This is a genomic window from Streptomyces sp. NBC_00876, assembly GCF_045207435.1.
GTDB lineage: Bacteria > Actinomycetota > Actinomycetes > Streptomycetales > Streptomycetaceae > Streptomyces.
Genome location: NZ_CP108800.1, coordinates 7,631,610 through 7,688,660, shown reverse-complemented (window position 1 = coordinate 7,688,660; position 57,051 = coordinate 7,631,610). Strand labels below are relative to the sequence as shown.

The window sequence follows — 57,051 nt, the reverse complement described above, 5'->3', positions numbered from 1 at the left end:
ACCGCCTCGCCGAAGAGCTCCTCGGCGCGGTCGAGTTGGTCGGTGAAGGCGTAGGTGATGCCGAGCAGGGTCGGGAGTTCGAAGCCCCACTCGGTGTCGGTCCAGCCGAGGCCGCGCGCCGGATGGCCGTCGACCAGGGCACGTTCGCAGAGGTCCACGACGAGCTGGGCGTTCTCGCCGCGCAGCATGGCGTCGAAAGCGCGCAGGGTGAGCAGTGCGCGCTCGGCGTTGTCCCGGCCTCGAAGGTGGCCGGCGTTGGCGGCGAGCCGGCGGGAGCGGCCCGGGCCGTCCTCCTCGGTGGCCTGCATGCCTTCCCAGAGGAAGTGGGCGGCCTGCAGCCGCATCAGGCCTGGTCCGGGCGCCGTGCGTTCGGCCTCGGCCGCGAGGGCCAGGGCCGCCTCCTTCAGCTGGTTGTTGTGGGACAGGGCGGCCGCGAGCCGGTAGGTGGCGTCGACCCGCAGGTCGTCGGCGAGACCCGGCATGTCGAGGGCGGCCCGCAGGTGCTGCACGGTGGTGGCCGGGGAGCTGAGCAGCGTGGCGCAGCCCAGTTCGTAGAGGAGGGTGGCGCGCACGAGGTGACGCGGGGGTTCCTGCAGTGCGCGTTCCAGACAGCGGCGGGCGGCCTCGGGGGCGCCGACCGCCAGATGCTGGCCGGCGGCCGCCCGGAGCTGTTCGACGAGCTCCTGGTCGTCGTCGGGGTGGACCTCCAGCAGATGGCGGGAGGCTGCGGCGGGGCCGCGGCCGGCCCGGGTGATCGCCCAGGCGGCCCTTCCGTGCATGGCGGTGCGGGTGGCCGGCGGAATGGAGCGGTACACGGCCGTGGCGATCAGCGGGTGTACGAACTCCAGCGGGTCGAAGCCACTGACGATGCGGGCCTCGCGCAGCCGGGCGGTGCAGTCCGCCGCCTCGGCGGGGCTCATCCCGGCCAGGGTCGCGGCGAGGTCCTGGGAGATGTCGGTGCCGAGGACGGCGGCGGCCCAGGCGAACCGGTTGGCGTTGGTTCCGAGCCGTTCGAGCCGGGCGACGAGCCCGCTGCCCCGGGCCGACGCGCCGAGCTCGCGCAGCAGCCCCGCGGACTCCTCCAGCGGGGCCAGTTCGCGGTCCTGGACCTTCGCGACGAGCTCGACCGCCTCGTACGGATTGCCGCCGGTGACCGCCCACACCTCGCGGCAGAACGGGTCGTCGGCGTGCTCGCCGAGGCCGGCACGGACCAACTCGGCGGTGGCGTCCGGGGTGAGCGCCCGCAGCGCGACGCGGACCTGGGACGGATGACCGCCCGCCGCGTTGCGCGCGGCCTCGCGGGTCGCGAGCTCCTCCGGACGGTGCGCCTGGACCACCAGGACCTTCAGCTCGCCGAGCCGGGCGGTGAACGAGGCGAGCCAGGCGAGGGATTCGCCGTCCGCCCAGTGGGCGTCGTCGATGATCAGGAGCAGCGGCCGGTGGCTCAGCCGGCCGGCCAGCCGGGAGACGACATGGTCGAGGCCGTCGCGCACACCCTGCGGATCGGGCTGCGGACCGGTCGGCTCGGCAAGTCCCAGGGCCGGTGCGGCGATCTCGTACCAGGACCCGAACAGGGCGCGGACCTCGTCGGCGGGGAACTGGTCAAGTGCGGGCTGGAGCAGTTGGCGTACGACGTGGAACGGCACCGAGGTGACCGTTTCGCCCCCGCGTCCGGACCAGACGGTGCACCGGTCCTGTGCCATGGCCTGGATCTCGGCCAGGAGTGCTGTCTTGCCGATGCCCGCCTCGCCGCTGTAGATCAGCAGCCCGCCTGTTGCCCGCGCGCCACAGAGCGCGTCAACGGCCTGTGCGGCAGCGGCAAGTTCCGGTTCGCGCTCGTACAGCGGCCGGGACGGCTTCATGCCTACCCTCCCCCAATGTGGTGACCATGACTGTCGAGACTAGTCGTGCGCGGGTGGCCACGGACAGTGGTTCGGGCAGTTCTCCGCAGGTGCGCGGCACAATCAGGGGGTGGACGAGACACGCAGGGACCGCGATACCGAGGGCCGGGCGCACAATGCGCGCCCCCGCGACGGGCTGGGCCGCCCCCTTCCGTACGGAACGCCGGGGGTGGAGCGGCAGCCCGAGGGCGTGCTCCGTACTCCCGACCAGACCGTGCGGGAGGCGCAGCGGCTGCTGGACGCCGGGATGCCGTTCCATGCCCATGAGGTCTTCGAGGACGCCTGGAAGTCGGGCCCCGAGGCGGACCGGGAGCTGTGGCGCGGGCTGGCCCAGCTGGCCGTCGGGCTGACCCATGCCGCCCGGGGCAACGCGACGGGCGGGGCGCGGCTGCTGCGGCGGGGCGCGGCGGCGCTGGCGGAGTTCGCGGGGGCCGGTGGCGCCGCGGACACGGCGGACGGCGGGGCCGGTGCCGGCGCGACCGCCCCGGCGTACGGAATCGGCGTCGGAGCCCTGACCGGCTGGGCACGGGAGCTGGCCGCGCGGGTGGAGCGGGCGGACGGGCCGCCCGTGAACGCGGCCGCCGAGGCGCCGCTGTTGCGGCCGGGCGCCCGCCGGCCGTGACCCGGCGGGACCGGGCCGCAGTGAACTCGCCTTACTTTCCCTCCCCTTGACCGAGAGCGGTGAACAGGGCCACGCGAAGCCATTACGATCCGGCGTCATGAGCACTTCTGACCAGGACCAGGCCGTGGACGCCGCGATATCCGCCCCCGAACACACCGACGACCGCAGACTGACACCGCGCCAGGCGAGACGGCTGCGCATCGTCCTGTCCTCGGTCGGTATGGCGGCGATGGCGGTCGTCCTCGGGCTGCGGATCGCGAGCCGGTCCTCCGTCCTGGTGGTCGGGGTGTACGGGCTGGCACTGATCCTCTGCGGGATCGTGATCGAGCTGAGCAGGAACGGCCGGACCCGTCTCGGCAGCTGGCTCCTGGGGATCGGCCTGGTCGCGGCGATCGGCTCGGACTGGCTCCTGATTCCCTGAACGCCCGGCCGTTCGACGGAGATACGCACCGTCCGTACAGCGATCCCCTGAACTCCCGGGCACTCGACGGCGATACAGCCGACGTCCCCGTCCCGTCCTCCAGTGCGCCCCGTCATTCGACGGTGATACGTACCGTGCCACCGTCATTCGACGGTGATACGTACCGTGCTGCCTCCCGGATCGGCCCGGTCCAGCCAGTCGGCGGACAGGTGGAAGGGCCGGCCGGGGCGGGCGGGAAGCAGCAGGCGCCGGCGGTGCAGCAGCCGGCCGTCCTGACGGACGACGAGCAGGGGGGCGGTCAGCCGCCGTCCGGTGCGCAGGGTGAAGCGGTTGTCCGGGGGCGGCCCGGCGCCGGGTCCGATCAGGTTCGGTGCGATCCACTCCAGCGGCGCGGCGACGGCGAGCGCCGGACGGCCCTCGGGCCAGGCGCCGGTGGCCAGATGGCGCAGTACGGGGGCGGCCAGGGCCCGGCCCTCGGCGGCCGCGGTGCCCGCGCTCTCCACGGCGTGCAGCAGGTTCCCCACGGCGAAGACTCCCGGCTCACCGGTGCGGAAGGCCGCGTCGTGGGCGGGGCCGCGGGTGCCGGGGTCCAGGAGCACCCCGCCGCGCCGCGCCAGTTCGTGGTCGGGGATCCAGTCGCCCGTGAACACCACGGTGTCGCACGGCAGGGTCGTGGTGCGGCCGTCCTGGTGGCGCACCTCGACGCCGGAGAGCCGTCCGCGGCCGGTGAGGCCCGTGACGGTGGTCCGGGTGAGCAGCGGGGCTCCGTGGCGCGGCCGGACCGCGGAGAGGGGTTCCGGCGGATGCGAAGTGACCCGGGCGACCACCTCGGTCCCGGCCGCGCGCAGGGTGTCCGCCGCCGCGATGCTGACGGGTTCGTCGCCGACGATCACCGCGCGGGTGCCGATGTGCTGGTGGTGGAGGTGGACGGCCTGCTGGAGTTCCCCCGTGGTGTAGACGCCCTCCGGACGGGTGCCGGGGACGAGCCGGGCGCTGCGGGGGCGTTCACGGGCGCCGGTGGCGAGGACGACGGCGCGGGCGGTGATCCGTTCGAGCCCGCCCGGTCCTGTGGCGTCGAGGGTGCGGGGGCCGGCCCAGCCGGTGACGGTGATGCCGGTGCGCACGGTGGCTCCGGCCCGCGTCGCCGCGGCCACGCATCGCAGGGCGTACGCGGGGCCGCTCAGGTCACCGGTCGTGCGGCGGCTGCCGAATCCGCCGTGGTGGCAGTGGCGCGGAATGCCGCCTGCGGTCTGTTCTCGTTCCAGGACCTCCACGCGCCGTACGCCGGACGCTGCGAGTGCGGCAGCGGCGCCCAGTCCGGCCGGGCCGGCTCCGACGATCAGCACGTCGACGGTCCGCTCGTGGCGGGTCATGGCCGGGCCCCCTCGATCAGTGCGCGGATCGCGGCCCCGCAGTAGAAGCCCTGGCAACGGCCGTTCCCGGCCCTGGTCCTGCGGGCCAGCTGCCCGGCCGAGCGCGCCGGCAGCGTGGCGGCCAGCGCGTCGCGGATCTCGCCGGCGGAGACGCGTTCGCAGTGGCAGACGAGGGTGCCGTACGCGGGATCCCGGGCGATGAGTCCGGCGCTCCGGTAGGGGCGGTCGGCCCTCTCGCCGAGGCCGGGCATGGTGAGGGCCGCCAGTTCGCCCGGTTCGCCGAGGCCGGGGCCGGTGCGGGCGAGGAGTGCGGTGACGTGTGCCGCGATGGCCATGGAGGCGGTCAGCCCGGTGGAACGGATGCCGCCGACGGCGATGTAGCGCTGGTCCGGGTACTCCTTGATCCGGTAGTCCTCGTGGCCGGTGGCCGCCCGCAGTCCCGCGTACACGGCCGTGACTTCCTCGTCGAGCAGCCGGGGCAGGATCCTTCGGCCCTTCTCCCGCAGCCCGGCGATCCCTTGCCCGGTGGACTCCGTGGCGGTCTTGTCGTCGAGATCCTCGGCGGTGGGGCCGAGCAGGACGTTCCCGAAGACCGTCGGTGCCACCAGGACGCCCTTGCCGGCGGCGGTGGGTACGGGGAGCAGGATGTGACGGACCAGGTCGCGGGCGAGTTTGTCGAACACGATCAGCTGGCCGCGGCGGGGTACGACGGTGAAGGCGTCGTGGCCGAGCAGGCGGTCGATCTCGTCGGCGTGCAGTCCGGCGGCGTTGATCAGGTGCCGGGTGCGCAGCGGGCCGCGGCCGGTGGTCAGGGTGTGGACGCCGGCGCCGTTCTCGATGTCCTGGACGGGGCAGTCCAGGTGGAGGTGAACGCCTGCCCGGACCGCCTGGGTGGCGAAGGCGAGCGGGGTGGTCCAGGGGCAGATCACGGACTCGTCGGGGATCTCCAGAGCGCCGAGCGCGCCGGGGCCGAGGTGGGGTTCCCGTTCGGCGACCTCGTCGGCGTCGAGCAGCCGGGCCGCGTGGTAGCCGTTGCGTTCGGCCTTGGCCAGCAGTGCGGGGAGCGCGGCGAGCTGTTCGTCGTCCCAGGCGACGAGGAGGGCGCCGACGCGTTCGACGGGGATGCCCGTCGCCGCGGCGTACGCGGCGAGGCGCTGCCGTCCTTCGCGTACGAGGCGGGCCTCCAGCGAACCGGGCACGGCGTCGAAACCGGTGTGCAGGATCGCGGTGTTGGCCTTGGACGTGGCGTTGCCGATGTCGTCGGACGCCTCGACGAGGGCGGTGCGGACGGGGTACCGGGCCAGTTCGCGGGCGATCGCGGTGCCGACCACGCCCGCGCCGATGACCGTGACGTCGTAGGGCGGGCCGTCGGGCAGGGGCTCCCCGGCCCTCGTGACGGTCTGTGTCATCGGACGGTCCGGACGTACGTCATGACTGTGCCAGGAGGGTGTCCACGGCGGTGCGGAACCGGCCGCGGCGTTCGGCGGCCTCGTCGGGCCCGATCATCGGTTCGTACACCGCGGCCGGCGGCCGGCCGGGGACGGCCTCGCTGAGGGTGAGTCCCGGATCGAGGCCGATCCTGGCCGCGGCGCCGACGCCGAGCGCGGTGACGTCGGGCAGCGCGGACACCTCGACGGGCCGTTGCAGCAGATCGGCCTGGGTCTGCATGAGCAGTGCGGAGCGGGTCAGCCCGCCGTCGACGCGCAGGGCGGACAGCGGTGAGCCGAGGTCGGCGGCCATCGCGTCGGCGAGCTCGACGACCTGTGCGGCGATGCCCTCGCACAGGGCCCGCACCAGGTGCCCCGCGGAGGTGTCCAGGCCCAGGCCGGTCATCGAGCCGCGCAGGTCGCCCCGCCACCAGGGGGCGGCGAGACCGGCGAGTGCCGGTACGAAGGTGACGCCGCCGGAATCGGGGACGCCGCCGCCGACCGGGTCGAGGTCGGCGGCGCCGGAGATCACTTTGAGGTCGGTCAGCCAGCGGACGGCGGAGGCGGCCGTGTAGACCTGTCCGTCCAGGCAGTAGCTGGTGCGTCCGCCGAACCGCCAGGCCACACAGCCGGCCAGTCCGGTGGAACCGCGGCGCGGCACGTGCCCCGTCTGGGCGAGGAGGAACGCGCCGGTGCCGTACGTGCACTTGGCGGCGCCCGGCTCCAGGGCGCCCTGCGCCAGCAGGGCCGCCTGCTGGTCGACCAGCAGGCCCGTGAGCGGGAGCTCCCCGCCGAACGCGGTCGTCGTGCCGAAGGATCCGGCCGCGTCGACCACGGCCGGCAGACGTTCGTCGCCCAGGCCGAAGATGTCCAGGGCGGCGGGTGACCAGCCGACACGGTCGAGGTCGAGCAGCTGGGTGCGTCCGGCGGTTGCCGCATCCGTCACGAAGGCACCGGTGAGCCGGTGGACGAGCCAGGAGTCGCTGGTGGTGACGACGCCTTCCCGGGTCAGTTCGCGGCGGATCCAGGCCATCTTCGGGGCGGCGAAGTACGGGTCGAGCGGCAGCCCGGTCAGCTGCTTCAGTTCGTCCTCGTGTCCGGCGAGTTCGGTACAGATACGCTCGGCCCGCCGGTCCTGCCAGACGATCGCGTCGGTGAGCGGGCGTCCGGTCTCCGGGTCCCAGGCGAGTACGGTCTCGCCCTGATTGGCGAGACCGACGGCGACAACGGCTTCGCCCGCTTCGGCCAGGGCCCGTCCGCCGGCTTCGACGACCGATCCGAGCAGCTCGGCGGGGTCCGCCTCGACCACTCCGCCGGAGCCGTACCGGGGCCGGACCGGAGCCGAACCGGAACCGATCACGCCCCGCTCGGGACAGATCACCAAGGCCTTCGTCCCCGAGGTGCCCTGATCCACGGCGAGCACCGGGCCTGTCATCGGATCTCCAGCCATACGCAAGCCCGGGGCTTGAACGGAATCGTGATCTTTCTACGCGGGACCCCAGCGTGGTGCAGCCCAGTGGCTACGTCAAGCACCCTCAGGGCCAGCGCCCGGAACCACACATCCATACTCAACATCCGCTTTACACACATGACTTGAATAAGATCCACGATTCGTTCCGGAGTTCGGCGCCAGGGGCTCTACACTCACCGCCGAGCAACAAGCGGACGCTTTAAGGCAGTTCATATTTCAACAGCTGCTTCGCCCCCCACGCCCACGAGGACCGATGAGATCAATACCCCGTACCGAGCCCATACATGGCCAACAGTGATTTCCGGCCGGTCTATCATCCGGCCGGCCACGACAACGAACTCCGCGCGGCGTTACAGGACTTACGCACCGGCCGCTGGCTCTCCATGCGCAATTTGCTGGAGAGCACCCCGGACTGGACTCTGTGGACCCAGCGCACCCAGGTACTCGGCGCGGTCGCCGCGGGATCGGATGCGGTCCAGGCCTGGCTGACCGAGGAGCCCCGCAGCGTCCCCGCCCTCGTGATGCGCGCCCGGGTCACCGTGGAGCAGGCCGTCCGGGCCCACCGCTCGGGGCATCGCAGCGGGCAGCAACTGTGGCAGGAGGCCTGGGAGGCCTGTCGTACGGCTGCCAACGCCTCGCCCGCGGACCCGGTGCCATGGGTGTGTCTGCTGGCCCTGTCCCAGCTGGACGAATTCCAGCGGCTGGAGGAGCACCGGCTCCATCCGCCCGGTCCCATGCTCTTCCCCGGGCCGTGGGGGCTGCTGGCGGAGGCCGACAAACGCGATCCGTACAACCGCGAGGCCTACCACCGGATGCTCCAGTTCGTGTACGCGCGCAAGGCCCGCGGTTCTCTCTCCGAGGCGGTCAACTTCGTTCAGTGGGCGGCGTCCTCGGCGCCCGACGGATCGGCGCTCCATGTGCTTCCGCTGTATGTGCGGGCCGAGCGCTACCGCCGCGAGCGCGGCCATGAGAAGGCGCTCGACCTGCACTGGGTCACCGAGGACGCGGAGCGCGAGGCCCTGCGCGCGCTCGAGATCTGGTTCCGCCGCACGCCCCCGGCCGGCCACACCCTGCTCGATCTCAACCATCTGGCGCACGCCCTGTGGGGGGCGCTCCAGTTCGCCGACGCCGCTCCCGTGTTCCAGGAACTCGGCCCTTACTTCACCTCGCTGCCCTGGGCGCACCGTACCCGCACGCCCAACGACCCCGGCGGCGCCGAGGAAGTGTTCCTGCGCGCCCGCAGCCGCGCCCTCGCCGCCGCCCGTGATCCCGGCCGGGGGCCGCACGGCTGAGTGCGTTCTGCTCCCCCGCCGGTTCCGTTTCCCGTTTACCCCTCACCGCTCGTCATTACGGAGGATTTCCCATGTCCCTGTCCACCTCGACCCAGAAGGACGCCGAGGCCGCCCCGCCCAAGGACGAGGAGCAGCGGCTGCGCGAACTCGGCTACCAGCCGGTGCTGGCCCGGCGCATGGGCGGCTTCGGCAACTTCGCCATCAGTTTCTCGGTCATCTCGATCCTGTCCGGCTGTATGACCCTGTACGGCTTCGGCATGTCCACGGGCGGGCCGGCGGTGATGCTCTGGGGCTGGGCCGGGGTCGGTCTGTTCGTCCTGTGCGTCGGCATGGCGCTCGCCGAGGTCACCAGCGCGTACCCGACGTCCGGGGCCCTGTACTACATGGCGGACCGGCTCGGCGGCCGTAAGTGGGGCTGGTACACGGGCTGGCTGAATCTGCTGGGGCTGCTGGGCGCCATCGCGGGCATCGATTACGGTGCCGCGCTGTTCACCGGCGCGCTGATGAATCTGCAGTGGGGCTTCACTCCCACACCGGGCAAGACGATGATCATCTTTGTCTGCATCCTGCTGCTGCACGCCGTGCTGAACCTGTTCGGTGTGCGGCTCGTCAGCGTGCTCAACTCGATCAGTGTGTGGTGGCACCTGGCCGGTGTCGGGGTGATCGTCTCCGTGCTGGCGATCGTGCCCGCGCACCACCAGTCGCCGTCGTTCGTCTTCACCGAATTCGTCAATGACACAGGGTGGGAGAACCCGCTCTACGTGGCGGCGATCGGTCTGCTCCTGGCGCAGTACACCTTCTGCGGTTACGACGCCTCCGCCCACCTGTCGGAGGAGACCTCGGACGCCTCGGTCTCCGCGCCCCGCGGCATCGTCCGGTCGATCTGGGTCTCGTGGCTGGCCGGTTTCGTGCTGCTGGCCGGGCTGACGTTCGCGATCCAGGACTACAAGGGCGCCCAGGAGAGCGCCACCGATGTGCCGCCGGCCCAGATCCTGATCGACGCGCTGGGGACCTCGGGCGCCACCGCGATGCTGCTGATCGTGATCGCCGCGCAGCTGTTCTGCGGCAACGCCGAGGTCGCGGCCACCAGCCGGATGGTGTTCGCCTTCAGCCGGGACAACGCGCTGCCGGGGTCCTCGCTGTGGCGCAAGGTGAGCGGCCGCACCCAGACGCCCGTCAACGCGGTGTGGCTGTCGGTCGTCGTCGCCGGGGTGCTCGCCCTGCCGTCGCTGTACTCGGCCACCGCCTATGGCGCGGTGACCGCGATCAACGTCATCGGCATCACGCCGGCGTACGCGATCCCGATCTTCCTGAAGCTGCGCGCGGGCGACCGGTTCGAGCGCGGGCCGTGGCACCTGGGCCGCTGGTCGAAGCCGGTCGGCTGGATCGCCGTGGTGTGGGTCGCGCTCGTGACCGTGCTGTTCCTGCTGCCGCAGAGGTCACCCGTGACGATCGACTCGATGAACTACGCGTCGATCGCGCTGGTCGCCGTGCTGGTCCTGGCCACCGTGTGGTGGTTCGTGGCGCGTCGCTCGTACGGTACGCCGTCGGCGTACGGCAACGCCCGCGAGCAGGCGGAGATCGAGGAGGGCATCGTCTGACCGGCGCCCCGCCCCGATACGGCCCTTCCGGATCCCCGCGATCCGGAGGGGCCGTCACGGGTTCAGCAGCAGCTGGAGCCCGCCGAGCACGGTCGCGCCGATGACGAGGCGCTCGAAGAGCCGCTGGTCGATCCGGTCCACGCAGGTGCGGCCGATCCAGGCTCCCGGCAGCACGAACAGCAGCATGCAGGCGTCCAGCAGCAGCGACTGTGCGTCGATCAGCCCCAGTCCCACGCTGAACGGCACCTTGGACGTGTTGACGATGAGGAAGAACCACGCCGACGTGCCGAGGAAGCCGAGCTTGCGGAACCCGGCGGACAGCAGATAGAGCGACATGACGGGGCCGCCCGCGTTGGCGACCATGGTGGTGAAACCGCCGAGCACCCCGTACGAGCGGGCCTTGAGCCGCTCGGCCGCGGTCGGCGGGCCCGCCCCGTCCGCCGGCTCCCCGCCCGCCTCCGCGGTGCGGCGCCGCCAGAGCGTGACGCCCGCCATGAGGACCAGGATCGCGCCGATCGATGTCCGTACGGCGGCGTCGCCGGCCCACATCATGAACAGCGTGCCCGCCACCACGCCGACGGCGACGGCCGGGAAGAGCCGCAGCAGGGTCGGCCAGTGCGCGTGGCGCCGGTAGACGAGTACCGCGAGCACATCTCCGGCGATCAGGATCGGGAGCAGCACGCCGGTGGACTCACGGGCGGGGAGCACCGCCGCGAAGACCGCGAGACTGATCGTATTGGCGCCGCTGACGGCCGTCTTGGAGAAGCCGACGAGTGCGGATGCCGCGGCCAGCGCCGCCAGTTGCCAGAGTGTGAGGGTGTCCATACCAGGGACAGATCGTAATCCCTATGATTTTCGGCCTGCCGAGGCCCCGGGCGGCGGCATGGTTATGCTGCGCTCCAAGCGCTCACACGAAGCGTTCAAACGCACAACGCACAGCGGTACGGCGAGGGGGCCAGCAGCATGCGGGAGCCGGTTGAACTCAGGCGTCAGCGAATTCTGGCGGTGGTGGAGTCGCGCGGGGCGGTCAAGGTCAGCGCGCTCGCGGCCGAACTGGACGTCTCCGTGGTCACGGTGCGCCGGGATGTAGAGGACCTGACCCGGGCGGGGCGGCTGCGGCGGGGGCACGGCGTGGCCAGGCCGCTGCAGGACCCGGTACGGCCCGCGGGCGTTCCGGCGCCGAGGGGCGGTGAGCCGGCCGGGGACGGCGGAGCGGTCGCCCTGGTCGTACCGGAGCGGCATTCGTACCTGTACGAGACGTTGCACGGCGCCCGGACCGTGCTGGAGGAGGCCGGGATCCGGATCGCCCTGCACATCTCGGCGCAGACGCCCGGCAGCGAACGTCCGCTGGTGGAGCGCGCGCTGGCGGACGGGGCACGCGGGCTCCTGATCGCCCCGCGGTGGCGCAACAGGCTCTCCGAGGAGCTGGACTACGGCTGGCTGGCCGAGGTGGGGGTGCCGACCGTGCTGATGGAGCGGCGGCCCCGGCCGGGCGGCGCTCTGCACGCACTGGACTCCGTCTGTTCCGATCACTGGTACGGGGCGCATCTCGCCGTGGAGCACCTGGTGTCCCTGGGGCACCGCCGCATCGTGCTCGCCGCCCGCGACGACAGCCCGACGGCCCGCAGTCTGCGGGCCGCCTTCGCCGAGATCGCGGCGGCCCGGCCCGAGGTGGAGGACTGGACGGTGGTGCTGAGCTCCCCGGACGCATTGCCCGGCCCCCGCCCGCAGGCGACGGAGCACGCGGGGACGGAACGCGCGGGGACGGCGCCGGACCACGAACCGGACGAGGCCCAGCACGCCGGGCCGGCGCCGGACCTCGCCGCGCTGCTGCGCGAGCGCCGCGCCACGGCCGCCGTGCTGCACGGCGACGTGGACGCGCTCATGCTCGTGCAACGCCTGGCGGAGAGCGGGGTGCAGGTGCCCCGGGACTGTTCGGTGGTGGCGTACGACGATGTGGTCGCGGCCCTGGGCAGCACACCGCTGACGGCGGTGGCGCCGCCCAAGGCGGACGTCGGCAGGGCGGCCGCCGAGCTGCTGCTGCACCGGCTGTCAGGAGCCTCGGGGGCGACCGGCCCGGTGCGCAGGACGGAGCTGCTGCCCGAGCTGAAGATCCGTGGATCGGCCCAGGAACTCACCCTCACCACAGACTGATCGTTTGACCGCTTCAATTTTCTTCTGAGCGTTGTATTGACCGCTACCGATCAGCCGATCAGGATTCCCCGTGTCTTCATTCAGGAGCCGCGGGAGGCACCCATGCCCGGTCGACACAGTCGTCGATCCGTGCTCGCCACGATCTCCGCACTGCCGCTGACAGGCGCACTGAGCGCCTGCAGCGGTGGGGCATCGGGACCGGACAGCACGAGCAGGACCAGCACCGTCAGCAGCAAGGCCGGCCGCAACGCCACGCACATCACCTTCTGGTCCGCCCTGCGCGGGAGCCAGCAAGTGGTGGACGCGTTCAACCGGACGCACGACACGATCCAGGTCGACTTCCAGCAGATCCCCTCAGGGGGGCAGGGCGGATACGCGAAACTCAGCAACGCCTCCCGGGCCGGCAACGCCCCCGACGTCGCGACGATCGAGTACCCCCAGATCCCGGGCTTCGCCATCGACGGAGTCCCCCTGGAACTCACGGACCTGATGAGCGACGGGCTACGGGCCAAACTGCTGCCGCAGGCCCTGGGGCTGACCACCTTCGACAAGCGCGTCTTCAGCATCCCGCTCGACGTCGAACCGATGGTGATGCACTACCGCACCGACCTCTTCGACACCTACGGCATCGAAGTCCCGCGCACCTGGGACGAGTTCGAGGAAACGGCCCGTACCGTGCGCGGCAAGGCGCCCGGCCGGCGGCTGGCGGCCTTCGCCACCGACGGCGGGCCGCAGTTCGCCGGGCTCTCCTGGCAGGCCGGTGCCCAGTGGTTCGACACCCGCCACGGTGCCTGGAACGTCTCGCTCACCGACGGGCCGAGCCGCCGAGTGGCGGCGTACTGGCAGCGGCTGATCGACCAGGACCTGGTCTTCATGACACCCGTGGACAGCAGGCAGTACGACGCCCAGGTCGGCAACGGCCAGGTGCTGGTCCGGCTCAGCGGCGCCTGGGACGCCGGGGCTCAGATGAACGCCCGGCCGGGGCAGAAGGGCAAGTGGGCCATCGCGCCGCTCCCCCAGTGGGACCCGGCCGATGCCGTGCTCGGCACCCACGGCGGATCCACCTTCGCGGTCACCAGGAGCAGCAAGCACCCGGAGGCCGCGCTGGAGTTCATCGAGTGGCAGGTCTCGCACCCGGACGCGCTGCGGGCCCGGCTCTCCAGCGGGGCCAGCAGCCAGTACCCGGCCGTCCCCGGACTCGTCGACGTCTACCGCGAGGCCTTCGACCGCAGCTATTACAGCGGCCAGGACATCTACACCCTGTACGAGCAGGAGGCGCACAAGATCCGGGACGGCTGGACCTGGGGACCCCGGATGACCGCCACGCTGAAGGTCATGCAGGACGGTTTCGCCCGGGTGAGCGGTGGCCAGGGCTCATTGCTCGAGTCCGTGCGCGCGGCCCAGCGGGGCACCATGCCCGACCTCAGGGCGCTGGGCCTGTCCACCACCGAGCACAGCAGCTGAACCGCCGTCCGTCCCCTTCCCAGCAGCTGAACCGCCGTCCGTCCCCCTTCCCAGCAGCAGAGAGGCAGGTGACACCCGATGACCAGCCCAGTCACCACACCGGCTTCCGCCCCCGTGAACGTCTCCGCGACGGCGCCGGCACCCACCACGTCCCCGCGCACCGCCCGAAAGACGGCCCGCCGCCGTGAACTCGGCGCGGCCGGCGCCCTGATGACCCCCTTCTTCATCCTTCTGGTGACGGTCTTCCTGATCCCGGTCGCCACCGCCGTCTGGCTCAGCTTCTTCAGCGACGACCAGCCGGGGCTCGGCTTCGGCCCGGAACGCACGGTCTTCGTCGGACTGCGCAGCTACACCGCCGTACTGACCGACCCGACCTTCCTCAGCGGCCTGGGCACCGTCGTCCTGTACTGCCTGATCTACATACCGCTGATGGTGACCGGCGCGCTCGCGCTGGCCCTGCTGCTGGACTCCGGCGTGGTCCGGCTGCGCTCCTGGGCCCAGCTCGGGCTCTTCCTGCCGCACGCCGTGCCCGGCATCATCGCCGCCGTCATCTGGCTCTACCTCTACACACCGGGGCTGAGCCCGGTGATCGACCTGCTCGGCAAGGCGGACATCACGGTCAACTTCCTCGGGGTGCACACAGTGGTGCCCTCGATCGTGAACATCGCCCTGTGGAGCAACCTCGGCTACAACATGGTGGTCTTCTACGCCGCTCTGCAAGCCGTGCCGCGCGAGGTCATCGAGGCATCGGTCGTCGACGGCGCCGGACCGGTGCGCACCGCACTCCGGATCAAGACGCCCCTGGTGCGTTCCTCGGTCGTGATGGTCGCGATGTTCACCCTCATCTTCGCCTTGCAGCTGTTCACCGAACCGATGCTGATGAGCCAGGCGACGCCGATGATCAGCTCGCGCTTCTCGCCCAGCATGTACATCTACGACGCCGCGTTCACCCGTAACAACTACGGCCTGGCCGCCGCGGCCTCCGTCGTCCTGCTGGTCTGCACGATCGCGCTCTCCTACGGCGTCACCCGCTGGACCAACCGCTCCAACGCCGCCGAGGAGGACGCCCGATGAGCGCGACCGCTCCCACCCGCACCGCCTCCGTCCTGCGGCCCCGGCTGCTCGGCCGCTCCGTCGTCAACCTGGTCGTCGGCATATCCGTGCTGTACACACTGCTGCCGGTGCTGTGGCTGGTGCTCGCCGCGTCGAAGGACCGGGACGCGCTGTTCGGCAGCGACGTCCTGTCGCTCGACCACTTCTCCTTCGCGCGGAACATCAAGGACCTGTTCGCGATGGACGGCGGTCTGTACACACGGTGGTACGGCAACAGCCTGCTGTACGCGGTGCTCGGCGCCGGGCTCGGGGCGCTGGTGAGCATCGCCTGCGGTTACGCGTTCGACAAGTACCGTTTCGCGCACAAGGAGAAGCTGTTCGGCCTGGTCCTCGCCGCTGTCATGGTGCCGCAGACCGTACTGGCCCTGCCGCTCTATCTGATGGCGTCCGGCACCGGTCTGGTGAACACCTTCTGGTCGGTCTTCATCCCGGTGCTCTTCAACCCGTTCGGCGTGTACCTCGGCCGGATCTTCAGCCAGGGCTACGTACCCGACGAGGTCCTCGAAGCGGCCCGGGTGGACGGGGCCGGCGAACTGACCACGTACTTCCGGGTCGCGCTGCGGATGCTCGGCCCCGGTCTGGTCACGGTGTTCCTCTTCCAGCTCACCGCGATCTGGAACAATTTCTTCCTGCCCATGGTGATGCTCTCCGACCAGGACCTGTATCCCGTCAGCCTCGGTCTGTACACGTGGAACAGCGCCGCCACCGTATCGCCCGAGTACTACCCCGTGGTGATCATGGGTTCGCTGCTCGCGGTCCTGCCGCTGATCCTCGCCTTCGCGCTGCTCCAGCGCTTCTGGAAGTCGGGCCTCACGGCGGGCGCCGTCAAGTAGCCGTACCCCGCACTCCCCTCCGGAATCAGGAGAAGAATGACCGGCACCATCCCCCTCGCGCCCACCGGAGGACGACGGCCGCGCGCCGCCGTCGCCATGCGACCGGACACCGCCGACGCCCTGCTCGACGCCCGGTCACTGGCCGCGCTCTCTCAGGTGTGCGACCTGGCACCGCTGCCCGTACTCGACGACTTCACCACCGACCGCGCCCGTGCGGTACTCGCCCGGACCGAACTCCTGGTCACCGGCTGGGGCTGTCCGCCCCTGGACGCGGCGGCGCTCGCCTCGGCGCCCCGGCTGCGGGCGGTCGTCCACACCGCGGGCTCCGTCCGCGGGCACATCACCGACGCCTGCTGGGAGCGCGGCATCGAGGTGTCGTCGGCCGCGGCCGCCAACGCCCTGCCGGTCGCGGAGTACACCGTCGCGATGATCCTGCTCTCCGGCAAACGAGTCCTGGAGCGGGCACATGCCTACCGCTCGGAGCGCCGCCGCGACGACTCGCTGACCACCTCGCCCACCCTGGGCAACTACGGCCGGACCGTGGGCATCCTGTCCGCCTCGCTCATCGGCCGCCGGGTCATCGAACTGCTGCGCCCCTACGACGTGCGGGTACTGCTGCACGACCCGTACGTCTCCGATGCGGAGGCCGCCGAACTCGGCGTCCGGCCGGCCGGGCTCGGTGAACTGTTCGCGCAGAGCGACGTGGTGAGCGTCCACACACCGCTGCTGCCCGCGACGCGCGGGCTCGTCAGCCGGGACCTGCTGATGTCGATGCGTCCGGACGGCGTCCTCCTCAACACCTCACGGGGCGCCGTCGTCGACCAGGACGCGCTCGTCGATGTCCTGAGAACGGACCGCATCCGAGCGGTCCTGGACGTCACCGACCCCGACACACTGCCGGCCGGGCACCCCCTGTGGGAGTGCGAGAACGCCCTGATCACCCCGCATCTCGCGGGCTCCCAGGGCAATGAGTGGCAGCGGCTCGTCGACCTGGCGGTGGGCGAGACCGAACGCTGGACCGCGGGCGACGGCTTCGCCCATCCCGTACGACGCGAAAGGCTGGCGTTCCTCGCATGAGCGCACCGCACCCCGACTCCCCGCTGGAGCTCCCCGCCGACGACCGGAGCGCGAGCCCGGTCACCGGCTACACCCGTGCGCACTGGGAAGCGGCCGCGGACGGGCTCCTGAAGGCCGCCTGGCAGTGGGCCACCCCCGGCAGCGCACTGCTCGATCTGCCGGGACGGCCCTCCGGCTCCGGGGTCCGCTCCGACGGCCTCGAGGGCTACGCCCGCACGTTCCTCGCCGCCGCCTTCCGGGTCGCCGGCGCGGACGGCAAGGACCCGCACGGCTGGCTCGACCGCTACGCGGACGGGCTCACGGCCGGTACCCGAACCCCGGGCCGGGACGACGCCGAGTCCTGGCCGCTGATCCTCGACCACAGCGTGTTCGGCCAGCCCATGGTCGAGTCGGCCTCGGTCGCGATCGGGCTGCGTCTCACCCGGCCGTGGCTCTGGGACCGGCTGGACCCGGCGGTCCAGGACCGCGCCGAGGAGTGGCTGCGCGGCTCCCTGCGGCACACTCCCGCGCCGAACAACTGGTATCTGTTCCCCTATTCGGTGGCCGGATTCCTGGAGTCCGTGGGCCGCGGGGACGCGGAGACGGCTCGTGCCCGGGAGCGGGCACAGGACCTGATGGAGAGCTGGTACCGCGGTCAGGGCTGGTACGCGGACGGCGACGGCCGCGCGTTCGACCACTACAACGGCTGGGCGCTGCACCTGTACCCCGTGCTGGACGCCCATCTGTCCGGTGACGCGGAGCTGTCCGCGCACTACGGGGCACGGCTGCGCGAGCATCTGGAGAGCTTCTCGCTGCTGTTCGGCGGGGACGGTGCGCCGATCCACTTCGGCCGTTCGCTGTCCTACCGGTTCGCGGCCGGTTCGGCGGTCGGGCTCGGCGCCCTCACGGGGCACACCCCGCTCACGCCGGGCGCGTCCCGCCGGGTGATCAGCGGGGCGCTGCGCTACTTCCTGGACCGCGGCGCGACCGGTACCGACGGGCTGCTGAGTCTGGGCTGGCACGGACCGCACGAGGCGACACTCCAGCCCTACTCCGGTCCGGCCTCCCCCTACTGGGCGTCCAAGGCCTTCGTCTCCCTGCTGGCCCCGGCGGACCACCCGCTGTGGACGGCCACCGAGGAGCCCGCGCCGAGCGAGGGGCCCGACCGGGTGCTCGCCCTGCCCGCGCCGGGGCTGCTCGTCCAGTCGACGCGGGCAGACGGGATCGTACGGCTGCACAACCACGGCAGCGACCATGTCCGGCCGCACGAGGGTGAGTCGGCGGTTCAGGACGACCCGCTGTACAGCCGTCAGGCGTACTCGACGGTCACCGGTCCCACCGCGCGGGCGAACACGGCGGACAACCACCTCGCCGTGGTCGTCGCCGGGAACCGCAGCGGCCGCCGTGCCGTCCGTCCGCTGGGTACGGGCGGGGGCGACGGCTGGGGGTGGGCGGCGTCCTGGCACCGCCCGGTGTTCGAGGGCGGTGCGCCGATGGTGCCGGGGCTGCGGGTGGAGAGCGTGACCGTGGCCCGCGGCCGGTACGAACTGCGGGTGCACCGGGTGCTCGGCGCCCCGTACGGCGCCCGGGTGGAACAGACGGGCTGGGCGACCGGTCCCGGCTCCGCGGTGACGTCCGCGCTGCACGGGCTGCACGGCTGGGAGTCCCGGGACGAGGTTCGGGCCCCGCAGGGCACGGCGTACACGCGCTGGGCGGTGCTGCCCCGGCTGGCGGCGGACGCGGAGGGCACGGTGGTGCTGGTGTCGCTCGCGTCGCTGAGCACGGAGCCGGACGCGGACGCGCTCGACGCGGTGGTGAGCGGGGTGAACGTCGACGGGGACACGGTCGAGGTGTGCTGGTCCGAGGACGCGGCGACGACCCGTATCGGCTTCGGACCGGTCACCGTCACCCACGGATGACAATGCCGGCGGGGGTGCGCGTCGGCGCACCCCCGCCCGTCGCCCTACGCGTCCGTGCGGATCACGACCGCGAGCGTGCGCGGGCCGTGCACGCCCTCGACGCGTTCGAGTTCGATGTCGGAGGTGGCCGACGGCCCGCTGATCAGCGTCGTCGGCCGCTCGGGCACGAGCCGGGCCACCGCCTCCGGTACCCCCACCTCCACGGCCGACAGGTCGATGACGCAGACATGGAGGTCGGGCACCAGGGAAAGGGCCCGCCGCCCCTGGCCGGACGAACCGTCCAGGAAGATCGTGCCGGTCTCGGCGCAGCCGACGGCCGAGGCGGTGACGACCCCGTCAAGGGCGTCCAGTCGCGGCGCCGGAATGCCTGCGGAGTCCTGCTGGACCTCGCCGTCGTAGGCGGCGAGCCACTGCGGGTCGAGTCCGGCGGGCACTCCGATCAGGCGCGCGCCCCGCTCGCGCAGCACCTCGGCGACGACCTCGGCCGTGCGGTCGGCGGTGCAGGGGTGGACGTGGGCCTTGTAGTCGACGAGCCGGTCGGTGAACAGGGCCAGTCGCTCGTCGTCGGGGAGGGTGCGGCCGGTGCGGTAGGCGCGCGGCACGGGGGTGGCGGTGACGGGGGCGAGGGCCAGGGCGTCCCGGACGCGTCCGAGCACCGTTTCGCGAGCGGTCGTCACTTCTCCTCCTCCTGCTGCTGGTTGCGCGTGTACTCATCGGCGGCGCTCCGCATCGCCGCCGCGCCCTCGTCCGAGGCCAGCCAGGAACGGAAGGTCTCCCTGGGCGGGGCCGGGGTGTCCCGGCTGTCGCTCCAGCCGTTGAAGGGCGGCGGCAGATGCGAGATCCTCCCGTCCCGTCCGGCGAGGACGCGACCGAGCCCGGACGCCTTCTGGGCGGCTGTGAAGAGCTTCGGCCTCTTCATCACGCCGGCTGCCGCCTTCATGGCGAGCTGCTCGGCCGTGGTGCCGGACTGCTCGGTGTGCTGGTGGCGCAGTTCGACCAGCAGCGACGGGATGTCGATCTTGACGGGGCAGGCGTCGAAGCAGGCTCCGCAGAGGCTGGAGGCGTACGGGAGCGAGCTGTTGGGGTCGTCCTTGGCCGCGTGCATTCCGGCGAGCTGCGGGGTGAGGACGGCGCCGATCGGTCCGGGGTAGGTCGAGCCGTAGGCGTGGCCGCCGGCGCGTTCGTACACCGGGCAGACATTGAGACAGGCCGAACAGCGGATGCAGTTGAGCGCCTCGCGGCCGATCCGGTCCGCGAGGGCCGCGGTGCGTCCGTTGTCGAGCAGCACCAGGTGGAAGGTCTGCGGCCCGTCGCCCGGGGTGACTCCGGTCCACATCGACGTGTAAGGGTTCATCCGCTCGCCGGTGGAGGAGCGCGGCAGCAGTTGCAGGAAGACTTCCAGGTCCTGGTAGCGCGGCAGCACCTTCTCGATGCCCATGACGGTGATCAGGGTGTCGGGCAGGGTGAGGCACATCCGGCCGTTGCCCTCCGACTCGACGACGGACAGGGTGCCGGTCTCGGCGATCCCGAAGTTGGCTCCGGAGACGGCCACCTTCGTCGTCATGAACTTCTCGCGCAGATAGGCGCGGGCCGCGGCGGCGAGATGGGCGGGGACGTTGTCCAGGGACGGGTCGACGCCCGGGATCTCCTTGAGGAAGATCTCCCGGATCTCGTCCCGGTTGCGGTGGATCGCGGGCACCAGGATGTGCGAGGGCTTGTCGTGGGCGAGCTGCACGATGAGCTCGGCGAGGTCCGTCTCGTAGGGGGTGATGCCGATCGATTCGAGGTGCTCGTTGAGACCGATCTCCTGGGTGGCCATCGACTTGACCTTGATGACCTCCTTGCTGCCGGTCTCCTTGATCAGCCGCGCGACGATCTCGTTGGCCTCGCCGCCGTCCCGCGCCCAGTGGACGGTGCCGCCGCGCTCGGTGACCTTGCGCTCGAGCTCTTCCAGGAGTTCGGGGAGCCGGTTCATGGTGTCGGTCTTGATGGCCGATCCCGCGTCGCGCAGCTCCTCCCAGTCGGGCAGCTCGCCGGTGACGTTGAGGCGTTTGGCGCGGATGGTGTGGGTGGCCCTGCCGAGGTTGCGGCGCAGCTGTTCGTTGCCCAGTTCGTCATGGGCGGCTGCGGGGAACTTCCGGTCGCCGCGCAGATTGCCCGTGCCGTACGGGGAGCGGGGCGGGGTCGCGGGCATGCCGAGAAAGGTGCTGCTCATCGGGCGGCCTCCGTCAGGACGTGCGGCGAGGTGCGGGTGGCGGAGAGGATCTGGGCCAGGTGCAGGGTGCGGGTGCCGGACTCGGTCCGGGAGAGCCCGCCGCCGATGTGCATCAGGCAGGACGAGTCGCCGGCGGTGCACACGGCGGCGCCGGTGGTGGCGATGTTGCTCATCTTGTCCTGGAGCATCGCGGTCGAGGTGTCGGCGTTCTTCAGGGCGAAGGTGCCGCCGAATCCGCAGCAGGCGTCGGCCTCCGGCAGTTCGACCAGGTCGATCGAGTCGACGGCCCGCAGCAGTCTCAGTGGTTTGTCACCGACCTTGAGCATGCGCAGGGAGTGACAGGTGGGGTGGTACGTGACCCGGTGCGGGAAGTACGCGCCGACGTCGGTGGCGTCCAGCACGTCGACGAGGAACTCCGACAGCTCGTACGTCTTCGCCTTCACGGTGGCGACGCCCGCGCGCAGGGCCGCGTCCCCGTAGCGTTCGGCGACGAGTCCGTGCTGGTGCCGGACCGAACCGGCACACGATCCCGACGGCATGACGACGGCGTCGATGGAGGAGTCGCCGAACTGCTCGGCGAAGTTGCGTACCAGCGGGACGGGTTCGCGCTGGTAGCCGGTGTTGATGTGCATCTGGCCGCAGCAGGTCTGCCCCGGCGGGAACACCACTTCGTGGCCCAGGCGGGCGAGCAGCACCGCGGTGGATTTCACCGCCTCCGGGAAGAGCGTGTCTCCCAGACAGGTGGCGAAGAGTCCGATGCGCATGGGTCTCCCCGATCAGTTCTCGGCGTGATGATCAGTGCGTTTTATGGTCCGACCATACTATCCTCAAGCCGGAACGAGGAAGAGGGCAGCACCGGCGGACCCGTGCCCGAACACACGAAAGCCGCCGCGGCGCCCCCGAAGGGCACCACGACGGCTCAGGTCATGATCAGCCGGCGGCCTTCTCGTCGACCAGCTTTCCGTGCAGCCCTCGGATGTGCGCCTCGACCAGATCGGCCGCCTTCGCACCCTCACCCGCCCGCACCAGGCGCAGCAGTTCGGTGTGGTCCGCGTTGAGCGCGGCGGCGGTGGCCGGCCAGTCCTCGGCGGCCTCCAGGGCACGCAGGATCAGCGGCCGGACGGACTCGCGGACGGCGGAAGTCAGCGTGGAGGTCAGCGCGTTGCCGGAGCTCCGGGCGATCTGGACGTGGAACCGGGTGTCCAGGTCGTTGAACTCGGGCACGTCGACGTCCGGCGCCCCCATCCGTACGAGCAGCGCCTCGGCCTCGTCCAGATCCGCCGCGGACGCGTGCCGCGCGGCAGCCTCGAAGCCGGCCCGCTCCAGGGTGACGCGTGCCTCCAGGACGTCCTCCAGGCTGTAGCTGTCGAGGGCGAAGTGGAGCCGGAGCAGCCGCCCGAGGGCGTCGTCGGGGTTACGGACGATGCGCGCCCCGGCGTCCGGGCCCCGGCCCGGCTGTGCCACCAGCACGCCGATGGTCTCCAGCACCCGCAGCGCCTCACGCAGCGCGGACCGGCTCACCCCGAGGACCGGGGCGAGCTCCCGCTCGGGCGGCAGCCGGTCGCCGGCCTTGAGGTCGCCGGCGAACACCCGCTGCTCGATGCTCTGGAGCACCAGCTCATGCGTGCGCGACTGCCGTACGGGCTGCCATTCGACGGGCATCCGCCACCCCTTGTCCCGGCCGCAGCCGTTCCCTTGCCGACCGCTCTTGTCCGAATCTCCCACTATGTCACACACGGCATGTGGTCGGACCAGAAAGAACGCCCGGAGCGAGGGCCCGCGACCCTAGTACGTCACCACGATGCGGCGGGCCACGCCGTCCACGCGCACCTGTCCGCCGTACGGGACGACCTGCTGCGGGTCCGTGTGGCCGAGGTCGACGTCGAAGACGGCCATCATCCCGGGGGCGTACTCGCTCAGGGCGCGCAGCACCGCCTCGCGCTGCCGCTCTCGGTAGCGCTCCCCGGCTTCGGGGTCGAGGGGCTGCTCGAAGGACCAGTTCTTGGCGCGGCCCATCAGCAGGGCGGGGAACCGGCGCAGGAGTCCGCGCTCCCCCATGTTCCGCAGGATCCGGTACACCTCATCGGCGCTCGGCATGTCCTCGGAGGTTTCGAGGAACAGCACCCGGCCCTCGTACCCGGCGGCCGGACGGATCTCCCGGTCGGCCATGAGCATCCAGGACAGGATCTCCAGATTGCCGCCCCAGCTCGCCCCCTGGACGACCCGTCCGGCGTTGTGCCAGGTCCATCCACCGGCGGGCAGCATGCCGGGTTCGGCGTCGAAGGTGCGTGGGTCCTCCCAACGGCCGTTGACGCCGCCGGTCTCCTTCGCCGGGGACAGTTCGTGCTCTCCGTGCGTGAACAGCGCCGCCCGCAACGACTCGGCCGTCAGCGCGTGCAGGGCGCCGGGGCGTCCGAGTTCGACCATCACCGATCCGCCGTGGTAGCCGACGATGCCGAGGTTGTCGAGGAACACCAGCAGGTTGGTGTTGTCGCTGTAGCCGAAGAACGGTTTGGGGTGGGCGCGCAGCAGTTCGCCGTCCAGATGGGGCAGGACGGTGATCTGGTCGTCCCCGCCGATGCTGGCGAAGACCGCCTTGACCGTCGGGTCGGCGAAGGCCGCGTGGATGTCAGCGGCGCGCTCCTGCGGGGTGGAACCCATCTTCCGGGTCGCCGGGTACTCCACGGGCTCCAGTCCGAAGTCCTCGCGGATTCTGCGCAGGCCCAGTTCGTACGGCAGGGGCAGGATGCCGGGGAGCCCGGACGAGGGGGAGAGCACGGCGACGCGGTCGCCGGGCCGGGGCTTGGAGGGATAGCGGGGTGCCGTCATCCGGTGAGCCTAATCAGCACACTGCCGCACTGTCCGCCGGATATCCGCCGACGGGCTACGACGTGCCGGTGGGCGTGCCCTGGTGGAAGTACATCCGCCAGCGCGAATCCGTCCGCCGCCAGAGCGAACTGCGCCTGACACGACGCCCGTTGATCTCCGAGACGAATGTCAGGTGGACGAGGTCCGGGGCCAGCCGGACGCCGGACATCTCGGTGACCGCACTCGGGTCGGGGGCGCCCTCGTCGACGGCGGAAGTGACGGCCAGGATCGACGTCCTGTCGTAGCGCCGCCCGGAAGCGCCGAACTCGGTGAACTCCGGGTCGAGGAGTTCGGTCACCGCCTCGGGTGACGCCCGTACGTCCGGATCGAGCAGCTTCAGCTCACCGTCGATGGCGGCCCGCACGGCCCGTTCGTCCTCGTCGCGTCCATTCATGCGCAGACCCTAAGGCGCGGTCACCGCATGTGCACGGCCATTTCCGTGCGTCAGGCCAGAACCAGCAGGTCCATCCAGCTGACGGCCGGCCGCCCGGGCTCCTGGGCAGCGGCGCTCCGCAGCCGGCGCATACCGCGCGCGAACTCGTCGTCCGTGAGGCCACGGAGTTTGGCGTCGGCGTCCCGCCGTATCCGGTCGGCGAACTCACCGAGACTCGGTGCGCTCTCCTGCGGCACCGCGTGCAGCGCGACCCGCGCGAAGCCGGCGGCTGCGAACGCGGCGCACGTCTCCTCCACGGTCGGGTAGCCGTCGACGATGCGCTCGGCCCCGGGGAAGAACCGCACCCGCAGATCACGGGCGCACCGGCCGGGGAACGAGTTACGGATGAGCACCGGGGCGCCGGGCTTCAGTGCCCTGCGCAACTCCCGTGCCGCGGCGGGCAGATCCTCGATGTGGTGCACGACCGAAGCAAGCCAGGCCGCGTCGGCGCAGCCGTCCGGCACCGGCAGCGCCTCCGCCCGCCCGTCCAGCACCTCGATCCCCGCGGTCCGCGGGATCAGCTCCCGCAGGGCAACGGCGGGCTCCACCGCCAGCACCCGTACGCCGAACCAGTCGCGGAACGCGGTGGAGAAGGCTCCCGTGCCGGCGCCGATGTCCAGTACCGTCGCCCCCGGCGCCAGCGCCACCTCGGCCGCGACCGCCGCATGCCATGCGGTGAGTCCGTCGCGCGGTATCTCCCGGGCGAGCCGGTATTCCTCGGCGAAACGACGGTCGGCAGCGGTCGCTTCCATGGGCCCTCACTCCTGGTGTGGCCGGCCGGCGGGGCGACCGGCAATCCGGTCCGCCGTGCCACTTCGGCGGATGCTAGCGACCTCCCATTCAGTTGTCTAGACCAAGTGCCGCGAGCGCGCCTCAGCCGGTGAAGGCGCCATGCCGGCCCGCACCGCCGCCGAACCGGTCCGCACCCGCCTGCGTCTCCCCCGCCGTCAGCGGCACCAGGCCGTGGCGGTACTCCACGGCGAGCGCCTCCGCCTCACCGAGGCCGTGCTGTTCGCGCACGGAGAGCCGGTCATGGCGCAGGCAGAGCTGGGGGAACCCGGCGATCTCCCGGGCGAGCCGCTCCGCCTCGCTCCGGGACTCGCCGGTGGGGACGAGCCGGTTGACCAGCCCCATGCCGTACGCCTCCGGGGCCGGGACGGGCCGGCCGGTGAGGATCATGTCCATGGCCCGGCTCTCGCCGATGAGGCGGGGCAGCCGCACCGTTCCGCCGTCCACCAGCGGCACTCCCCAGCGGCGGCAGAACACCCCGAAGACCGCGTCCTGTTCGGCGACCCGCAGATCGCACCAGGCGGCCAGCTCCAGGCCTCCGGCCACCGCGTGCCCGGCGACCGCGGCGATGACGGGTTTGGCGAGCCGCATCCGGGTGGGCCCCATCGGCCCGTCCCCGTCGGCCGTGACACTGTTGCCGCGCTCGGTGCCGATGCCCTTGAGGTCGGCCCCGGCACAGAACGTGCCGCCCTCACCCCACAGGACGGCGACCGAGGCGTCCGGGTCGGCTTCGAACGCCCGGAAGGCGTCGGCCAGTTGGCGGGCGGTCGGCCCGTCCACCGCGTTGCGGACCTCGGGGCGGGCCAGAACCACCGTGAACACGGGACCGTCGCGCTCGATGCGTACGGCGGGACTCTCACTCATCGTTCGCCTTCCCACGGATACGGTCGGGCCGGCGGTGGGTGCTGCGCCCGCCGCGCCCCGCTCCCGCGAACCGTACGGGAGCCGGGCAGAGCCCGCACCGGAATCGGACCCGGCAAAGCGCCACATGTTCGCCCATATCGCACACTTCGGACGGCCGGCGTCCACCCAGTTCATAGGATTCTCACGCAGCCCGGTTACGGTGGCCCGCGTGACGCAGACGAGCCCGCCCGGCTGGCATCCAGACCCCGGGTACACAGGATTTGGCCCCATCCAGGAACGCTGGTGGGACGGCACTCAGTGGACCGATCAGCTGCGGGTCCCGCCGGCCGCGCTCCGCAGCCGGCGGATACGCATCGGCGCCGGCATCACCGCGGCCGTGGTGGTCCTCGCCGCCATCGGGGGCGGTGTGTTCCTGCTGTCGGACGACTCCGGCACGTCGGATCCCACCGCCGCCGGCCCGTCCACCCCGCCCTCCCACGCGCCCAGCCGGCAGCCCGGCGCACCGGGTGGCGGCGGGGGCAACGGGGGTAACGGCGGCGGGAGCGAGAACCCCGCACCGCAGCAGCCGCAGACCGAGGACGGCTACGCGACGGACATGGCCAGCGGCATCAGCATCCCGGTCCCGGACGGCTGGAAGGGCGAGTCGGGCATGGGTGCCGGCGTGACCACCGGTTCGTACGCCTGCCCCGGGGACAGCGGGGAGAAGTGCGTGCGCGGCGGAGTGTTCTCCGTCCCGGCCATGGCACTGAAGCTGAGCACCACGACCGCGAAGGACACGGCCGAGAAGGACATCGCGACCAATGCCGAGGAGTCGTACGGCGAGAAGATCTACGGCGGCATCACCTCGCACCAGCAGCTGAAGTCCGAGGCGGTCACGGTGGCCGGCCAGCAGGGCTACCGGGTGCGCTGGAAGGTGGTCACGAAGAACGGCGACGACGGGTACGTCGAGTCGCTGGCCTTCCCCTCACCGAAGTCCAAGGACATGCTGATCGTCGTCCGCTCCGGATTCGACATCAACTCCAAGGCACCCGCCCTGTCCGTCCTGGACGACATCACCAAGGGCATCAAGGCCGCCTCCGGTACGGGTTCCGGCCCGGGAACCACGGCGTAGCCCCTTCTGCGTGGGGCATTGCGGCGGCCCGGGTGAGTACCCGGGCCGCCCGGACTGAGTACGCCGCCCGATCCCGCACCGGTGCGCCCTTGCTGGAATGGAGCCATGGCTCCCGACGCACCGCGCCCCCGCATGCAGCACGTCACCAGCACCGGCACCACGCTCGCCGTCACCCTGGCGCCCCTGGTGATCGGTGTCCTGTTCGCGCGCACCATGGCCCTGGACCCGCTGACCCCCGTGAACGCGCTGATCACCCGGACCGGGCACGGCACGGGCGTCTCCCCCGCCGAGTGGCGCGGCTGCGGCCGGAGCGCGCTGCGGCGGTGCCGGACGTGGAAGCCCGTGGCCCGGCGCGGCGCCCGCCGCGCGGAGATGGCTGAGCCCGGCCGCCGAGGCGGCGGCCTCGCTCAGTCCGCCCGGTAGCGGCCTCGCTCAGCCGGCCCGGTAGACGAAGGAGGGCCACGGCTCACCCGTCGCCCGGCTGTTCCTTCCGCGTCCCGGTCGCGCGCGCGGGCAAAGGTGGAGAGACAGGTTGCGTGGACATCGCTCAGCGGGCCGCGCCCGGTGAGCTCCTTGAGGCGGCGGAGGGCAGCGGTCGCTTCGTCCGGACGGCCGGCATCGAGATGGCCGTCGACGGCCGCACCGAGAGCCCGGGCGAGCGCCGACTGCGCGGCGGCGATCCCGGCCCCGTACGGTCCCGGGTCCCCCGCTTCCATGAGTTCCCGCCGCAGGGTCTCGGCCTCCTCGAAGCAGGCCGCGGCCCCTTCGTCGTCCTGGGCCCGGTAGCGGGCCCGGCCCAGGACCATCAGCCGGTCGGCGACCGTTGACCGGTCCGCTCCCCCGCCGGCCCCGGCGAGGCGTCGGGTGATCGCCAGCGCCTCCTCTCCTGCGGCCACCGCGCCGTCGAACTCACCCCTCAGGCGCAGCCGGACGCCGAGGTTGGCGAGTGTCCGGGCCGGCTCCGGCTCGTACGGGCCAGGATCGCGCCCGACGGCGCGGCGGTAGAGCTCCACGGAGCGTTCGGTGGCGGCCACGGCCTCGGGGTGCTCGCCGTCGCGCGTGCGACAGCGGGCGAGGTCGTCGAGGGCGTCGGCGAGCCGGGGCTCGTGGGCATCCGGGCCGGCGAGGGCCAACTGCGCGCAGGGACTCACGAGTTCCCCGCGCACCGCCCGCTCCTCGGTGCGCGCGTCCAGCAGGCCGAGGTGGTGGGCCAGACATTCCAGGGCGAGGACGAGCAGGAGTTCACCGGCGGCCTGGGCACCGGCGGCCAGGATCCGGCAGCGCGACACGGCCTCCTCGGCCGTGGCACGTGCCGCGGAAAGGTCACCGGTGGCGCCGAGGCACCATGCCAGATCGATGAGCAACTGGGCGCACAGCACCTGGGTCTCCGGGTAGAGCCCGGGGGTGAGGGAGCCGACGCGCTCCCTCGCGTCATCGCCCGCCTCGACCGCCTCCGCGAACCGGCCGAGCACCCGCAGCCCGCCGGCCAGTTCGGCCGGCGTTCTGGTGTGGAGCACGGCCAGCCGGAGCTGCTGCCACCCGGACAGTTCCCGCAGCAGCCCGACGCACTGGAGACAGACCTCGACGGACTCGGCCGTGCGCCCGGCCCGGCCGAGGATCCAGGCGTGCGCGCGCAGCGCGGTGGCCGGGCCGCCCAGGGACCGGTCGGCGTGCCGGGGTGTCGCGGTCCGGTAGGCGGCCACGCTGTCGCGGGCGGATACGAGCGCATCGTCCGGTAGGTCGAGCCCGGCCAGCGCCAGGGCGCGCATCAGGTGGCAGTACGCGGTCTGCTTCGAGGAGGGATGCGCGTCCGGGACGTTCAGGGACTCCTCGGCCGCCGCGTTTGCCTCCTCGTATCTCTCGGCATGGAGCAGCAGTTGGGCCTGGAGCACGAGCGAACGGGACAGCAGGTCCGGGGCGGCGGGCCGCCCGCTGAGCTCCGCGCCCCGGCACAGGGCGATGGCCTCCGCGCCCCAGGCGAGGCGGCGCTCCAGCGGCTGCGGGCGCACGATCACCCAGTGGGGCGACGAGCACCGGAGCAGCGCGCGGGCGAGCGGCGTCCCGGCCCGGCCGCGCCCGTCCCGGCGGCCCGCCGCAGCACCGGCAACAGGGTCCGGGCAGGTCTCATGCGCTCCCCCTGAACACTCGGCAGTTGTAGGGGTGACGGCCGGGGACGCCGCATGGTTGCGCGCGGAGCGGCACGGATCCGTCCCCGGCCGGCCACGGCAGCGCCACGGCCCGGAAAACCGGTTCCCCGAACGTGCTCCCTTCCCTAGACTCGCCATGAAATCGCGCGTCGGCACTCCGAATCGGCGCGCGCACCGTGACCCTTGAGGGGAGACCTGCCGTGCGCTACCGCACCGCTGTCGTCGTCCCCCTGTCGCGGTACGAGGTGATCCTGGTGTCTACCTCCGCCCGGCGCCGGCTGCGCGGCCGGCCCCGGACACCCGAGACGAACACCTGAGCCTTGTCCGCTTCCTGACGGACCGTCCGTGCGACGGCGCCCCTGTGCGCCGCGGCAAGGGCGAAGGGTTTCCGCGGCCGTTCGAAAGGCCCGCGTCGTCCGGGCATCGCGCCGTCTTCTTCCGGATCATCCCGAAAGGCCACGGACCGTGCGTACCGAACTGCACCGTCAACTCACCGGCACACTGACCGGCGTTCGCAATCTGGGCATTCTCGCCCACGTCGACGCCGGGAAGACCACCGTCACCGAACGGATCCTCTACGCCACCGGCACCACCCACAAGCGCGGCGAGGTCCACGACGGGACGACCATCACCGACTTCGACTCCCAGGAACGCGACCGCGGGATCACGATCTTCGCCGCCGCCGTCAGCTGCACCTGGGCCGGCCACCGGATCAACCTGATCGACACCCCGGGGCACGTCGACTTCGCGGACGAGGTCGAGCGTTCGCTGCGGGTGCTGGACGGTGCGATCGCCGTGTTCGACGCGGTCGCCGGTGTGGAGCCGCAGAGCGAGTCCGTGTGGCGGCAGGCCGACCGGCACGCCGTGCCGCGTATCGCGTTCGTGAACAAGCTGGACCGGACCGGCGCCGACCTCGACTCGGCGGTCGCGTCGATCCGGGAACGGCTGCACACGGTCCCTCTCGTGGTCCAGTTGCCGATCGGATCGGAGGAACGGTTCGCCGGAGTGGTGGATCTGCTGCGTATGCGGGCACTCGTCTGGGCCGACGGCCATGACACGTACGAGGAACAGGAGGTGCCCGACGGTCTGCGGGACGAGGCACGGCGGCGCCGGCGGCTGTTGGAGGAGACGGTGGCCGAGCTCCACCCGGCCGCGCTGGAGGAGTTCTGCGCTCACTCGGAGCTCTCCGAACGGACGCTGGCCGGGGCGCTGCGCGATCTCACCCGAAGCGGTGAGGGTGTCGTGGTGCTGTGCGGTTCCGCCTACCGCAACCGCGGGGTCGAGCCGCTGCTGGAGGCCGTCGTGGACTATCTGCCCTCGCCGCTGGACGTGCCGCCCGTACGCGGCACGCTCGGCGACGCGGTGCAGGAGCGGGCCGCCGATCCGGAGGCGCCGTTCGCCGCGCTCGCGTTCAAGGTCAACGCGACCGCGACGGGCCGGCTGACCTATCTGCGGGTGTACTCGGGAACGGTCAGGAAGGGGGATACGGTGCTGGACACCGGCGCGCGGCGCAGCGAACGCATCGCCCGGATCCTGCGGGTCCAGGCGGACCGGCATGTCGACGTCGACTCGGCGGTCGCCGGGGACATCGTCGCGGTCATCGGGCCCAAGGCCGCCCGTGCCGGTGCCACCCTGTGCGCGCCGGACGCCCCGCTGGTCCTCGAACCGCCGACGGTGGCCGATCCGGTCGTCTCGGTGGCGGTCGAGGCCCGGCGGAGCACCGACACGGAGCGGCTGGTGACCGCGCTGGTCCGGCTGGTCGAGGAGGATCCGTCGCTTGCGGTACGGACGGACTCCGAGACGGGTCAGACGGTGCTCTCGGGCATGGGAGAACTGCATCTGGAGGTCGCGGTGGAGAAGATCCGCCGCGCCCACGGGCTGGATGTCCGGGTCGGCCGGCCACAGGTCGCCTACCGGGAGACGGTCGTCCGCGGCGTGTCCGGTCTGGTCCACCGGCACATCAAACAGGACGGCGGGGCCGGTCAGTTCGCGCACGTCGTGATCGACGTCGAGCCGTGGGAGGGGGCCCGCGACGACGGTACGGGTTCGGCGGAGTTCGAGTTCCGCTCGGCCGTCACCGGCGGCCGGGTTCCGCAGGAGTACGTCCGGGCCGTCGAGGCCGGCTGCCGGGACGCCCTGGTGGAGGGTCCCCTCGGCGGGCATCCGGTGACCGGGGTGCGGGTGACGCTGACCGATGGCGCCACTCATCCCAAGGACTCCTCGGAGATGGCGTTCCGTACGGCCGGACGGTTCGCGCTGCGCGAGGCGCTGCGCTCCAGTGCGATGGTGCTGCTGGAACCGGTGGCCGAGGTCACGGCCACCGTGCCCGACGACGCCGTCGGCGGGGTGCTCGGTGACCTGGCCGCCCGGCGTGGCCGGGTGTCGGGCTCCACCGCGCGGGCCGGTGCGGCGGTGATCACCGCGACCGTGCCGCTGGCCGAGCTGTTCGGCTACGCGACGCGGCTGCGCAGCCGGACGCAGGGCCGTGGAACGTTCACCACCCGGGCCACCGGCTACGCCCCGGCACCGGCCTCGGTGTCCGGCACGGAGCCGGCGCGTTAGGGTCTTTCGTCCGGACGAGAGGCCCCGGCGCGCAGGGCCGGTCCCACCCGTCAGCGGGCGGGACCGGCCCTGGTGACATCAGGATCGGGCCGGGGTCAGTGGACCGGCTCGGGGTACGTCGGGTACTCCACCCCGGAGACGTGCTGGACGACCCGGATGACCTGGCAGGAGTAGCCGAACTCGTTGTCGTACCAGAGGTAGAGGATCGCGTTGTCGCCGTCGACCTGGGTCGGTCCCGCGTCGACGATGGAGGCGTGACGCGATCCGATGAAGTCGCTCGAGACCGCGTCGGGGGCGGTCGTGAAGTCGATCTGCCGCTTGAGCGGCGAGGTCAGCGACACGTCGCGCAGGTGGTCCAGGACCTCCTCGCGGGTGGTCTCGCGGCCGAGCTTCAGGCTGAGGATGGCGATCGAGACGTCCGGCACCGGTACGCGGATGGAGCTGCCGGTGATCGTCGCCTCGAGGTCGGGCAGGGCCTTGGCGACGGCCGAGGCGGCACCGGTCTCGGTGATGACCATGTTCAGCGGCGCGGAGCGGCCACGGCGGTCGGAGCTGTGGTAGTTGTCCAGCAGGTTCTGGTCGTTGGTGAACGAGTGGATGGTCTCCACGTGCCCGCGCAGGACGCCGTACTCGTCCGCCATCGCCTTGAGCGGCGGGACGATCGCATTGGTGGTGCAGGAGGCGCAGGAGATGATCTGCTCGTCCGGCTTGATCATGTCGTGGTTCACGCCGTGCACGACGTTGAGCACGTCGCCCTTGCCCGGCGCGGTCAGGACGACCTTGGCGATGCCCGGACGCAGGTGGTTCGAGAGGCCCTCGCGGTCGCGCCACTTGCCGGTGTTGTCGATCAGGATGGCGTCGTTGATGCCGTAGGCCGTGTAGTCCACCGACGTCGGGTCGTCGGAGTAGATGACCTGGATCTCGTTGCCATTGGCGATGATCTTGTTGTTCGCCTCGTCGACGGTGATCGTGCCCTGGAACTGGCCGTGGATCGAGTCGCGGCGCAGCAGCGAGGCGCGCTTGACGATGTCCTGGCCCGCACCCTTGCGGACGACGATGGCGCGCAGCCGCAGACCGTTGCCGGAGCCGGCCTTCTCGATGAGGAGGCGGGCCAGCAGGCGGCCGATGCGGCCGAAGCCGTACAGAACGACATCGCGCGACTCACGGCGCTCGATCTTGTTCGCACCCGTGGCACCGGCGACGGCACCGGCGGTGAACTCCGCCTCGGAAAGACCGCGGTCGTCGGCCTTGTATGTCGCGGCCAGCATGCCGATGTCGATCTGAGAGGGACCGAGATCAAGCGTGGTGAGGGCCTGGAGGAACGGCAGGGTCTCGGTGACCGAGAGCTCCTCGCCGTCGATCTGCCGGGCGAATCGGTGGGTCTTGAGGATGCTCACCACCGACTTGTTCACCAGGGAGCGGCTGTGCAGGAGGACGGTGACGTCCCTCTCGCGGTGCAGCTTCCCGATGATCGGGATCATCGACTCCGCGATCTCCTCGCGGTGCATCCAGTTGGTGAACGAGTCGTCATTGACAGTCACAGGTTTATCTTTCGAGCTAGGCGGCGCTCATATGGTAACCCGTCGCTCTTTTGATCATCCAAACGGTGTCGCCCGAGGTCACGGAGGGGCCCGGTCCGCGCCGGTCCGCGAGGGACTCGGCCGCGTTCGAACAGCGGACACGAAGCTGTCATACGGGAACCGGAATGCGCGGCCAACTCCCCGCGGTTTTAGCTGACATGACAGTCGGAGTAACGCTCAGCGCGACCGGATCCGCCAACCAGATCGACGCCACCGTGCAGCTCGCCAGGGAGGCCGCCGCGGCGGGGCTGCGGTCCGCCTGGTTCGGGCAGACCTTCGGGGCCGACTCCCCCGGCCTCGCGGCGATCGTCGGGCGCGAGGTAGCGGACCTGCACGTGGGCACGTCCGCGATCCCGGTCTTCGGACGCCACCCGCTGATCGTCTCCAGCCAGGCCCAGACCGCGCAGGCGGCCACCCACGGCCGCTACCACCTCGGGCTCGCACTCGGCACGAAGACGCTGACCGAGGCGGGCTTCGGCATCCCCTACGAGCGGCCCATCGCCCGCCTGCGCGAGTTCCTCACCGCACTGCGGCAGCTCACCGAGACCGGCAGCGCCGACTTCCACGGCGAGCTGCTCACCGCGACGACCCCGCTCCCCGCCCGGGTGCCCGGGGCGGAGGGCGGCGTCCCCCTGCTCGTGGCCGCGATGGGCCCGCAGGCGCTCCGGGTCAGCGGCGAACTGGCGGACGGGATCCTGCCCTACCTCGCGGGACCCCGGGCCCTGGCCGAGCACATCGTCCCTGCGGTCACCGCCGCCGCCGAGGCCGCGGGGCGCCCCGCGCCCCGGATCGTGGCGATGGTGCACGGCGTGGTGACCGGCGACCCCGAATCGGCGCGCAGGACGGCCACCGAGCAGCTCGCGTTCTACGAACAGTTCCCCTCGTACGCGCGGGTCGTGGAACTCTCCGGCGCCGCACGGGCGGGCGACGTGGCCGTGATCGGCGACGAGAAGGCGGTCGCCGCCGAGGTGCGGCGCTACCGGGACGCCGGGGCCACCGAGGTGGTGTTCTCGGGGACGGACCTGGCCGGGGAGGCCGACCGGCGCCGCACGTGGGCACTGCTCGGGGAACTGGCGGGCTGAGCGGACGGCCGACGGGTCACACCGGACCCGCCGTCCATGGCCAGCCGGCCTCGCGGCCGGCATCGAGGTGGCCCACCATCCGGAACGCGGCGTCCGTGAGGCCGCCGAAGGTGTACCGGCGGGGGCCCGCCGGGCCATGGGCGGGCCAGTACCCCGCGAGGTTCCAGGTGTAGACCGGAATGTCGGCCGGGACGGGTTCGGCGGGCCCGCCGGGGCCGGAGGGTGCGGCCTGTTCGTCGGTGACGATCAGGACCCGGTCGTGCTCCTGGTAGTGGGTGCGCACCGCCTTCGTGGTGTGGGTGCCTCCGAGACGGTGGAAGCGTTTCAGCACCTCGAGCACGGGCTCGCCCGGCTCGAACGGCAGCGCAGCGCTCTTCCAGCCGAACTCCACCAGATCCGCCTGCTCGGCACGCAGGGCCAGGGCGGCGCCGAACACGGCCGCCGCGTCCGCCCGGGTCAGCGTGGACCGCTCGGAGACAGGGCCCCAGAACATCGAGTCGGAGCGGTCCACCAGGATGAGGGTCCGGCCGGGCAGGGGCGGCACGTTGGCGAGGGCGTGTCCCAGTGCTTCTTCCAGGGCGGCCGCCCAGCGCTGCGACGCGTGCCGGTGGGCGGCCAGGTAGCGGAAGGGGAACTGACGGGAGCGGGCGACCTCTCGGGGGTCGGCGAGGCGTGCGGCGATCGTGGCCGCGACTTCGTCCGAGACACCCGCCTCGTCGAAGTTGCGCAGGTTGCGCAGGAGCGCCATCGGAGCCATCGCGGGGATCACGGCCTCCCAGACGGAGGCGTCCATCGGTCCGTGGAGCAGGCCCGCCAGGGCCTCCCACGTCATCCCCGCCGCGGCCAGCAGCTCGGAGCCGCCCGGCCCGGTCACCATCGCCCGCCGCTCGTCCGCGGCCGGCTCCATCAGCGCCCGGTGCGCGGTCAGTACGCGGTCGGAGGGCGGCGGGAGGGCCTGCTCCGGGTGGTGGCGGCGGTCCAGCGCGTACCGGAAGAGGGCGCCCTGCCAGGGCTTCTCCGGATCGGGGGAAGCGTGCACCAGGTTGAGCACGTCGCCGAAGCGGAAACCTTTGGACGCGGTGTCGTACTTGAGCAGGGAGCGGGACGTGTACAGACGGCGTACGGCGTCCGCGACGCCCCGCTTCACGGGCTGCGGGACGTTCCGCCCGTAGGCCGAGATCCAGTGGGCGAGCAGCTCACCGGGCTCGTCGGCGCGGTGGAGCACCGAGTCGATCACGGACCGGTTGGACGGGCCTGCGGACACCCCGGCCTCGAGCCGGGCCCGCACGAACGCGGCGGCGCCCACCAGGGACGCGGTGCGCATGTTGCCCTCGCCGCGAAGCCAGCGCAGCAGGCCGGCCGTCCACACGGGTTCCTGGACGGCGAGTTCGCCGACGAGACGGGCGTACCGGGCGTCCCGCTCCTCACCGCTCTCGTAAAAGGTCCGCTGGGACACGAAGTTGCCGACGGCGAGGAGGAAGAGCTCCTCGCGAGGCTCTCGGACGAAGGCCGCGCCGCCCTCGTAGGTGCTGGGATCCGTTCCGGCGGGCCGGTGGTGGAGCCGTGGCGGTGAAGGAGTACGGGCGGCCGCCGAGACGTGCGGGGCGACAAGCATCCCGGACCAGATCTTGGAGACGTGCGGGGTGTGACGAGGCAGCGAATCCCCCCGGATTCAAGGATGGGACGGCCCCGGCCGCAAGGCCCGTCGGGGCGAGGACGACCACACCTGCCGAGATCAAAAGGGGCGGCGGCGTCACTTGGTTGTCAGAGGAAGTAGCCGCAGCCGAGCGCATCGGAGGCATGGTCGCGACGCCAAGGTACAAGGACCCCCGGCCGCACACCACCGGTTTGATCGCGTCCGGCAGCCGGGACCGGCCGTCCCCCGTGCCGCTGCGGGCACGGGGCGCCGCGGGCGGGTCAGGCGATGTCGATGATCGTGCGCAGGGCCTCGCCGGTGTGCATCTGGCGGATCGCCTCGTTGATGTCCGTCAGCGGGACGTGGTGCGTGATCATCGACTCCAGGTCGATGCGGCCCGCGCGCCACAGGTCGATGATCGTGGCGTAGGTGCGGCGAATGTCGTCGCCGCCGTAGAACGAAGGCAGGATCGCCTTCTCGTTGAGGACGAGTTCGGCCATGCTGATGTCGCTCATGTCGGTGCGCGAACCGGCGCCCACGAGGCAGACCGTGCCGCCGAGACGGGTGGCGTCGTACGCGGCGCGCAGGGTGACGGCCTTGCCGACAGCCTCGAAGGCGTAGTCGAAGCCGAAGCCCCCGGTGAGCCGCTTGACGGTCTCCGGAAGCTCCTCGGGGGCGATGGCCTCGGTGGCGCCGAACCTGAGGGCCCACTCGCGGCGGTTGGGTGTCGGGTCCACGGCGATGATCCGTGCCGCGCCCGCCACCTTGGCGCCCTGGAGGATGCTGATCCCGACGCCGCCGAGACCGATCACGACGACCGACGAACCGGGCTTCACCTTGGCGGTGTTGAGGGCCGCGCCGATGCCGGTGGTGACACCGCAGCCGATGAGCGCGGCGATGTCGTACGGCACGTCGTCGGGGATCGGGATCGCCGCATAGGCCGCGATCACCGTCTCCTCGGCGAAGGTGCCGGCGCCCAGCATGCCGGGGACGATCGTCTCCCCGCTGCGGAAGTTGGGGTTGGCGAGATTGCGGTAGCCGCTGCGGCACAGGTGTCCGTCGCCCGCCTTGCAGGAGGGGCACGCGTCGCACGGCGGCATCCAGCAGACGATGACCCGGTCGCCGGGCTTGACGTGGGTGACGCCCTCGCCGACCTCGACCACCTCGCCCGCTCCCTCATGGCCTGGGACGAACGGCGCGGGGTGGGCGAGCACACCGCTCATGGCCGAGAGGTCGGAGTGGCACAGGCCGGCCTTGTGCATCCTGACCCGGACCCGGCCGGGGCCGAAGGACACCGTCTCGACGTCGACGACGTCCAGGGTGTCGTCACCGGTCTTGTGCATTACTGCTGCGTGCATCATGTGCTCCTCGTGGATGTGGGCGCTGCTCAGGCTCGGGCCGGGGCGGGCAGGTGGATGGTCTTGGTCTCCTGATACGCGGAGAAGCCCTCGGGGCCGAACTCGCGGCCGATACCGGAGTTCTTGTAGCCGCCGAACGGGCCGGCGACATCGAAGCGCTGGCAGTTGACGGAGTAGGTGCCGGTGCGGATCCGCCGGGCGATCTCGGTGCCGTGCTCGTCGGTGCCCGCCCAGACGGTGCCGGCCAGGCCGTAGGGCGAGTCGTTGGCGATCCGGACGGCGTCCGCCTCGTCCTCGTAGCGGATCAGGCAGATCACCGGGCCGAAGATCTCCTCCTGGGCGATCCGCATCCCGTTGTCGACGTCGCCGAAGAGGGTGGGCTCGATGTACCAGCCGGTGTCCAGACCCTCGGGGACGCCGCCGCCGGTGAGGACCGTGGCGCCCTCCTCCCGGCCGATGCGTACGTAGTCGAGGTTCCGCCGCCGCTGCGCCTCGGTGACCATCGGGCCGATCACGGTGGCCGGGTCGGACGGGTCGCCGACCTTGAGCGAGGCGACGGCCGCCGTGAGCGCGGCGGCGATCTCGTCGTAGCGGCTCGCCGGGGCGAGGATGCGGGTCAGCGCCACGCACGCCTGGCCGCTGTTGGCGAAGGCGCCCATGACGAGGTTCGGCAGGGCGGCGCCGAGGTCCGCGTCCTCCAGGAGGATCGCCGCGGACTTGCCGCCGAGCTCCAGGGTCACGCGGGTGAGGTTCTGGGCGGCGGCGGCCATGATCTGCTTGCCGGCGGCGACCGACCCCGTGAAGGCGACCTTGTCGACGCCCGGGTGGGCGGCCAGGTAGGCACTGGTCTCCCGGTCGGCCGGCAGCACACTGAGCACGCCTTCCGGCAGACCCGCGGCCTCGCACACCTCCGCCAGGAGGTAGGCGTCCAGGGGCGTTTCCGGGGAGGGCTTGAGAACGACGGCGCAGCCGGCGAGAAGGGCGGGCGCGAGCTTGCCGGCGATGGTCAGCTGCGGAACGTTCCACGGAGTGATCGCGGCGACCACACCGACCGGCTCGCGGCGGATCAGCAGGGGGCCGGTCAGACCGGGCCGCTGCTCCTCCGTCGCGAGGCCGGCGGCGACGGCGAGGGTCGCGCCGAAGGTGGCGACGGCGCTGAGCGCCTGGGCCCGGACGGAGACGGTGATGGGGCAGCCGTTCTGCAGGGTGATCAGTTCGGCGAGCTCCTGGTGGCGAGCAAGGAGGCCGTCCTTGATCCGGGTGACGATCTCGATGCGCTCGGCGGGCGTCATCCGGGGCCAGGGGCCGCGGTCGAAGGCCTCGCGGGCCGCGGCGACCGCGCGGTCCACATCCTCGGGGGCCGCGTGGGGCACGCGCCCGACGACCTGCTCGGTCACCGGAGAGATCACCTCGATGGTGTCCGGGCCCGCGGGCTCGGCCCACCGGCCGCCGATGAAGAGGGTGCGGTGTTCCAGGATGTCGCTCATGTGCTGTTCCTCGCTGTCATGGCGCGGGCAGGGCGGTACCGGACAACGGACGGCCACATGATCGGAAGGAGCCGCTGAAGTGAACTCCGACTACTCCGCGCGCAGGCATGGAGCTAGTGTTTTCTGGCCCCATAGTGCAATAAGTTAATTCACGCTAACGCATCTGTCCAGATTGGGTCAGCCCGCGTAGCCATAGAAGCCGCGCCCCGCCTTGCGACCCACCGCGCCGGCCGCCACCATGCGCCGCAGCAGCGGCGGCGGGGCGTACAGCGGCTCCTTGAACTCGTCGTACATCGACTCGGCGATCGACAGCGCCGTGTCCAGGCCGATGAGGTCGAGCAGCCGGAGCGGCCCCATCGGATGGGCGCAGCCGAGCACCATGCCGGCGTCGATGTCCTCGACCGATGCCACCCCGGACTCGAGCATCCGCACGGCGGAGACGAGGTAGGGCACCAGCAGCGCGTTGACCACGAATCCGGCACGGTCCTTGGCGCGTATGACGGTCTTGCCCAGGCGCTGCCCGGCGAAGACCGTCAGCGCGTCCACGACCTCGGGCGCGGTGAGCTGGGTCGGGATGACTTCGACCAGCCGCTGCACCGGCACCGGGTTGAAGAAGTGGACACCGACGACGTTCTGCGGCCGCGCGGTGACGGCGGCCAGATCGATGATCGGGATCGACGAGGTGTTGGAGGCGATGACCGCCCCGCCGTCGGCGAGGACGCGGTCGAGCCGCTCGAACACGGACATCTTGGCGTCCCGCCGTTCGGCGACCGCCTCGACGACCAGATCGCGGTCGGCGAAGTCGGCGAGATCGGAGGTGAAGACGATCCTCCTGAGCGTCGACTCACGCTCCTCCTCGGTCAGCTTGCCGGCGCGCACCCCTCGGTCGAGCGAGCCGGTCAGCCGGGAGCGGCCGGCGGTCAGCGCCTGCGCGTCGCGTTCGGCGACCAGCACGTCGAGGCCGGCGCGCGCGCAGACCTGGGCTATCCCGGAGCCCATGAGGCCGCAGCCCACGACCCCGACTCGGCTGAATTCACGCATCGGGCGAATGTCCTCTCTCACGTTTCCCGAACCCCGCAAGGGCGACGGAGGCGGTCCGCCGGCCGGGTATGCCGCCGACGTCCGACACCTGCGTCAGGCGCCGCCGCCCGGCACCCTCCCGCCTCGCACGCCCCGGCCCCTGCCCGGACGAGCTCACCTCAAGCCACCGCATGATCAGGCAAGCGAAACATCACCGGAAGAGCCGAGAGATACGGGATTTTCTGGGAAGTTAGCACGCCCGGACCTAGACTCCGAGGTTATTGCAGATTAACTTGTGAGTGTCCGGCGAGTCTGCCGGGCGTGCCAGGAAGGATCCGCCGACCATGCGTCGCAGCGTGTTCACCGAAGACCACGAAGCTTTCCGGGCGACCGTCCGGGCGTTCATCGCCGACGAGGTCACCCCCCACTACGCGGACTGGGAGAAGCAGGGCCATGTGCCCCGCGAGCTCTACCGCAAGCTCGGAGCCCTGGGCGTCCTGGGCATCAACGTCCCCGAGGAGTACGGCGGGGTGGGCGTCACCGACTTCACCTACCAGGCCGTGATCCGGGAGGAGTGCGGCCGGGCGGGCGTCGGGTTCGGCGCCGAATCGGTGCACACCTGCCTCGTCCTTCCCTACCTGCTGGAATTCGGCAGTGCGGAACAGAAGCGGCGCTGGCTGCCCGGCTTCCTCTCCGGCGAGATCATGACCGCCATCGCGATGACCGAGCCCGGCACCGGCTCCGACCTCGCGGGCATCGCCACCCGGGCCCGGCTCTCCGAGGACGGCACCCACTTCGTCCTCGACGGCGCGAAGACCTTCATCACCGGCGGCGCGCAGGCCGATCTCGTCCTGGTCGTCTGCCGGACCGCGGCCCACGACCCCGCCGACCGCCGGGGCGGGCTCTCGATCCTGTGCGTGGACACGGCCTGTGAGGGCTTCTCCGTCGGACGCAAGCTCGACAAGATCGGACTGCGCGCCCAGGACACCGCCGAGCTGTCCTTCACAGGAGTCCGGGTCCCGGTCGGGAACCTGCTCGGCGAGGAGGGTGCGGCCTTCAGGTATCTCACCCACAACCTCGCGGTGGAGCGCCTCGGCGCCGCGGTCAACGCCTATGCCAACGCGGCCGGGGCGATCGGCTTCGCCACGGACTACGTGCGCGAGCGCGAGGTCTTCGGCAGGCCGGTCGCCTCGTTCCAGAACACCAAGTTCGTCCTCGCCGAGTGCGCCACCGAGGTCACCGCCGCGCAGGCCCTCGTCGACCGCGCCCTCGTGGAGCACGCGGCAGGCGAACTGACGGCCGCCGACGCCGCCCGCGCCAAGCTCTTCTGCACCGAGGTCGCGGGGCGCGTCATCGACAAGTGCCTCCAGCTGCACGGTGGTTACGGCTACATGCTGGAGTACCCCATCGCCCGCCTCTACGCGGACACCCGGGTGAACCGGATCTACGCCGGGACCAGCGAGGTCATGAAGACGATCATCGCCAAGGACCTCGGGCTCTGAACCCGCCCGTTCCCCCACCCCACTTCCCCCAGGAGGACCCATGCGCGACGCAGTCATCGTCGACGCCGTCCGTACCGCCGTCGGCAAGCGCGGCGGCTCGCTCTCGCAGCTGCACTCCGCCTCGCTCTCCGCCCATGTCCTCAAGTCCCTGACCGCGCGCACCGGTCTCGACCCGGCCCTCGTCGACGACGTCATCTGGGGCTGCGCCTCCGGGGTCGGCATGCAGGCCGGATGCATCGCCCGCGCCGCCGTCCTGGCGGCGGGCTGGCCGGAGTCCGTGCCCGGCGTCACCGTCGACCGCCAGTGCGGCTCGTCGCAGCAGGCCGTGCACCAGGCGGCGGCCGGGGTGATCTCCGGCCAGTACGACGTCGCCGTCGCCGGTGGCGTGGAGATCATGAGCCGGCTGCCGCTGGGCACCACCCGGGGCGACGGCAGCTTCGGCGAGCCCTTCGGCCCCGACGTCTTCGCACGCTACGGCGGCATCCGCTTCAACCAGGGCACGGGCGCCCAGCTGATCGCCGACGAGTACGGCATCACCCGCACCGAGATGGACCAGCACGGCCTGGACTCCCACGCCCGCGCCGCCAGGGCCATCGACGAGGGCCGGTTCAAGGACCAGATCACCCCCATCACCGTCCCCGTCCCCGGGGACGCGACCGCCCCCTCCGGGTCGGGCGGCACGCGCGTCTTCGACACCGACGAGGGCGTACGCCGCGACTCCACCCCGGAGAGGCTGGCCGGCCTCAAGCCCGCCTTCACCGAGGAAGGGACGATCACCGCGGGCAACGCCTCGCAGGTCTCCGACGGCACCGCCGCGCTGCTCGTCACCACCAGCGAGTTCGCCGCCTCCCAGGGGTGGACACCGATGGCCCGGATCCATACGGCCGTGGTCACCGGAACGGACCCCGTCACCATGCTCAAGGGCCCCATTCCGGCCACCGCCAAGGCGCTCAAGAGAGCAGGCCTGTCGATCGACGACATAGGCGCCTTCGAGATCAACGAGGCGTTCGCCTCCGTGAGTCTCGCCTGGCTCCGCGAGACCGGCGCGGACTACGCGCGGATGAATCCGCTCGGCGGTGCCATGGCGCTCGGCCACCCCATCGGCGGCTCCGGCGCGCGCCTGATGACCACCCTCGTCCACCACATGCGCGACAACGGCATCCGCTACGGCCTCCAGTCCATGTGCGAGGGCGGCGGCATGGCCAACGCCACCGTCCTCGAACTCCTGTGAGGGCGAACCCCGATGCCCGTACCGTCCAGAACCACCAGGACACGGGGCCCGGGTCCGGCCGGGCCCCTGAGCACGGCCGACGGCAAGGACCTCGTCGGATTCCTTGACGTGGAGCAACTGGACCGCGACCTGTTCCGCGGCTGGTGTCACGACGGAATGCCGTCGCGCGCCTTCGGCGGCCAGGTGGCGGCCCAGGCACTCGCGGCCGCCGGCCGGACCGTCCCCGAGGACCGCAACGTTCATTCCCTGCACGGCCACTTCCTGCGTCCGGGCGACACGGCCCGTCCTCTCCTCCACACGGTGGAGCGGCTGCGGGACGGCTCCTCCTATCTGTCCCGCCGGGTCACCGCCGTCCAGGGGGGTGAGAGCGTCTTCACCCTCACCGCGTCGTTCAAGCGGCCGGAGCCGTCCGACGACCGCCAGCCGGTGATGCCGCGCACCCCCGGGCCGGACGCACTGCCCGGCATGTACGAGACCTGGGCGAGGAACGCCCCGGAGGACTTCGCGCGGGCCGAGTTCTGCCGTGTCCTCGACATGTGTTACGTCCCCGGTCCGCCCGAACCGACGACGCCCGGCCTGACGGAGCAGAAGCTCTGGATACGCGCGAGCGAACGGCTGCCCGACGACCCGGGACTGCACGCCTGCGCCCTCGCGTACGCCTCCGATCTCTTCCTCGCCCCGGCCGCGGCACTGACCCGCCAACCGCCCCGGATGCTGCGCGACGAGCCCTCGTCGGTCTTCCTCACCTCGCTGGACCACTCCGTCTGGTACCACCGGCCGTTCCGCGCCGACGAGTGGATGCTGTTCGCCCAGCGCAGCCCGACCTCGGCGGACGGCCGCGGCCTCGCCTTCGCGGACGTCTGGAGCATCGACGGCAGCCTGATCGCCCATGTGGTGCAGGAGACCGTGGTGCGCCCGTCGCGGGCTCGCCGCCGCTGATCGCCCACTCCCCTCATCCACGTCCCATCGGAGGAACTCCACATGTCCGACCTGGTCCTCACCTCGTTCGAGGACGGCATCGCCGTCGTGACGATCAACCGCCCCGAGGCCCGCAACGCCGTCAACCGGGCGGTGGCGGACGCCGTCGCCGAGGCCATCGACGAACTCGATGCCCGCGACGACCTCGTCGTCGGTGTCATCACGGGCGCCGGCGGTACCTTCTGCGCCGGCGCGGACCTCAAGGCACTGGCCGCGGGCGAACGCTCCGGCGTTCCCGGCCGGGGCTTCTGCGGGATCACCCAGACACCGCCCGCCAAACCGCTCATCGCCGCGGTCGAGGGGTACGCGCTCGGCGGAGGCACCGAACTCGCCCTCGCCTGCGACCTGATCGTCGCCGCCAGGACCGCGAAGTTCGGCCTCCCGGAGACCAGACGAGGTCTCATCGCGGCGGGTGGCGGTCTGGTGCGCCTGCCCAGGAAGATCCCGTACAACATCGCCATGCAGTACGCGCTGACAGGTGCCCTCCTCGACGCGGAGCGCGGCCACGAGCTGGGCCTGGTCAACGAACTCACCATGCAGGGCGATGCGTTGGAAGGTGCTCTGGCCCTCGCGAAGGAGATCGCCGCGAACGGCCCGCTGGCCGTGCGCGCCAGTAAGGGGATCGTCGTGGATTCGGCCGACTGGCCGGCCGACGAGGTCTGGGACCGCAACCGGAGCGCCTGCGACCCGGTCTTCGCGTCGGCCGACGCCAAGGAGGGCGCGCTGGCGTTCGGGGAGAAGCGCGCCCCGGTCTGGGGCGGCCGCTGAGGGCCGGGACGGCGTTCCCCGCCCCGGGGCGCCGGATCGCCGGCTTCCCCGGTACCGGAGTGCATCACCGCTATCGTCCGAGGCACCGCCCGGGCATGTCTGGACAAAGGAGTTCCGCCATGACCACCATCTGGCCGCGAGGGCTTTCCCGCACCCTCGACTACCCCGACGGCATGATCTCGGATCTGCTCGCCGGGTCCGCCCACGCCTTTCCCGACCGTGCGGCGCTGGTCGACGGCGAGGTGCGGCTCACCTTCGCCGAACTGCACGAGCGGTCCCTGCGGGTGGCCCAGGGGCTGCGCGAGCAGGGCATCGCCCCGGGCGAAGCAGTCGCCGTACACATGCCCAATTCGCTCTGGTTCACGGTCGCGTACTACGGCATCCTGCTCGCGGGCGCCGCAGTGGTGCCGGTCAATCCGACGCAGCCGCCCCTCGCCCTGCGCCGTCAGCTCGACGATTCGGGCGCGGTCGCCGCGTTCACCCATCCTTCCGTCGCGGCGCAGCTGTCCCAGGCGCTGGAGGGCTCCGGGACGGTCCGCCGCGTCTTTCCCGCACCGGCCACGACGGCGGCCCCGGCCGGTGACCGGGGGGCGGTCTCGTTCCCGGTCACCGAGGTCGCCCTGAACGATCTCATGAAGGCCGAGGCGGCTCCGGCGACCGCGGTGGACGGGGACGCGGTCGCGCACCTCGCCTTCACCGGCGGTACGACGGGTGTGCCCAAGGCAGTCCGCGTCCTGCACCGCAACCTCATCAAGAACGTGCTCCAGGTGGCGTGCTGGCGCAGCGCCGCCGTCCCGCACACGGACGAGCAGGGCCGCATCACGCTGCGCCAGGTACCCGGGGCCCCGACCACGCACCACATCCCGGTCGGCGGCGCGACCGGTATCTCCATTGCGCCGCTCTTCCACGGCATGGGCATGGTCAGCCAGAGCATCTTCGTCGTCGCCGGGCTCACCGTCGTCGTGTTCGGCCGGTTCGACGCGGTCCGTTACCTGGACACCATCGAGCGCCTCGGCGTCCATGCCGTGACCGGCTCCCCCGCCCTGTGCCACGCGATCCTCGCCGTGCCGGACGTGCGGGAGCGCGACCTTTCCTGTGTACGGCTGGTCAGCAGCGGCTCCGCGCCGATCAACCCGGCCGCGGCCGCCGAGCTCGCCGAGGTCTTCCCCAACGCCGTGGTCAGTGACGGCTACGGACTGACGGAGGCGACCATGGGCGTCGCGATCAGCCCGCTGGACCGCTCGATGCCGCGCCCCGAGGGCAGCACCGGCCTGGTCCTGTTCGACACCGAGGTCGGGATCCGGGAGCCGGACGGGGTCACGCCCGTACCGCCCGGCGGGCGGGGCGAGGTCTGGGTCCGGGGCCCGCAGGTCACCGACGGCTACCTCGGCCACCCCGAACTCACCGCCGAGCAGTTTGCCGACGGCTGGCTGCGCACCGGCGATCTGGGCACGCTCGACGCGGACGGATGGCTGTCGCTCGTGGGCCGGGCGAAGGACATGCTCATCTACAAGGGGTACAACGTGTACCCCGGCCCGCTGGAGAACATCCTGCGCGAGCACCCCGCGGTGGCCCAGGCGTCCGTGGTGGGCCGGCCGCATCCCGAGCACGGCGAGCTCCCGGTGGCCTTCGTCTCGCTGAAGGCCGAGGGGGGCGTGGAGGCCACGGCCGAGGAGCTGATCGCGTACGTCGCCGCGCGCGTGGCCCCGTACCAACGGGTCCGGGACGTGGTCATCGTGGACGAGCTGCCGCTCTCGGCCACGGGAAAGATCCTCAAGACGGAGCTGCGCAGGCGGGCGGGCAGCTCCTGAGGGCTGGTCACAGCCGTTCTCCCGGGCGCTATGTCCGGCGTGGCCGGGCAGAGTGGGTACTCTGTCCGGCCACATCCGCGTGCCCCGGCGCTACTGGGCGTAGGCGCGCAGCGGGGGCTCCGCCGGAACCTTCGTGGCGTTGAGGATCTCCGCGGTGAAGTTCGCGCCCGTGACCGCCGTTGCCGCCACGGCCTCGTGCGGCAGCACTCCCGGGAGATCGACCTCCAGGCACTTGCCGAACGGCAGCCGGCTGGGGACCGCCGCTCCGGAGTGCGACAGGGCGTCCACGACCAGCCTGTACGTGACGGCGTCGTAGAGCATGCCGAAGTGGGCGACGACGCGGCCGGCACAGACGTCCTGGAGCAGGATGTTCTTCGCCCCGTTCAGGGGGGCGGTCGTGAACGGCGTGATCGCCTCGTCGGTGAAGCTGTAGATATTGGTGTAGGAGAGGTCGCCGGGGGTCTCGTCGTCCCGGTCGAGGGCGGCGACGAAGTCGGAACCGATGGTGAACTGGTGCAGCGCCGGTGCGCACTGGCCGACACAGAAGAGGTTGCCGCCGGTGACCCCATGGCCGGGGTCGGCCAGAAGAACCAGGTCGTCGACCCGGCTCTGCAGGTGCGGCCACCACTTCACGGCCCAGCGCATCTCCATGTTGCCCTGGCTGTGACCGATCACGTCGGCCTTGCGGCCGGTGGCGGCGTAGATCGTGTCGATGGCGTGGACGACGTACTCGGCCGCGTCCTGGATGTCGCCCATCGACCTGTTGGGCAGCTCGACGCCGCACACGTCGTAGCCCGCGTCGCGCAGGGCCGGAGCGTAGTTCCACCCCCAGGTCTCGTCGTAGGTGGAGGTGGTGCCGTGGACCAGGAGGACCGGCTCACGGTCGGGATGGGTGAAGGAGCCGGGGCAGCGCAGGGCCGCGTCGAGTGTGGCGACGGGGGTGTTCAGCGGCGGCTCGGCGGCGGCCGAGGCAGCCGGGAGCGGTCCGAGCAGTACGGCCACGGACGTGGCCACGAGCGTGGCGGCGAACGTACGGGCCCTTCGGTGCCGGTTCAGGGTGCTCCACCATCTGTTCACGGACGACTCCTCTGTCGGAACGGTTTCCGCGCACGCGCAGGTCTCCTCCATGCCGGGGAACCGGGAAGGAACAACCCGCCGTGCCGGGAAGGATGCCGGGGTTGGTGATTCACCATGACCGGGCCGCCGGTACCGGACAAGGCTTCCCGCGCGTCCCCGGTACGCCCCGCCGGATTCGTGTGAAGCGGCACATCGGCGGCCCTTCGATCATGCCGGGCGGCACAGCGCCGCCGCCCTTCCGCCGGCCGGACAACGGAAAGCACCGGGGCCCGTGACGCGGGCCCCGGTGCTGCGAGGAGTGCCGTTACGGCAGGACGATCGGGAAGTTTCGCGCCGGGGTCTCCAGCAGCCCGTGGAAGGTGGCGAGCACGCTGACATCGCCCTCCGCCGTGACGGTCCCTGATCCGATCGCCTCCGGGAAGGAGGTGCGCTGCGCGAGGATCAGGTCGAGGGTGGCGCGTTCCAGACGCAGGGTCAGCTGTGGCGCTCCCCCGCCCGGTGCGTCGCCCCGCATGGGGGTCAGCACGCCGTTGCCCAGGAGGAGCGTCCACACCTCGTCGGTGTCGGTGAACTCCCAGCGCAGCAGCAGCCGGTGGGCGGCCGCCCGCGGGCCGTCGAGTCGGACGGCCATCGACTCGAAGAGCTGGCCGGTGGAAAGGGCCGCCAGCATGTCGGCGCTCTCCTTGCCGGGGGCTCCGGTCCGGCGCCTGTCCTGACCGGCCTCCCGCAGCTCCTTGGCTCCGGTGAGGTAGATGTTGCGCCAGGTGCCGTTCTCCTGGCCGAAGCCCAGCTTCTCGTACGTGGCTGTCTGCAGCTCGCGGGCCGCCGTGTGCTCCGGCTGGGCGAACAGGACGTGGTTGAGGAGTTCGGCGGCCCAGCGCAGGTCGCCGCCCCCGAACGCCTCCAGGGCCGTGGCGACGGTGGCGTCCGCTCCGCCCATGGCGGCGACGTACCTCTTGGCCTGCTCGACCGGCGGGTGCTGCCACAGGTGGGCCGGGTTGCCGTCGTACCAGCCCATGTACCGCTGGTACACGGCCTTGACGTTGTGGCTGAGGGAACCGTAGTAGCCGCGTACGCTCCAGGCCCGGCCCAGCTCGCCGGGGAAGGACTGGATCTCCTCGGCGATCTCGGGACCCGTCAGGCCCTGGTTCATCAGCCGGACGGTCTGGTCGTGGAGGTACGCGTAGGCGTCGCGCTGCTGGGTGAGCATGCGCATCACCTCGTCGTGACCCCAGGTCGGCCAGTTGTGGGAGCCGATGAGGGTTTCGGTCACGTCGAAGAGCTGGATCGACTCGGTGATGTACGACGCCCAGGCGTGGGCGTCGCGGACCTGGGCGCCGCGCAGCGTGAGGACGTTGTGCAGCGAGTGGTTGACGTTCTCGGCGATGAGCAGGACGCGTCGGTCGGGCAGGGAGAAGTTCATCTCCGAGGGGGCCTCGGTGTCCGGGGTCAGCTGGAAGACCAGCCGCACCCCGTCCAGGACGAGCTCCTGCCCCGTCTCCGTGATGCTCAGCGTCGGTGCGATCAGGCCGACGGTGCCGGTGGACAAGGCCTGCCCGAGGCCGAAGCCGACCGATGCCTCGGGGCCGACCGGCAGTGAGCGGCCGTACATGTAGACGGCGCGGCGCAGCATCGCGGGGCCCGCGAAGACGTTCTCGCTGACGGCGTGGTCCATGAACCCGTCGGGTGCGATGACCACGCAGTCGCCGGCCCTGACCGCCTCGTTCGTGGTGACGCCGAGGACTCCGCCGAAGTGGTCGCCGTGGCTGTGCGTGTAGATCACGGCCCTGACCGGGCGCTCGCCGCGGTTGCGGGTGTAGAGCCCGAGGCCTGCGGCGGCGACCTCCCGGGAGGTCAGCGGGTCGACGACGACCACACCGGTCTCGCCCTCGATGATCGTCATGTTGGAGACGTCGAGGCCGCGCACCTGGTAGATCCCTGGCTCGACCTCGAAGAGGCCCTGGGCGGTGTTGAGCCCGCTCTGCCGCCACAGGCTCGGGTGCACGGTGTCGGGGCACGCGTCCTTGTTCAGGAAGTCCCAGCGGTCGTTGTCCCAGACGACCCGGCCCGCTTCGTTGCGTACGACGCAGGGCTCCAGCCTGTCGATCAGGCCGCGGGTGGCGTTGGCCCGGTCGGTGGTGTCGTCCCAGTCGGGTCCGGACGTGGCGGTCATCGTCGGTCAGCCCTCTCGGTCGGTGGCGGTGGTCCGGGTCCATACGCCGCTCTCGCCCGCGGCGGCCGCGCGGCGGCCGATGCTCTCGGCCCAGTGGCGCTCGGAGGCGACGGCGTCGCGCCAGGACCAGAGGCGGCGGGTGAGCCGGTGCAGCGGGTACTCCTCGGTGATGCCCATGGCGCCGTGCAGTTGGTGGGCGATCCGGGCGATCTCGGTGGCGGCGGCCGCCGTGGTGACGCGGGCGATGTCGGCGCAGCCGCCGAGCGGTTCACCGTCGCGGGCCAGCGCGAGAGCGGCATCGGCCTGGACGAGCTGGACCCGCATCCGGGCGAGGTTGCCGGCGACGGCCGGGATCTTCAGGAGAGGGGCGCCGAACTGCTCGCGCTCGGAGACGTACGTCCTGGTGAGCCGGTAGGCGCCGTGTGCGGCTCCGAGAACGGCCGCCGACCAGAGGAGGGCGAGGCGCTCGCGCACCTCCTCGTACGTGGGTGCGCCCGCGACGGCGGTGACCGGGGTGTCGGCGACGACCACGGTGTCGCGGGGCTCGCCTGCGATGTTGTCGACGTTCCGTACCGTCACCGAGGCGTCTCCCAGGTCGAGCAGGAGCGCCGTCGCACCGGGTGCGCAGAGCACCAGGCGGGCGGCGTCGCGGGCCCACGGCACGGAGGTGAGCACGGCACTGACGGTGCCTGATGCAGCATCGGGTGCCTCGTCGAGCAGCACGACGGTGGTGAGGCCGTCGGTGAGGGGACCGGCGTGGCCGAGCACCCAGTCGGCCGTGGACGCCTCGATGACGGGGACGCCGATGCCGTGCCCGGCCAGCGACCCGACCACCACGAGCAGGTCGTCGAAGGAGCCGCCCGAGCCGCCGCTGTCCTCCTCGATGCCGATGCGGTGCAGGCCGAGTTCGACCAGGCCGGCCCACAGGCCGGGTCCGTCGGACCCGGCCAGGTCGTCGACCAGGTTCCGCAGCTCGTCGGCGAACTGGCTCCGGCTCATGATCGGGCCTCCTGTCGGGCGATGAGGGAGAGCAGGACCTCGGCCGCGCCACCGCGCAGGCTGAAGGCGGGCGAGGCGAGCAGCGCCTGGCCGAACGCACCGTCGAAGGACGGTTCCCGGCAGAGGTCGGTGCGGCGCAGCGCTTCGATGACGTCGTGCTCGAAGGCGTTGCCGAGGTATTTGAGCGCCGCGGCCTGCTGGACGGGTGCCCGGCCCGCGTCCATGGCCCGGGCGACGTCGAAGCACAGCCGGCGCAGCACGGCGAGCCGGGCCACCAACGAGCCGAGCAGTGCGTGCAGTTCACGGTCGTTCTGCTGCCGCGCCGTCTCGGTGATCAGCTCGACGAGGACGGGGTAGCTGGACAGGGAGCGCTCGGCGCCGCCTCGCTCGAAGGAGAGCTGTTCGACCACCTGCTTCCAGCCTTGGCCGGCCTCGCCGAGGACGCGGTGCGCGGGGACGAAGACGTTCTCGAAGCGGACCTCGTTGAAGTGGTGTTCTCCGGCCAGGTCGACGATCGGTGTGACGGACACCCCCTCGGCGTCCATGTCGAGGATGAACTCGGTGAGTCCCTCGTGCTTGCGCTCGCCCCGGGACGTGCGCGCGAGCACATAGGCGTGGGTGGCGTGGTGGGCCTGGGTGGTCCAGATCTTGTGACCGTCGACGCGCCAGCCTCCGTCGGCCGGTTGCGCGGTGGTCCGTACGGAGGCGAGGTCGGAGCCGGCTTCGGGCTCGCTCATGCCCAGGCAGAACACCGCCTCGCCGGAAGCGATCCTGGGGACGATCTCCTCCTGGAGCGCGCGGGTGCCGTGGCGCAGGACGGCCGGGCCGATCTGGCGGTCGCCGATCCAGTGCGCGGCGACCGGGGCGCCCGCGCGGAGCAGTTCCTCGGTGACGGCGAGCCGTTCGACGTTGGTGCGCCCGGCGCCGCCGAACTCCCGCGGGTACGTCATGGCGATGAGCCCCCGGGCGGCGAGCTCCTTGCTGAACTCCAGGTCGAAGGAGCGCAGCCAGGAGTCGCTGCGGGGGGTGTAGCGTCCGGCGTCGCGCCATGCGGCGGTCAGCTCGCGGACCTGGGTGCGCAGTTCGGCGCAGGAGTCCGCGCCTGGGGTGTGGTCCATGGTGGCCTTTCGGGCGTACGAGGCGGGGTCAGCGGCCGTTGAAAACGCCGGGACGCTTCTCCTGGAAGGCCTCGAACGCCTCTTGCGAGTCCTCGGTGGAGGTGATGACGGCCATGTGGGAGGAGATGAGGTCGAGTGCGGTCCGCAGGTCGTGGCGGGCGCCCTGGCGGACGGCACGCTTGATGGTGCGGATGGCGACCGGCGGCCGTTCGGCGAGCCGGGCGGCGTACGCGTACACCGCGTCCATCAGGTCCTCGTCCTCGTGCACCTCGTCGACCAGGCCGATGCGCAGCGCCTCCTCGGCGCCGACGAAGTCGCCGGTCCACAGCATCCGCAGCGCGGTGGAGGTGCCGACGGCGCGCGGCAGCAGCCAGCAGCCACCGTCGCCGGGGACCAGACCGACCTTGATGTAGCCCTCGCAGAAGCGGGCTCCGCGTCCGGCGAAGCGCAGGTCGCACAGGAGCGCCATGTCCATTCCGGCGCCGACGGCGGGGCCTGCGACGGCGGCGATGACGGGCTTGTCGATGTCTTCGAGGGCGAGCGCGACACGGTGCACGTTCTGGGTCAGCAGCTCCTTCTCGCCCAGCGGCGCCCGCTTCTCCCCCTTGAAGGCGGAGAGGTCGACACCGGAGCAGAAGGAGCCGCCGGCGCCGGTGACGACGATGACCCGCACCTCGGGGTCCCTCTGTGCGTCCGTCAGGGCGTCGGCCCACGCGTGCACCATGTCGATGGTGAAGGCGTTCTTGCGCTCGGGGCGGTTGAGGAGAATGGTCGCGATCCCGTCGCGGACCGTGTACTCGAGATCGGCCATCGCCGTCCCTTTCGTCGGTGGATCCCGAAGGATCTAGTGGAGTGCGGCCCGGAGCTCGCGCTTGAGGACCTTGCCGTTGGGGTTGCGTGGCAGTGCGTCGAGGAAGTGGACCCGGCGGGGTTTCTTGTACGAGGCGATCCGGTCCCGGGTGAAGTCGACGAGCTCCCGCTCGGTGGGCCGGCCGGCTCCCGCGCGCAGGACCACGAAGGCGGTGACGGCCTCGCCCCACATCTCGTCGGGGAGGCCGACGACCGCGGCCTCGGACACCGCCGGGTGCTCGGCGAGCGCGGACTCGACCTCGGTGGGGTACACGTTCTCGCCGCCGCTGACGATCATGTCCTTGATGCGGTCGGTGAGGAAGAGGTAGCCGTTCGCGTCGAGGTAGCCGCCGTCCCCGGTGCACAGCAGGCCCTCGGCGTCGTACAGCGCCTCGGTCTCCTCGGGCCGGTTCCAGTAGCCGGGCGTGTTGTGGCGGGAGCGGATCCGGATCTCGCCGACGGTCCCGGCCCCGACCGGCCGGCCGGTCCCGGGGTCGGCGATCACGACGTCGACCCCGCGCCGGGGCCTGCCGACCGAGGTGAGCAGGTGGCGCATGGGTCCGTCGGGCTCGTGGTCCTCGGGCGGCAGCTGGGTGACCGTGCCGCCGCCCTCGGTCAGTCCGTACTTGCCCATGAAGTGGCAGGCGAACAGGGCCATCGAGCGGCGCAGCAGCACGGGTGTGATGGGCGCGGAGCCGTATGTGATGAGGGTGAGGCGGGAGAAGTCGCGCTTCTCGATCCCGGGCAGCTCGGTGAGCATGTGCAGGACCGAGGGAACGAGGAAGGCGTGGGTGATGCCCTCCCGCTCGATGGTCCCGGCCGCCGCCTCGGGAGTGAAGTCCGGGAGCATCAGGCTGTTGGCGCCCGCGGTCAGTGCCACACGGAGCCAGCCGAGCCCTCCGATGTGGAACATCGGCAGAGCGTTGAGCGCGACCGATCCGGACTCCCAGAGGTACTCCTCCAGCTCCGTGCCGTCCGCGTAGAAGTTGCCGTGGGTGAGCAGGACGCCCTTGGGCACGCCGGTGGTGCCGGAGGTGTAGATCTGCAGGAACACCTCGTCGGCGTCGGTCCCGCCGCCCCGGCCCGGGTCGTCGTCCGGGTGTGCGGCGAGCCATGTCTCGTACGCGGGTACGTCCGGGTCGTCCGACGGGCCGATGACGATCAGCCGCAGCCCGGGAAGGGCCGCACACACGGCGTCGGCCGCTGCCCTGAACCGGGGCTCGGTCAGCAGGACGGTCAGTCCGGCGTCCCGGGCGACGGCCGTCAGCTCGGGCACGGCCAGGCGCCAGTTGAGCGGGACGGTCACCAGTGCGGCCTTGGCCGCGCCGACCAGGATCTCGGCCGGCTCGTTACGGGTGCGGGCGAGGAAGCCGATCCGGGAGCCGGCGGGGGTCTCGGCGAGCAGCGCGCGGGCGATGCGGTTGCTGCGGGAGTCCAGTTCGGCGTAGCCGACGGTTCGGTCCTCGCAGGTGAGCGCGGTGGAGTCGCCGCGCTCCGTCGCATGCAGGCGGATGGCGTCGGGCAGGTGCAGGCCCATGAAGGAGTCCCTCCATCGTCGTTGGCAGAGGATGCGGCGGTACGGGGATGACAGGCGGGCCCGGCCGGCCCCGGCGCGGTGTCAGCCCTTGGGGCCGCCCGCGACATAGAGGATCTGGCCGTTGACAAAGCCGGCCTCTTCCCGGACGAAGAAGGAGACCGCCTGGGCGATGTCCTCGGGGCGGCCGCCCCGGCGGACCGGGATGGCCTTGGCGTAGCGCTCGGTGAACTCCTCGAAGGTGATGCCCATGCGCTCTGCCGAGGCCTCGGTCATCTCGGTGGCGATGAAGCCGGGGGCCACACAGTTGACCGTCACACCGAACGGTCCGAGCTCGATCGCCAGGGTCTTGGTGAGGCCCATCAGGCCGGCCTTGGCGGACGAGTAGTTCGACTGGCCGCGGTTGCCGAGGGCGGCGGACGAGGAGAGGTTGACGGTACGGCCCCAGCCGGCGGCGGTCTGGTGGCGCTGCACGGCGCGTGCCATCAGGAAGGCGCCGCGCAGGTGGACGCCGATGACCGAGTCGAAGTCCTGGTCGGTCATCCTGAAGACGAGGTTGTCCCGGATGATGCCGGCGTTGTTCACCAGGACGGTGGGGGCGCCGAGTTCGGCCGTGACGCGGGCGACGCCCGCCTCGGCCTGCTCGGAGTCCGAGACGTCGCAGCCGACGGCGAGGGCGCGGCTGCCCTCCTTCTCGACGGTCTCGACGGTCTTGGCGCAGGCTGCCTCGTCTAGGTCGAGTATCGCGACGGCGAAGCCGTCACGGGCGAGGCGGGCGGCGATCGCCGCACCGATGCCCCGGGCGGCGCCGGTGACGATGGCGACCTTCGGGTCGGCGGAGGGGGTGGTGGACAAGGTTGCTCCCTGTTGCTCGGGGGGAAAGTCCTACTTGGGGGCCATGCGGATGGCGCCGTCGAGGCGGATCGTCTCGCCGTTGAGCATCGGGTTCTCGATGATCGAGGTCGCCAGGTGGGCGTACTCGGCAGGGTCGCCGAGGCGGGAGGGGTGCGGGACCTGGGCGCCGAGCGCGTCGAGGAACTCCTGCGGCTTCTTGTTGAGCAGCGGGGTGGAGAAGAGACCGGGGGCGATGGTGACCACGCGGATCTTCGCCGCGGCGAGGTCGCGGGCGATCGGAAGGGTCATGCCGACGATGCCGCCCTTGGAGGCGGAGTAGGCGCACTGGCCGATCTGGCCCTCGAAGGCGGCGGCGGAGGCGGTGTTGATGATGACGCCGCGCTCGCCGTCGGCCTCCTCGGTCCTCGCCATCTCTGCGGCGGCGAGGCGCAGTACGTTGAAGGTGCCGATCAGGTTGACGCCGACGACGAATTCGAAGTCCTCGAGCGCGTAGGGCGTACCGTCGCGGCCGACGGTACGGCCGCCCTTGCCGAGGCCGGCGCAGTTGACCGTGATGCGCAGCGGCGCCTGGGCCGCTGCGGTGGCGACGGCGCGGGCTGCGTCGTCGGCGCTGCGGACGTCACCGGGGACGAAGTGTGCCCGGTCACCCAGCTCCTTGGCCCGCTGCTCGCCCTGCGAGGTGGGCAGGTCGAGCAGGACGACGTGCGCGCCCTGCTCGGTCAGACGTGTGGCGGTGGCGAGGCCGAGGCCCGACGCGCCACCGGTGATGACGGCGGAGACTCCGTTGATCTGCATGGTGAGGTTCCGTTCTCGGGGCCGGAGGCCCGTTCAGAGGCCGATGGATTTGGCGATGATGGTCTTCATGACCTCGCTGGTACCGCCGTAGATCCGCATGACGCGGGTGTCGGCGTAGAGGCGGGCGATGGGGTACTCGAGCATGTAGCCGTAACCGCCGTGCAGCTGGAGGCACTTGTCGATGACGCGGCTCGCGGTCTCGGTGCAGAGCAGCTTCGCCATGGCCGCGTAGTCCGCGGACAGCTCGCCCTGCGCGTCGCGCTCCAGGGCCTCGTGTGCCATGAGCCTGGCGGCCTCGACCTCGGTCGCGCACTCGGCGAGGACGAACTTGGTGTTCTGGAAGGAGGCCACGGGCTTGCCGAAGACCTCACGGTCCCGGGTGTACTCCTTGGCGAAGGTCACGGCGGCCTCGGCGGCGGCGGCAGCCTGGACGGCGATCACGAGGCGTTCGCGTGCGAGGTTGCGGCCTAGGTAGAAGAAGCCCTCGTCCTGCTCACCGAGCAGGTTCTCCACCGGCACCTTCACGTCGGTGAAGGAGAGTTCGGCGGTGTCGGAGGCGTGCAGGCCGATCTTGTCCAGGCTGCGGCCGACCTCGAAGCCCTCGCTCCCGGTGTCGACGACCAGGATGGACAGGCCCTTGCGACGGTTGTCCGCCGGGGCGGGGGACGTACGGCACACCACCAGGACCAGGTCGCACTGCGTGCCGCCGGTGATGAAGGTCTTGGCGCCGTTGAGGACGTAGTGGGTGGCGTCCTCGGAAAGGACGGCCTTCGTCCGGATGCCGGCCAGGTCGGAGCCGGTACCCGGCTCGGTCATCGCGATCGACAGCATGAGGTCGCCGGAGACGCAGCCGGGGACCCAGCGCTGCTTCTGCTCCTCGGTCCCGAAGTGCAGGAGGTACGGCAGGATGATGTTGGAGTGCGTCATCGCGGTGCCGATGGTCGCTCCGGCCCGGGCGACCTCCTCGGCGAGCACCGCACCGAAGTGGTGGCCGGTCTGGGCGCCGCCGCCGTACTCCTCCGGCACCTCCATACCGAGCAGGCCCAGCTCGCCGAGCTTGCGGTAGAAGTCGCGGGAAACGGCCTTCGCCTCGATCCAGCCCTGGAGGTGCGGGACGGCTTCCTTGGCGAGGAACTCCCGGACCATCTGCCGGAAGGCCTCGTGCTCCTCGTTGAACGGCGTGCGTGACATGACTGCATCTCTCTCACTCTTGGGTTAGCCCATTTTCACTTTTACGCCCTCTCACTCGCCTGTCAAGGGCTAATCGACGCGAACCGTCTTCTGGACAGCAAGGTTAGCTTGAAATAACTTGAAGTGGCTCGCGCCCAGTCGCGACCGCGCCTTCCATCCCTCATCCAGGAGCAGCCCATGCGTGACGCAGTGATCGTGGACGCCGTGCGAACCCCCGTCGGGAAGCGCGGGGGCTCCCTCTCCGGCATCCACGCCGTCGATCTCTCCGCCCATGTCCTGACCGCCCTCGTCGAGCGCACCGGACTCGACCCCGCGACCGTCGACGACGTCATCTGGGGCACGGTCTCGCAGGTCGGCGAGCAGTCAGGGGT

48 protein-coding genes (2 of these 48 running past the window's edge) are annotated in these 57,051 nt (G+C 71.6%); 20 read left to right on the top strand and 28 right to left on the bottom strand.

Going from position 1 to position 57,051, the window contains the following annotated elements:
* Positions 1-1,862, bottom strand: the 5' portion of a protein-coding gene (locus OG782_RS33590) for an ATP-binding protein (RefSeq protein WP_406457537.1). The gene continues 772 nt to the left of window position 1, outside the view; 1,862 of the gene's 2,634 nt are visible here — the first part of the coding sequence; the start codon lies at positions 1,860-1,862; the stop codon falls past the left edge of the window.
* Positions 1,863-1,971: 109 nt separating this feature from the next.
* On the opposite strand from OG782_RS33590, the gene OG782_RS33585 reads away from it, so the two are divergent.
* Both OG782_RS33585 and OG782_RS33580 read left to right on the top strand, forming a co-directional pair.
* A complete protein-coding gene (locus OG782_RS33585) occupies positions 1,972-2,523 on the top strand; it encodes a DUF309 domain-containing protein (RefSeq protein ID WP_406457535.1) in 552 nt (183 codons plus the stop codon).
* Between the two features lie 97 nt (positions 2,524-2,620).
* Positions 2,621-2,944: a hypothetical protein gene (locus OG782_RS33580; protein ID WP_406457533.1), complete on the top strand. Its 324-nt coding sequence runs from the start codon at positions 2,621-2,623 to the stop codon at positions 2,942-2,944.
* 143 nt (positions 2,945-3,087) lie between these two features.
* Here OG782_RS33580 and OG782_RS33575 read toward each other — a convergent pair whose 3' ends face one another.
* The 3 genes from OG782_RS33575 to OG782_RS33565 are packed head-to-tail and all read right to left on the bottom strand — an operon-like array spanning position 3,088 to position 7,179.
* On the bottom strand, positions 3,088-4,317 hold the full coding sequence (locus OG782_RS33575) for an FAD-dependent oxidoreductase (RefSeq protein ID WP_406457532.1): 1,230 nt from the start codon (positions 4,315-4,317) through the stop codon (positions 3,088-3,090).
* Positions 4,314-5,726 carry an NAD(P)/FAD-dependent oxidoreductase gene (locus OG782_RS33570; RefSeq protein WP_406457530.1) on the bottom strand — a complete coding sequence of 471 codons (1,413 nt, stop codon included), beginning with the start codon at positions 5,724-5,726 and terminating at the stop codon, positions 4,314-4,316. Before OG782_RS33570 ends, OG782_RS33575 begins: the two co-directional genes overlap by 4 nt.
* A gap of 19 nt (positions 5,727-5,745) precedes the next feature.
* Positions 5,746-7,179: an FGGY family carbohydrate kinase gene (locus tag OG782_RS33565; RefSeq protein WP_406457528.1), complete on the bottom strand. Its 1,434-nt coding sequence runs from the start codon at positions 7,177-7,179 to the stop codon at positions 5,746-5,748.
* A 320-nt stretch (positions 7,180-7,499) separates the two neighbouring features.
* Here OG782_RS33565 and OG782_RS33560 point away from each other — a divergent pair, with 320 nt between their 5' ends.
* Both OG782_RS33560 and OG782_RS33555 read left to right on the top strand, forming a co-directional pair.
* A complete protein-coding gene (locus tag OG782_RS33560; RefSeq protein WP_406457526.1) occupies positions 7,500-8,507 on the top strand; it encodes a hypothetical protein in 1,008 nt (335 codons plus the stop codon).
* A gap of 71 nt (positions 8,508-8,578) precedes the next feature.
* Positions 8,579-10,108, top strand: a complete 1,530-nt coding sequence (locus tag OG782_RS33555) for an amino acid permease (RefSeq protein WP_406457524.1) — start codon at positions 8,579-8,581, stop codon at positions 10,106-10,108.
* Between the two features lie 54 nt (positions 10,109-10,162).
* Here the strand turns inward: OG782_RS33555 and OG782_RS33550 are convergent, their stop codons facing one another.
* Positions 10,163-10,933: a sulfite exporter TauE/SafE family protein gene (locus OG782_RS33550; RefSeq protein ID WP_406457522.1), complete on the bottom strand. Its 771-nt coding sequence runs from the start codon at positions 10,931-10,933 to the stop codon at positions 10,163-10,165.
* A 138-nt stretch (positions 10,934-11,071) separates the two neighbouring features.
* On the opposite strand from OG782_RS33550, the gene OG782_RS33545 reads away from it, so the two are divergent.
* From OG782_RS33545 to OG782_RS33520, 6 genes are all read left to right on the top strand, one after another.
* On the top strand, positions 11,072-12,262 hold the full coding sequence (locus OG782_RS33545) for a substrate-binding domain-containing protein (RefSeq protein ID WP_406457520.1): 1,191 nt from the start codon (positions 11,072-11,074) through the stop codon (positions 12,260-12,262).
* Positions 12,263-12,364: 102 nt separating this feature from the next.
* Entirely contained in the window at positions 12,365-13,726 is a 1,362-nt protein-coding gene (locus OG782_RS33540; protein ID WP_406457518.1) for an ABC transporter substrate-binding protein, read from the top strand.
* A 78-nt stretch (positions 13,727-13,804) separates the two neighbouring features.
* On the top strand, positions 13,805-14,800 hold the full coding sequence (locus OG782_RS33535) for a carbohydrate ABC transporter permease (protein ID WP_406457516.1): 996 nt from the start codon (positions 13,805-13,807) through the stop codon (positions 14,798-14,800).
* Positions 14,797-15,672, top strand: coding sequence for a carbohydrate ABC transporter permease (locus OG782_RS33530; RefSeq protein WP_406457514.1), 876 nt, complete (start codon positions 14,797-14,799; stop codon positions 15,670-15,672). Before OG782_RS33535 ends, OG782_RS33530 begins: the two co-directional genes overlap by 4 nt.
* Positions 15,673-15,708: 36 nt before the next feature.
* Complete coding sequence (locus OG782_RS33525) at positions 15,709-16,749, top strand: hydroxyacid dehydrogenase (protein ID WP_406457512.1); 1,041 nt, start codon at positions 15,709-15,711, stop codon at positions 16,747-16,749.
* A complete protein-coding gene (locus OG782_RS33520) occupies positions 16,746-18,647 on the top strand; it encodes a DUF2264 domain-containing protein (protein ID WP_406457510.1) in 1,902 nt (633 codons plus the stop codon). The genes OG782_RS33525 and OG782_RS33520 overlap by 4 nt, the downstream gene beginning before the upstream one ends.
* A 44-nt stretch (positions 18,648-18,691) precedes the next feature.
* Here the strand turns inward: OG782_RS33520 and OG782_RS33515 are convergent, their stop codons facing one another.
* The 8 genes from OG782_RS33515 to OG782_RS33480 all read right to left on the bottom strand — a co-directional run bounded on the left by OG782_RS33515 (position 18,692) and on the right by OG782_RS33480 (position 25,816).
* A complete protein-coding gene (locus OG782_RS33515) occupies positions 18,692-19,324 on the bottom strand; it encodes a lactate utilization protein C (protein ID WP_406457508.1) in 633 nt (210 codons plus the stop codon).
* Positions 19,321-20,862 (bottom strand): LutB/LldF family L-lactate oxidation iron-sulfur protein, encoded by a 1,542-nt coding sequence (locus OG782_RS33510; RefSeq protein ID WP_406457506.1) that lies wholly within the window; start codon positions 20,860-20,862, stop codon positions 19,321-19,323. Before OG782_RS33510 ends, OG782_RS33515 begins: the two co-directional genes overlap by 4 nt.
* Positions 20,859-21,626, bottom strand: coding sequence for a (Fe-S)-binding protein (locus OG782_RS33505; protein WP_406457504.1), 768 nt, complete (start codon positions 21,624-21,626; stop codon positions 20,859-20,861). The genes OG782_RS33510 and OG782_RS33505 overlap by 4 nt, the downstream gene beginning before the upstream one ends.
* A gap of 166 nt (positions 21,627-21,792) precedes the next feature.
* Entirely contained in the window at positions 21,793-22,524 is a 732-nt protein-coding gene (locus tag OG782_RS33500; RefSeq protein ID WP_406457502.1) for a FadR/GntR family transcriptional regulator, read from the bottom strand.
* 123 nt (positions 22,525-22,647) lie between these two features.
* A complete protein-coding gene (locus OG782_RS33495) occupies positions 22,648-23,691 on the bottom strand; it encodes a S66 peptidase family protein (protein WP_406457500.1) in 1,044 nt (347 codons plus the stop codon).
* A gap of 55 nt (positions 23,692-23,746) precedes the next feature.
* Entirely contained in the window at positions 23,747-24,124 is a 378-nt protein-coding gene (locus OG782_RS33490) for a DUF4440 domain-containing protein (protein WP_406457498.1), read from the bottom strand.
* A 50-nt stretch (positions 24,125-24,174) separates the two neighbouring features.
* Positions 24,175-24,915, bottom strand: coding sequence for a class I SAM-dependent methyltransferase (locus tag OG782_RS33485; RefSeq protein ID WP_406457496.1), 741 nt, complete (start codon positions 24,913-24,915; stop codon positions 24,175-24,177).
* Positions 24,916-25,036: 121 nt separating this feature from the next.
* Positions 25,037-25,816 (bottom strand): crotonase/enoyl-CoA hydratase family protein, encoded by a 780-nt coding sequence (locus OG782_RS33480; RefSeq protein WP_406457494.1) that lies wholly within the window; start codon positions 25,814-25,816, stop codon positions 25,037-25,039.
* A gap of 208 nt (positions 25,817-26,024) precedes the next feature.
* Here OG782_RS33480 and OG782_RS33475 point away from each other — a divergent pair, with 208 nt between their 5' ends.
* The gene (locus OG782_RS33475) at positions 26,025-26,927 is read left to right on the top strand and encodes a DUF2510 domain-containing protein (RefSeq protein WP_406457492.1); all 903 of its coding nucleotides are present in this window, start codon (positions 26,025-26,027) and stop codon (positions 26,925-26,927) included.
* 105 nt (positions 26,928-27,032) lie between these two features.
* A complete protein-coding gene (locus OG782_RS33470) occupies positions 27,033-27,350 on the top strand; it encodes a hypothetical protein (RefSeq protein ID WP_406457490.1) in 318 nt (105 codons plus the stop codon).
* Here the strand turns inward: OG782_RS33470 and OG782_RS33465 are convergent.
* Positions 27,335-28,936: a tetratricopeptide repeat protein gene (locus OG782_RS33465; RefSeq protein ID WP_406457488.1), complete on the bottom strand. Its 1,602-nt coding sequence runs from the start codon at positions 28,934-28,936 to the stop codon at positions 27,335-27,337. The two genes, OG782_RS33470 and OG782_RS33465, sit on opposite strands and share 16 nt — an antisense overlap.
* Before the next feature lie 603 nt (positions 28,937-29,539).
* Between OG782_RS33465 and fusA the strand changes: the two genes are divergently transcribed.
* Entirely contained in the window at positions 29,540-31,636 is a 2,097-nt protein-coding gene (fusA, locus tag OG782_RS33460) for an elongation factor G (protein WP_406457486.1), read from the top strand.
* 95 nt (positions 31,637-31,731) lie between these two features.
* Here fusA and OG782_RS33455 read toward each other — a convergent pair whose 3' ends face one another.
* Positions 31,732-33,177: a glyceraldehyde-3-phosphate dehydrogenase gene (locus OG782_RS33455; protein ID WP_406457484.1), complete on the bottom strand. Its 1,446-nt coding sequence runs from the start codon at positions 33,175-33,177 to the stop codon at positions 31,732-31,734.
* A gap of 197 nt (positions 33,178-33,374) precedes the next feature.
* Here OG782_RS33455 and OG782_RS33450 point away from each other — a divergent pair, with 197 nt between their 5' ends.
* Complete coding sequence (locus OG782_RS33450) at positions 33,375-34,298, top strand: LLM class F420-dependent oxidoreductase (RefSeq protein WP_406457482.1); 924 nt, start codon at positions 33,375-33,377, stop codon at positions 34,296-34,298.
* A gap of 16 nt (positions 34,299-34,314) precedes the next feature.
* Here the strand turns inward: OG782_RS33450 and OG782_RS33445 are convergent, their stop codons facing one another.
* The 4 genes from OG782_RS33445 to OG782_RS33430 all read right to left on the bottom strand — a co-directional run bounded on the left by OG782_RS33445 (position 34,315) and on the right by OG782_RS33430 (position 39,820).
* Positions 34,315-35,913 (bottom strand): TROVE domain-containing protein, encoded by a 1,599-nt coding sequence (locus OG782_RS33445; protein WP_406457480.1) that lies wholly within the window; start codon positions 35,911-35,913, stop codon positions 34,315-34,317.
* A 302-nt stretch (positions 35,914-36,215) separates the two neighbouring features.
* The gene (locus OG782_RS33440) at positions 36,216-37,292 is read right to left on the bottom strand and encodes a zinc-binding dehydrogenase (RefSeq protein WP_406457478.1); all 1,077 of its coding nucleotides are present in this window, start codon (positions 37,290-37,292) and stop codon (positions 36,216-36,218) included.
* A gap of 29 nt (positions 37,293-37,321) precedes the next feature.
* Positions 37,322-38,779 (bottom strand): aldehyde dehydrogenase, encoded by a 1,458-nt coding sequence (locus tag OG782_RS33435; RefSeq protein WP_406457476.1) that lies wholly within the window; start codon positions 38,777-38,779, stop codon positions 37,322-37,324.
* Positions 38,780-38,956: 177 nt separating this feature from the next.
* On the bottom strand, positions 38,957-39,820 hold the full coding sequence (locus tag OG782_RS33430; protein WP_406457474.1) for a 3-hydroxybutyryl-CoA dehydrogenase: 864 nt from the start codon (positions 39,818-39,820) through the stop codon (positions 38,957-38,959).
* A 323-nt stretch (positions 39,821-40,143) separates the two neighbouring features.
* Here OG782_RS33430 and OG782_RS33425 point away from each other — a divergent pair, with 323 nt between their 5' ends.
* The 5 genes from OG782_RS33425 (at position 40,144) to OG782_RS33405 (ending at position 46,089) form a co-directional block, all read left to right on the top strand.
* Positions 40,144-41,301 carry an acyl-CoA dehydrogenase family protein gene (locus tag OG782_RS33425; RefSeq protein ID WP_406457472.1) on the top strand — a complete coding sequence of 386 codons (1,158 nt, stop codon included), beginning with the start codon at positions 40,144-40,146 and terminating at the stop codon, positions 41,299-41,301.
* A gap of 40 nt (positions 41,302-41,341) precedes the next feature.
* A complete protein-coding gene (locus tag OG782_RS33420) occupies positions 41,342-42,532 on the top strand; it encodes a thiolase family protein (RefSeq protein WP_406457470.1) in 1,191 nt (396 codons plus the stop codon).
* A gap of 12 nt (positions 42,533-42,544) precedes the next feature.
* Positions 42,545-43,471, top strand: a complete 927-nt coding sequence (locus tag OG782_RS33415; RefSeq protein WP_406457468.1) for an acyl-CoA thioesterase — start codon at positions 42,545-42,547, stop codon at positions 43,469-43,471.
* 42 nt (positions 43,472-43,513) lie between these two features.
* Positions 43,514-44,278, top strand: coding sequence for a crotonase/enoyl-CoA hydratase family protein (locus OG782_RS33410; RefSeq protein ID WP_406457466.1), 765 nt, complete (start codon positions 43,514-43,516; stop codon positions 44,276-44,278).
* Between the two features lie 119 nt (positions 44,279-44,397).
* Entirely contained in the window at positions 44,398-46,089 is a 1,692-nt protein-coding gene (locus OG782_RS33405; RefSeq protein WP_406457464.1) for an AMP-binding protein, read from the top strand.
* A gap of 90 nt (positions 46,090-46,179) precedes the next feature.
* On the opposite strand, the gene OG782_RS33400 is transcribed toward OG782_RS33405, so the two are convergent.
* The 9 genes from OG782_RS33400 to OG782_RS33360 form a co-directional block, all read right to left on the bottom strand.
* Positions 46,180-47,166 (bottom strand): esterase/lipase family protein, encoded by a 987-nt coding sequence (locus OG782_RS33400; RefSeq protein ID WP_406457463.1) that lies wholly within the window; start codon positions 47,164-47,166, stop codon positions 46,180-46,182.
* Between the two features lie 304 nt (positions 47,167-47,470).
* Positions 47,471-49,339 (bottom strand): alkyl/aryl-sulfatase, encoded by a 1,869-nt coding sequence (locus OG782_RS33395; RefSeq protein ID WP_406457461.1) that lies wholly within the window; start codon positions 49,337-49,339, stop codon positions 47,471-47,473.
* Positions 49,340-49,345: 6 nt separating this feature from the next.
* The gene (locus tag OG782_RS33390) at positions 49,346-50,338 is read right to left on the bottom strand and encodes an acyl-CoA dehydrogenase family protein (RefSeq protein ID WP_406457459.1); all 993 of its coding nucleotides are present in this window, start codon (positions 50,336-50,338) and stop codon (positions 49,346-49,348) included.
* Positions 50,335-51,456, bottom strand: a complete 1,122-nt coding sequence (locus tag OG782_RS33385) for an acyl-CoA dehydrogenase family protein (RefSeq protein ID WP_406457457.1) — start codon at positions 51,454-51,456, stop codon at positions 50,335-50,337. The genes OG782_RS33390 and OG782_RS33385 overlap by 4 nt, the downstream gene beginning before the upstream one ends.
* A 28-nt stretch (positions 51,457-51,484) precedes the next feature.
* Entirely contained in the window at positions 51,485-52,267 is a 783-nt protein-coding gene (locus OG782_RS33380; protein ID WP_406457455.1) for an enoyl-CoA hydratase/isomerase family protein, read from the bottom strand.
* Between the two features lie 33 nt (positions 52,268-52,300).
* Positions 52,301-53,842, bottom strand: a complete 1,542-nt coding sequence (locus tag OG782_RS33375; RefSeq protein ID WP_406457453.1) for an AMP-binding protein — start codon at positions 53,840-53,842, stop codon at positions 52,301-52,303.
* A gap of 81 nt (positions 53,843-53,923) precedes the next feature.
* Positions 53,924-54,694: an SDR family oxidoreductase gene (locus OG782_RS33370; protein WP_406457451.1), complete on the bottom strand. Its 771-nt coding sequence runs from the start codon at positions 54,692-54,694 to the stop codon at positions 53,924-53,926.
* A 30-nt stretch (positions 54,695-54,724) separates the two neighbouring features.
* Entirely contained in the window at positions 54,725-55,489 is a 765-nt protein-coding gene (locus OG782_RS33365) for an SDR family NAD(P)-dependent oxidoreductase (protein ID WP_406457449.1), read from the bottom strand.
* A 33-nt stretch (positions 55,490-55,522) separates the two neighbouring features.
* Positions 55,523-56,680 carry an acyl-CoA dehydrogenase family protein gene (locus OG782_RS33360; RefSeq protein ID WP_406457448.1) on the bottom strand — a complete coding sequence of 386 codons (1,158 nt, stop codon included), beginning with the start codon at positions 56,678-56,680 and terminating at the stop codon, positions 55,523-55,525.
* A 177-nt stretch (positions 56,681-56,857) separates the two neighbouring features.
* On the opposite strand from OG782_RS33360, the gene OG782_RS33355 reads away from it, so the two are divergent.
* On the top strand, positions 56,858-57,051 hold the start of the coding sequence (locus OG782_RS33355) for a thiolase family protein (protein WP_406457446.1). Its footprint extends 982 nt past the window's final position; the window shows 194 of its 1,176 coding nt (coding positions 1-194); its start codon is at positions 56,858-56,860; the stop codon falls past the right edge of the window.

What these genes read in the sequence shown, in the direction of transcription:
- OG782_RS33500 (WP_406457502.1), bottom strand. Translation starts at nt 22,524, where the DNA reads ATGCCCGTCGAATGGCAGCCCGTACGGCAGTCGCGCACGCATGAGCTG.
- OG782_RS33540 (WP_406457518.1), top strand. Translation starts at nt 12,365, where the DNA reads ATGCCCGGTCGACACAGTCGTCGATCCGTGCTCGCCACGATCTCCGCA.
- OG782_RS33385 (WP_406457457.1), bottom strand. Translation starts at nt 51,456, where the DNA reads ATGGACCACACCCCAGGCGCGGACTCCTGCGCCGAACTGCGCACCCAG.
- OG782_RS33360 (WP_406457448.1), bottom strand. Translation starts at nt 56,680, where the DNA reads ATGTCACGCACGCCGTTCAACGAGGAGCACGAGGCCTTCCGGCAGATG.
- OG782_RS33525 (WP_406457512.1), top strand. Translation starts at nt 15,709, where the DNA reads ATGACCGGCACCATCCCCCTCGCGCCCACCGGAGGACGACGGCCGCGC.
- OG782_RS33570 (WP_406457530.1), bottom strand. Translation starts at nt 5,726, where the DNA reads ATGACACAGACCGTCACGAGGGCCGGGGAGCCCCTGCCCGACGGCCCG.
- OG782_RS33485 (WP_406457496.1), bottom strand. Translation starts at nt 24,915, where the DNA reads ATGGAAGCGACCGCTGCCGACCGTCGTTTCGCCGAGGAATACCGGCTC.
- OG782_RS33405 (WP_406457464.1), top strand. Translation starts at nt 44,398, where the DNA reads ATGACCACCATCTGGCCGCGAGGGCTTTCCCGCACCCTCGACTACCCC.
- OG782_RS33365 (WP_406457449.1), bottom strand. Translation starts at nt 55,489, where the DNA reads ATGCAGATCAACGGAGTCTCCGCCGTCATCACCGGTGGCGCGTCGGGC.
- OG782_RS33505 (WP_406457504.1), bottom strand. Translation starts at nt 21,626, where the DNA reads ATGCGCATCGGACTCTTCGCCACCTGTCTGGGAGACACGCTCTTCCCG.
- OG782_RS33430 (WP_406457474.1), bottom strand. Translation starts at nt 39,820, where the DNA reads ATGCGTGAATTCAGCCGAGTCGGGGTCGTGGGCTGCGGCCTCATGGGC.
- OG782_RS33410 (WP_406457466.1), top strand. Translation starts at nt 43,514, where the DNA reads ATGTCCGACCTGGTCCTCACCTCGTTCGAGGACGGCATCGCCGTCGTG.
- OG782_RS33550 (WP_406457522.1), bottom strand. Translation starts at nt 10,933, where the DNA reads ATGGACACCCTCACACTCTGGCAACTGGCGGCGCTGGCCGCGGCATCC.
- OG782_RS33440 (WP_406457478.1), bottom strand. Translation starts at nt 37,292, where the DNA reads ATGCACGCAGCAGTAATGCACAAGACCGGTGACGACACCCTGGACGTC.
- OG782_RS33470 (WP_406457490.1), top strand. Translation starts at nt 27,033, where the DNA reads ATGGCTCCCGACGCACCGCGCCCCCGCATGCAGCACGTCACCAGCACC.
- OG782_RS33575 (WP_406457532.1), bottom strand. Translation starts at nt 4,317, where the DNA reads ATGACCCGCCACGAGCGGACCGTCGACGTGCTGATCGTCGGAGCCGGC.
- OG782_RS33560 (WP_406457526.1), top strand. Translation starts at nt 7,500, where the DNA reads ATGGCCAACAGTGATTTCCGGCCGGTCTATCATCCGGCCGGCCACGAC.
- OG782_RS33510 (WP_406457506.1), bottom strand. Translation starts at nt 20,862, where the DNA reads ATGAGCAGCACCTTTCTCGGCATGCCCGCGACCCCGCCCCGCTCCCCG.
- OG782_RS33395 (WP_406457461.1), bottom strand. Translation starts at nt 49,339, where the DNA reads ATGACCGCCACGTCCGGACCCGACTGGGACGACACCACCGACCGGGCC.
- OG782_RS33495 (WP_406457500.1), bottom strand. Translation starts at nt 23,691, where the DNA reads ATGACGGCACCCCGCTATCCCTCCAAGCCCCGGCCCGGCGACCGCGTC.
- OG782_RS33415 (WP_406457468.1), top strand. Translation starts at nt 42,545, where the DNA reads ATGCCCGTACCGTCCAGAACCACCAGGACACGGGGCCCGGGTCCGGCC.
- OG782_RS33530 (WP_406457514.1), top strand. Translation starts at nt 14,797, where the DNA reads ATGAGCGCGACCGCTCCCACCCGCACCGCCTCCGTCCTGCGGCCCCGG.
- OG782_RS33480 (WP_406457494.1), bottom strand. Translation starts at nt 25,816, where the DNA reads ATGAGTGAGAGTCCCGCCGTACGCATCGAGCGCGACGGTCCCGTGTTC.
- OG782_RS33375 (WP_406457453.1), bottom strand. Translation starts at nt 53,842, where the DNA reads ATGGGCCTGCACCTGCCCGACGCCATCCGCCTGCATGCGACGGAGCGC.
- OG782_RS33520 (WP_406457510.1), top strand. Translation starts at nt 16,746, where the DNA reads ATGAGCGCACCGCACCCCGACTCCCCGCTGGAGCTCCCCGCCGACGAC.
- OG782_RS33450 (WP_406457482.1), top strand. Translation starts at nt 33,375, where the DNA reads ATGACAGTCGGAGTAACGCTCAGCGCGACCGGATCCGCCAACCAGATC.
- OG782_RS33490 (WP_406457498.1), bottom strand. Translation starts at nt 24,124, where the DNA reads ATGAATGGACGCGACGAGGACGAACGGGCCGTGCGGGCCGCCATCGAC.
- OG782_RS33425 (WP_406457472.1), top strand. Translation starts at nt 40,144, where the DNA reads ATGCGTCGCAGCGTGTTCACCGAAGACCACGAAGCTTTCCGGGCGACC.
- OG782_RS33535 (WP_406457516.1), top strand. Translation starts at nt 13,805, where the DNA reads ATGACCAGCCCAGTCACCACACCGGCTTCCGCCCCCGTGAACGTCTCC.
- OG782_RS33555 (WP_406457524.1), top strand. Translation starts at nt 8,579, where the DNA reads ATGTCCCTGTCCACCTCGACCCAGAAGGACGCCGAGGCCGCCCCGCCC.
- OG782_RS33565 (WP_406457528.1), bottom strand. Translation starts at nt 7,179, where the DNA reads ATGACAGGCCCGGTGCTCGCCGTGGATCAGGGCACCTCGGGGACGAAG.
- OG782_RS33445 (WP_406457480.1), bottom strand. Translation starts at nt 35,913, where the DNA reads ATGCTTGTCGCCCCGCACGTCTCGGCGGCCGCCCGTACTCCTTCACCG.
- OG782_RS33420 (WP_406457470.1), top strand. Translation starts at nt 41,342, where the DNA reads ATGCGCGACGCAGTCATCGTCGACGCCGTCCGTACCGCCGTCGGCAAG.
- OG782_RS33580 (WP_406457533.1), top strand. Translation starts at nt 2,621, where the DNA reads ATGAGCACTTCTGACCAGGACCAGGCCGTGGACGCCGCGATATCCGCC.
- OG782_RS33545 (WP_406457520.1), top strand. Translation starts at nt 11,072, where the DNA reads ATGCGGGAGCCGGTTGAACTCAGGCGTCAGCGAATTCTGGCGGTGGTG.
- OG782_RS33390 (WP_406457459.1), bottom strand. Translation starts at nt 50,338, where the DNA reads ATGAGCCGGAGCCAGTTCGCCGACGAGCTGCGGAACCTGGTCGACGAC.
- OG782_RS33380 (WP_406457455.1), bottom strand. Translation starts at nt 52,267, where the DNA reads ATGGCCGATCTCGAGTACACGGTCCGCGACGGGATCGCGACCATTCTC.
- OG782_RS33435 (WP_406457476.1), bottom strand. Translation starts at nt 38,779, where the DNA reads ATGAGCGACATCCTGGAACACCGCACCCTCTTCATCGGCGGCCGGTGG.